This is a genomic window from Xanthomonas sp. BRIP62409, assembly GCF_003992965.1.
GTDB lineage: Bacteria > Pseudomonadota > Gammaproteobacteria > Xanthomonadales > Xanthomonadaceae > Xanthomonas > Xanthomonas euroxanthea.
In genome coordinates this window covers 1-57,671 of record NZ_QEZJ01000037.1, presented here as the reverse complement: position 1 = coordinate 57,671, position 57,671 = coordinate 1, and the positions used below count along the sequence as shown (strand labels likewise).

43 protein-coding genes (1 of these 43 running past the window's edge) are annotated in these 57,671 nt (G+C 65.7%); 12 read left to right on the top strand and 31 right to left on the bottom strand.

The genetic code is table 11. The features are described 5' to 3' along the window. From lepA to rpoE, 4 genes are all read right to left on the bottom strand, one after another. A protein-coding gene (lepA, locus tag EO170_RS21290; RefSeq protein ID WP_164741135.1) for a translation elongation factor 4 crosses the window boundary here: on the bottom strand, positions 1-386 show its 5' end (the start). 1,405 nt of this gene lie to the left of the window's left edge; the window shows 386 of its 1,791 coding nt (coding positions 1-386); its start codon is at positions 384-386; the stop codon falls past the left edge of the window. Between the two features lie 193 nt (positions 387-579). After that, positions 580-2,160 carry a DegQ family serine endoprotease gene (locus EO170_RS21285; protein ID WP_126947947.1) on the bottom strand — a complete coding sequence of 527 codons (1,581 nt, stop codon included), beginning with the start codon at positions 2,158-2,160 and terminating at the stop codon, positions 580-582. A 109-nt stretch (positions 2,161-2,269) separates the two neighbouring features. Continuing rightward, a complete protein-coding gene (locus EO170_RS21280; protein WP_126947945.1) occupies positions 2,270-3,157 on the bottom strand; it encodes a sigma-E factor negative regulatory protein in 888 nt (295 codons plus the stop codon). Next, positions 3,154-3,774, bottom strand: a complete 621-nt coding sequence (gene rpoE, locus EO170_RS21275; protein WP_043908138.1) for an RNA polymerase sigma factor RpoE — start codon at positions 3,772-3,774, stop codon at positions 3,154-3,156. Before rpoE ends, EO170_RS21280 begins: the two co-directional genes overlap by 4 nt. A 235-nt stretch (positions 3,775-4,009) precedes the next feature. On the opposite strand from rpoE, the gene EO170_RS21270 reads away from it, so the two are divergent. Continuing rightward, a complete protein-coding gene (locus EO170_RS21270) occupies positions 4,010-6,091 on the top strand; it encodes a 3-hydroxyacyl-CoA dehydrogenase NAD-binding domain-containing protein (RefSeq protein ID WP_126947943.1) in 2,082 nt (693 codons plus the stop codon). 167 nt (positions 6,092-6,258) lie between these two features. Here the strand turns inward: EO170_RS21270 and EO170_RS21265 are convergent, their stop codons facing one another. The 3 genes from EO170_RS21265 to EO170_RS21255 all read right to left on the bottom strand — a co-directional run bounded on the left by EO170_RS21265 (position 6,259) and on the right by EO170_RS21255 (position 11,577). After that, complete coding sequence (locus EO170_RS21265; protein ID WP_104650558.1) at positions 6,259-9,111, bottom strand: TonB-dependent receptor; 2,853 nt, start codon at positions 9,109-9,111, stop codon at positions 6,259-6,261. A gap of 383 nt (positions 9,112-9,494) precedes the next feature. Next, a complete protein-coding gene (locus EO170_RS21260) occupies positions 9,495-11,078 on the bottom strand; it encodes a tetratricopeptide repeat-containing sulfotransferase family protein (RefSeq protein WP_126947941.1) in 1,584 nt (527 codons plus the stop codon). 40 nt (positions 11,079-11,118) lie between these two features. Further along, positions 11,119-11,577 carry a hypothetical protein gene (locus tag EO170_RS21255; RefSeq protein WP_126947939.1) on the bottom strand — a complete coding sequence of 153 codons (459 nt, stop codon included), beginning with the start codon at positions 11,575-11,577 and terminating at the stop codon, positions 11,119-11,121. Positions 11,578-11,739: 162 nt separating this feature from the next. On the opposite strand from EO170_RS21255, the gene EO170_RS21250 reads away from it, so the two are divergent. Beyond that, on the top strand, positions 11,740-13,242 hold the full coding sequence (locus EO170_RS21250; RefSeq protein ID WP_126947937.1) for a sulfotransferase: 1,503 nt from the start codon (positions 11,740-11,742) through the stop codon (positions 13,240-13,242). Between the two features lie 22 nt (positions 13,243-13,264). Here the strand turns inward: EO170_RS21250 and EO170_RS21245 are convergent, their stop codons facing one another. The 7 genes from EO170_RS21245 to EO170_RS21210 all read right to left on the bottom strand — a co-directional run bounded on the left by EO170_RS21245 (position 13,265) and on the right by EO170_RS21210 (position 22,361). Beyond that, entirely contained in the window at positions 13,265-14,548 is a 1,284-nt protein-coding gene (locus EO170_RS21245; RefSeq protein ID WP_126947935.1) for an aspartyl/asparaginyl beta-hydroxylase domain-containing protein, read from the bottom strand. A gap of 173 nt (positions 14,549-14,721) precedes the next feature. Beyond that, positions 14,722-15,687 (bottom strand): cation diffusion facilitator family transporter, encoded by a 966-nt coding sequence (locus tag EO170_RS21240; RefSeq protein WP_126947933.1) that lies wholly within the window; start codon positions 15,685-15,687, stop codon positions 14,722-14,724. Positions 15,688-16,636: 949 nt separating this feature from the next. Beyond that, positions 16,637-17,539: a 3-hydroxyisobutyrate dehydrogenase gene (mmsB, locus tag EO170_RS21230; protein WP_206514044.1), complete on the bottom strand. Its 903-nt coding sequence runs from the start codon at positions 17,537-17,539 to the stop codon at positions 16,637-16,639. 158 nt (positions 17,540-17,697) lie between these two features. Next, positions 17,698-18,870, bottom strand: coding sequence for an enoyl-CoA hydratase/isomerase family protein (locus EO170_RS21225; RefSeq protein WP_164741132.1), 1,173 nt, complete (start codon positions 18,868-18,870; stop codon positions 17,698-17,700). After that, the gene (locus tag EO170_RS21220; RefSeq protein WP_126947931.1) at positions 18,870-19,667 is read right to left on the bottom strand and encodes an enoyl-CoA hydratase; all 798 of its coding nucleotides are present in this window, start codon (positions 19,665-19,667) and stop codon (positions 18,870-18,872) included. The genes EO170_RS21225 and EO170_RS21220 overlap by 1 nt, the downstream gene beginning before the upstream one ends. After that, the gene (locus EO170_RS21215; protein WP_115676404.1) at positions 19,664-20,845 is read right to left on the bottom strand and encodes an acyl-CoA dehydrogenase family protein; all 1,182 of its coding nucleotides are present in this window, start codon (positions 20,843-20,845) and stop codon (positions 19,664-19,666) included. Before EO170_RS21215 ends, EO170_RS21220 begins: the two co-directional genes overlap by 4 nt. 10 nt (positions 20,846-20,855) lie before the next feature. Beyond that, positions 20,856-22,361 carry a CoA-acylating methylmalonate-semialdehyde dehydrogenase gene (locus EO170_RS21210; RefSeq protein WP_126947929.1) on the bottom strand — a complete coding sequence of 502 codons (1,506 nt, stop codon included), beginning with the start codon at positions 22,359-22,361 and terminating at the stop codon, positions 20,856-20,858. 122 nt (positions 22,362-22,483) lie between these two features. Here EO170_RS21210 and EO170_RS21205 point away from each other — a divergent pair, with 122 nt between their 5' ends. The 4 genes from EO170_RS21205 (at position 22,484) to galA (ending at position 30,854) form a co-directional block, all read left to right on the top strand. After that, complete coding sequence (locus EO170_RS21205) at positions 22,484-23,869, top strand: short-chain fatty acyl-CoA regulator family protein (protein ID WP_126947927.1); 1,386 nt, start codon at positions 22,484-22,486, stop codon at positions 23,867-23,869. Between the two features lie 369 nt (positions 23,870-24,238). Next, complete coding sequence (locus tag EO170_RS21200; RefSeq protein WP_126947925.1) at positions 24,239-26,923, top strand: TonB-dependent receptor; 2,685 nt, start codon at positions 24,239-24,241, stop codon at positions 26,921-26,923. Between the two features lie 155 nt (positions 26,924-27,078). Beyond that, entirely contained in the window at positions 27,079-28,290 is a 1,212-nt protein-coding gene (locus EO170_RS21195; protein ID WP_126947923.1) for an arabinogalactan endo-1,4-beta-galactosidase, read from the top strand. Then, complete coding sequence (gene galA / locus EO170_RS21190; RefSeq protein ID WP_126947921.1) at positions 28,287-30,854, top strand: beta-galactosidase GalA; 2,568 nt, start codon at positions 28,287-28,289, stop codon at positions 30,852-30,854. The genes EO170_RS21195 and galA overlap by 4 nt, the downstream gene beginning before the upstream one ends. Before the next feature lie 189 nt (positions 30,855-31,043). On the opposite strand, the gene EO170_RS21185 is transcribed toward galA, so the two are convergent. From EO170_RS21185 to EO170_RS21860, 5 genes are all read right to left on the bottom strand, one after another. Continuing rightward, positions 31,044-31,349, bottom strand: a complete 306-nt coding sequence (locus EO170_RS21185; protein WP_164741131.1) for a hypothetical protein — start codon at positions 31,347-31,349, stop codon at positions 31,044-31,046. A gap of 341 nt (positions 31,350-31,690) precedes the next feature. Next, the gene (locus EO170_RS21565; protein ID WP_164741130.1) at positions 31,691-31,837 is read right to left on the bottom strand and encodes a hypothetical protein; all 147 of its coding nucleotides are present in this window, start codon (positions 31,835-31,837) and stop codon (positions 31,691-31,693) included. Positions 31,838-31,857: 20 nt separating this feature from the next. After that, positions 31,858-33,207, bottom strand: a complete 1,350-nt coding sequence (locus EO170_RS21180) for an acyl-CoA thioesterase/bile acid-CoA:amino acid N-acyltransferase family protein (RefSeq protein WP_126947919.1) — start codon at positions 33,205-33,207, stop codon at positions 31,858-31,860. A gap of 65 nt (positions 33,208-33,272) precedes the next feature. Then, positions 33,273-33,995: a LytTR family DNA-binding domain-containing protein gene (locus EO170_RS21175; protein ID WP_241235979.1), complete on the bottom strand. Its 723-nt coding sequence runs from the start codon at positions 33,993-33,995 to the stop codon at positions 33,273-33,275. Next, on the bottom strand, positions 33,992-35,077 hold the full coding sequence (locus EO170_RS21860) for a histidine kinase (protein WP_126947915.1): 1,086 nt from the start codon (positions 35,075-35,077) through the stop codon (positions 33,992-33,994). The genes EO170_RS21175 and EO170_RS21860 overlap by 4 nt, the downstream gene beginning before the upstream one ends. Positions 35,078-35,409: 332 nt before the next feature. Between EO170_RS21860 and EO170_RS21165 the strand changes: the two genes are divergently transcribed. After that, positions 35,410-36,366, top strand: coding sequence for a GAF domain-containing protein (locus EO170_RS21165; protein ID WP_126947913.1), 957 nt, complete (start codon positions 35,410-35,412; stop codon positions 36,364-36,366). Between the two features lie 215 nt (positions 36,367-36,581). Here the strand turns inward: EO170_RS21165 and EO170_RS21945 are convergent, their stop codons facing one another. Next, on the bottom strand, positions 36,582-37,115 hold the full coding sequence (locus tag EO170_RS21945) for a hypothetical protein (RefSeq protein WP_343134531.1): 534 nt from the start codon (positions 37,113-37,115) through the stop codon (positions 36,582-36,584). Between the two features lie 298 nt (positions 37,116-37,413). Between EO170_RS21945 and EO170_RS21155 the strand changes: the two genes are divergently transcribed. Beyond that, positions 37,414-39,669 carry a methyl-accepting chemotaxis protein gene (locus EO170_RS21155; protein ID WP_126947973.1) on the top strand — a complete coding sequence of 752 codons (2,256 nt, stop codon included), beginning with the start codon at positions 37,414-37,416 and terminating at the stop codon, positions 39,667-39,669. A 214-nt stretch (positions 39,670-39,883) separates the two neighbouring features. On the opposite strand, the gene EO170_RS21150 is transcribed toward EO170_RS21155, so the two are convergent. The 3 genes from EO170_RS21150 to EO170_RS21140 all read right to left on the bottom strand — a co-directional run bounded on the left by EO170_RS21150 (position 39,884) and on the right by EO170_RS21140 (position 41,906). Beyond that, entirely contained in the window at positions 39,884-40,252 is a 369-nt protein-coding gene (locus tag EO170_RS21150) for an SDR family NAD(P)-dependent oxidoreductase (RefSeq protein WP_206514043.1), read from the bottom strand. 115 nt (positions 40,253-40,367) lie between these two features. Beyond that, entirely contained in the window at positions 40,368-41,288 is a 921-nt protein-coding gene (locus EO170_RS21145; RefSeq protein WP_126947911.1) for an oxidoreductase, read from the bottom strand. A 48-nt stretch (positions 41,289-41,336) separates the two neighbouring features. Then, a complete protein-coding gene (locus EO170_RS21140; RefSeq protein WP_126947909.1) occupies positions 41,337-41,906 on the bottom strand; it encodes a TetR/AcrR family transcriptional regulator in 570 nt (189 codons plus the stop codon). 742 nt (positions 41,907-42,648) lie between these two features. On the opposite strand from EO170_RS21140, the gene mutS reads away from it, so the two are divergent. The 3 genes from mutS to katG all read left to right on the top strand — a co-directional run bounded on the left by mutS (position 42,649) and on the right by katG (position 48,667). After that, complete coding sequence (mutS, locus tag EO170_RS21135; protein ID WP_326519781.1) at positions 42,649-45,204, top strand: DNA mismatch repair protein MutS; 2,556 nt, start codon at positions 42,649-42,651, stop codon at positions 45,202-45,204. A 245-nt stretch (positions 45,205-45,449) separates the two neighbouring features. After that, positions 45,450-46,064 (top strand): DUF937 domain-containing protein, encoded by a 615-nt coding sequence (locus EO170_RS21130; protein ID WP_104585478.1) that lies wholly within the window; start codon positions 45,450-45,452, stop codon positions 46,062-46,064. A gap of 356 nt (positions 46,065-46,420) precedes the next feature. After that, positions 46,421-48,667, top strand: coding sequence for a catalase/peroxidase HPI (gene katG, locus EO170_RS21125; protein WP_126947905.1), 2,247 nt, complete (start codon positions 46,421-46,423; stop codon positions 48,665-48,667). Positions 48,668-49,228: 561 nt separating this feature from the next. Here the strand turns inward: katG and EO170_RS21120 are convergent. Continuing rightward, entirely contained in the window at positions 49,229-49,636 is a 408-nt protein-coding gene (locus tag EO170_RS21120; RefSeq protein ID WP_126947903.1) for an RNA-binding S4 domain-containing protein, read from the bottom strand. A gap of 290 nt (positions 49,637-49,926) precedes the next feature. Between EO170_RS21120 and EO170_RS21115 the strand changes: the two genes are divergently transcribed. Continuing rightward, positions 49,927-51,411, top strand: a complete 1,485-nt coding sequence (locus tag EO170_RS21115; RefSeq protein ID WP_104585472.1) for an MATE family efflux transporter — start codon at positions 49,927-49,929, stop codon at positions 51,409-51,411. 339 nt (positions 51,412-51,750) lie between these two features. Here the strand turns inward: EO170_RS21115 and rplS are convergent, their stop codons facing one another. From rplS to ffh, 7 genes are all read right to left on the bottom strand, one after another. Next, entirely contained in the window at positions 51,751-52,158 is a 408-nt protein-coding gene (gene rplS / locus EO170_RS21110) for a 50S ribosomal protein L19 (protein WP_005989873.1), read from the bottom strand. 144 nt (positions 52,159-52,302) lie between these two features. After that, entirely contained in the window at positions 52,303-53,061 is a 759-nt protein-coding gene (gene trmD, locus EO170_RS21105; protein WP_119128921.1) for a tRNA (guanosine(37)-N1)-methyltransferase TrmD, read from the bottom strand. A gap of 66 nt (positions 53,062-53,127) precedes the next feature. Beyond that, positions 53,128-53,640 (bottom strand): ribosome maturation factor RimM, encoded by a 513-nt coding sequence (gene rimM / locus EO170_RS21100; protein WP_126947900.1) that lies wholly within the window; start codon positions 53,638-53,640, stop codon positions 53,128-53,130. Positions 53,641-53,683: 43 nt separating this feature from the next. After that, the gene (gene rpsP / locus EO170_RS21095) at positions 53,684-53,944 is read right to left on the bottom strand and encodes a 30S ribosomal protein S16 (RefSeq protein ID WP_011036396.1); all 261 of its coding nucleotides are present in this window, start codon (positions 53,942-53,944) and stop codon (positions 53,684-53,686) included. Positions 53,945-54,042: 98 nt separating this feature from the next. Continuing rightward, entirely contained in the window at positions 54,043-54,840 is a 798-nt protein-coding gene (locus EO170_RS21090) for an aminotransferase class IV family protein (RefSeq protein ID WP_126947898.1), read from the bottom strand. After that, the gene (locus EO170_RS21085; RefSeq protein WP_126947896.1) at positions 54,831-55,901 is read right to left on the bottom strand and encodes a nitronate monooxygenase; all 1,071 of its coding nucleotides are present in this window, start codon (positions 55,899-55,901) and stop codon (positions 54,831-54,833) included. The genes EO170_RS21090 and EO170_RS21085 overlap by 10 nt, the downstream gene beginning before the upstream one ends. A 171-nt stretch (positions 55,902-56,072) precedes the next feature. Next, entirely contained in the window at positions 56,073-57,449 is a 1,377-nt protein-coding gene (ffh, locus tag EO170_RS21080) for a signal recognition particle protein (RefSeq protein WP_046342053.1), read from the bottom strand. Positions 57,450-57,671 lie beyond the last annotated feature (222 nt).

Here is a 57,671-nt window from a genome sequence, read left to right as displayed (position 1 = left end):
ACCGGCACCACTTCCAGGCCCTGCTCCACCGCGGTGTAGCAGTTGGCCACCGACTGCGCTTCCACGCCCTGGGCCGCATCCACCACCAGCAGCGCGCCTTCGCACGCGGCCAGCGAGCGGCTGACCTCGTAGGAGAAGTCCACATGCCCGGGGGTGTCGATGAAGTTCAGGTGGTAGACCTGCCCGTCCTTGGCCGTATACGGCAAGGACACCGACTGCGCCTTGATGGTGATGCCGCGTTCGCGCTCGATCGGGTTGGAGTCGAGCACCTGGGCCTCCATCTCGCGCGCCTGCAGGCCGCCGCACAGCTGGATGATCCGGTCGGCCAGGGTGGATTTGCCGTGGTCGACGTGGGCGATGATGGAGAAGTTGCGGATATTCCGCATTGAATCAGAGGACATTGAGGTGGGCGCCGGCGGTGCCGTCGTCAGGGTAACGCAGCATTATCGCACGCCACGGCCCCGCGGGGCCGAGAATTGGGAATCGGGAGTGGGGAATCGGAAAAGCCAGGCGAGCTCTCACCTCGCAGAGCCGCTCTTGCCATTCCCGATTCCCGATTCCCGATTCTCCACTCCTCCCTCAGCCGCCCGCCTTCAAGGCCACATAACTGGTCGCCTTGCCATCGGTGACCAGCAGCATGACCACGTCGCCCTTCTTGTAGCTAGACAGGGCGCGGTTGAGGTCGGCGACGCTGCCGACCTTGGTGCGGCCGACGCGGGCGATGACCAGACCCGGCGACAACGGCGGCTGGGTGCTGCGTGCTGCCGCGCCGGTCACCGAGGCGATGCGCACGCCCTCGCCTGCTTCCAGGCCCAGGCGGCTGCGCTCGACGGCGGTCAGATCGGCCACCTGCAGGCCGAGCAGCTCCACGCTGGCCGGTGCGCCGGGCTTGGCGTCGTCGGCAGCGGTGCGCGGTGCGGCGTTGCCGGCCGGGTTGTCCAGCGTCGTCAGGGTGACCGCCACCTTGCGCGGCTTGCCATCGCGCAGCACGTCCAGGTTGACCTTGGTACCCGGCGCCATCAGCCCGATCATCGGCGGCAGGTCGCTGGCGACATCGATCGGCTTGCCGTTGACCGCGCGGATCACATCGCCCACCTCGATCCCGGCCTTGGCGGCGGGGCTACCGGGCGGGATGTCGTTGACCAGTGCGCCACGCGTATCCGGCAGGCCCAGGCCCTGCGCCTTGAGCGAGTCGATCGGGCCGACCGCCACGCCCAGCATGCCGCGGCTCACGTGGCCGGTGGCCTTGATCTGCTCGGCAGCGCTGAAGGCCAGATCGATCGGGATCGCGAAACTGATGCCCATGTAGCCGCCGGAGGCGGAGAAGATCTGCGAGTTGATGCCGACCACTTCACCGCGCGTATTGAGCAACGGGCCGCCGGAGTTGCCCTGGTTGATCGCCACGTCGGTCTGGATAAAGGGCACGTAGCGCTGGTCCGCATACGGATTGCTGCGCCCGGTAGCGCTGACGATGCCGGCGGTGACCGAGTGATCCAGGCCGAACGGCGAGCCGATCGCCACCACCCACTGGCCCGGCTTGAGCGTGTTGGAATCGCCCAGGCGGACCGTCGGCAGGCCCTTGGCGTCGATCTTGAGCAACGCCACGTCGAACTGCTCGTCGCTGCCGACCACCTTGGCCTTGAACTCGCGGCGGTCGGTCAGCTTGACGGTGACCTCGCTGGCACCATCGACCACGTGGTGATTGGTCAGCACATAGCCGTCGGCCGAAATGATGAAGCCCGAACCCATCGACTTGCCGGCGATGCCGCCATCGTCATCGCCGCCCTGTCCCGGCCCCTGGCGCGGCCCGCCCGGCATCTGGAAATCCGGACCGAAGAAGCGACGGAAGAATTCCGGCATCTGCTCGTCGCCGGGCATCGCGCCGCCGTCCTGCCCACCCGGACCACCGCGCCGCTGGCGCGCCATGGCGTCCTTGCGGGTGATGGTGGTTTCGATATTGACCACACCCGGGCCGACCTGCTCGACCAGATTGGTGAAGTCCGGCAACCCGGCCACCAGCTGCGGCGCCGGCGTGGCGCTGCGGTTGGCGGCAATCGGGGCAACGTCCTTGGCAGCGGGCGCGGGCTGCTGCGCGCAGGCGGCCAGCGGCAAGGTCATGGCGATCAGGCCGAACATCTGGGTGCGAATGCGGTGGTTCATCAGGTTGCCTCCGATGGCAGGGCGACAGGGGCCAAAGCCCCTGCCGTTGCAGGGGTCCGGCACGATAACGGAAGGGGAAGCGCCGAACGGATGAAGAGCGGCGGCGGTATCAATCCTGCGGCGGCTGCACCGGCAGCGGCCGGCTTGGCGCAGGGCTGGCAACACCCTGCGGCGCGGGCTCGAACGGATAGAACGCGGTGCCTTGGCCGCCTTGGCGGAAGCTGGCATTGAGCGGACTGTCGCCGGCACCGGACAGCGCCGCGCGCGGCCACGGGCGCGCCTGCAGGGTGGTATCCGGATGCGTGAACGGATTCGATGGCGCCGCAACGGCCGTGGTGGCCGCCGAGGCGGGAGCAGCGGATGCCAGCGCGCGGGCTGGCGCCTGCTGCTGCCGCGCCGCGACGCTGCGGGCGACCTGTTGGTTGCGCGTGGCAGCGCCACGGCGAGTGGATGCCAGCGCGGCAGCCGGCACCGCTGCGGCCAGCGCGGCGACCTCGTCGGGGGCTGCCGGGCCAGGCTCGGCCGGCCCCTTCGGCGCCACGGGCGTGGTGGGAGCCTGCGCGGTGGCGGGCAGCTGTGCCACGGTGGCGAACACCGGGACCTGCGTGGCAGGCGCTGCCGTCTCCGGCAAGCGCTCACGCGCCATGAACAAGGCGATCGCCGCGACCGATGCCGCAATCGCCGCGCCACCACCCCAGCGCCAGCGCGCCGCCGGACGCATGGATGGCTGCGCCTGCGGCACCGGCTCATCGGCGATGGCACTGCGCACGCGCGCGGCAAAATCCAGCGGTGCCGGCGCGCTCGCCGCACCACGCAGCACATCGCCGCACAGCTGCCAGCGTTCGTGGCAGCCGGCCAGTTCTTCGTCGTGGGCCAGACGGCGCAGCAAAAAGCGCGACTCGTCGGCGCTCAATTCGCCATCCACCAGCGCAGACAGCTGCTGGCGGTAGTGACGCTCGAACTTGTCGGTCGTGGACATGGCAGGGTTATGGCTCATACACGGTGTCGCTCACGGGTGGCGCTTTCGGTCTCCAGCAGAGGCCGCAGCTCAATGTCGATGGCCTCGCGCGCCCGGAAGATGCGCGAGCGCACCGTTCCGATCGGGCAATCCATCTTTCGCGCGATTTCGTCGTAGCTCAGCCCATCCACCTCGCGCAGGGTGATGGCCGACCGGAGCTCTTCCGGCAGGGCTTGGACCGCGCGCATCACCGTTTGTTCCAGCTCCTGTCGCATCAGTTCACGCTCCGGGGTGTCGGTGTCGCGCAAGCGGGTGGCACCATCGAACTGTTCGGCATCGCTGATCTCGATATCGTCGGTGGGCGGACGGCGGTTGTGCGCAACCAGATGGTTCTTGGCAGTGTTGACGGCAATGCGGTGTAGCCAGGTATAGAACTGCGAGTCGCCGCGGAAACTGTTGATCGCCCGGTAGGCGCGCACAAACGTATCCTGGGCCACGTCCTGGCATTCGCTCCAGTCGGCGATGTAGCGCCCGATCAACGCAACGATGCGGTGCTGGTATTTGCGCACCAGCACATCGAACGCTGCGCTCTCGCCGCGCTGCACACGCCGGACCAGTTCCAGGTCAAGCTCCTGAGGTGTATCGACTTCGGCCATGTCGGGCCGCACTCCTGTCAGCCCACCGAAGTCGGGCAATGAGACAACCATTGAAGGGAAAAGTTCATACCGATCCGTACGATCGTCGCGCAACAGGCTAGCTGCACCGATGCGCCACTGGCGACGCCTCGCACCAGGCGCGCGTCGCCCTGCCGACAGGTATGGGTATTTGACGTGAAGGAAACAACCTCTGGATGATAACGACCTTTCCTTATATCTCCGGACGGCCAGACGCATGCTTCCAGGTTTCGACGGGCTCCGATTCAGCCATTGGCAGGCCGACCTGCGCGAGGACGGCGTGGTCGTGCTCAGCCTTGATCGCCAGGGCGCACCGGTCAACGCATTTTCGCAGGAGGTGCTGCTCGAACTGGGCGCGCTGGTCGAACGCCTGGCGCTGGACCCGCCCAAGGGCGTGGTGCTGCGCTCGGGCAAGCCCAACGGCTTCATCGCCGGCGCCGACCTGAAGGAATTCCAGGAGTTCGACCGCAAGGGCACCGTCAACGATGCGATCCACCGCGGCCAGAACGTCTTTCAGAAGCTGGCCGAGCTGCCCTGCCCCACGGTCGCGGCGATTCACGGATTCTGCATGGGCGGCGGCACCGAGATCGCGCTGGCGTGCCGGTATCGCGTGGCCTCCGACGATGCCGGCACCCGCATCGGCCTGCCGGAAACCAAGCTCGGCATCTTTCCCGGCTGGGGCGGCAGCGCCCGCCTGCCGCGCCTGATCGGTGCGCCGGCAGCGATGGATTTGATGCTGACCGGCCGCACCGTCGCGGCCAAGGCCGCACGCGCCATGGGCCTGGTCGACAAGGTCGCCGCGCCGGCGGTGCTGGTCGATGTCGCCGCCGCGCTGGCGCTCACCGGCAGCAAACGTCCGTTCAAGCAGCGCGCCACCGCATGGGCCACCAATACCCTGCTCGCGCGCAAGTTGCTGGCGCCGCAGATGCGCAAGCAGGTCGCACGCAAGGCGCGCAAGGAGCATTACCCGGCGCCCTACGCCTTGATCAACGTGTGGGAACGTGCCGGCGGCAGCGGCATCCAGGCGCGCCTGGCGGCCGAGCGCAAGGCGGTGGTCAAGCTCGCCAGTACGCCGACCGCACGCAACCTGATCCGCATCTTCTTTCTCACCGAGCGCCTGAAGGCGCTGGGCGGCAAGGACGCCGGCGCTGCGGCCTTGCCCCCGATTCGCCATGTGCATGTGGTCGGTGCTGGCGTGATGGGCGGCGATATCGCGGCCTGGGCGGCCTACAAGGGCTTCGAGGTGACGCTGCAGGATCGCGAGCAGCGCTTCATCGACACCGCACTGGGCCGTGGCGGCGAGTTGTTCGCCAAGCGCGTCAAGGACGAGGCCAAGCGGCCGGCAGTGGCCGCGCGCCTGCGCGGCGACCTGGCCGGTGCGGGCGTGGCGCAGGCGGACCTGGTGATCGAAGCGATCATCGAGAACCCGCAGGCCAAGCGCGAGCTGTACCAGTCCGTCGAGCCACAGCTCAAGCCAGATGCATTGCTGACCACCAATACCTCGTCGATTCCGTTGACCGAGTTGCGCGGCCATCTCCAGCGCCCGGCGCAATTTGCCGGCCTGCACTACTTCAATCCGGTGTCCATGATGCCGCTGGTGGAAATCGTGCAGCACGACGGGCTGGATCCGGCCAACGTGGCGCGCCTGGCGGCATTCTGCAAGGCGCTGGACAAGTTCCCGGTACTGGTGGCCGGCACCCCTGGCTTCCTGGTCAATCGCGTGCTGTTCCCGTACCTGCTCGAAGCGGCCACCGCCTATGCCGAAGGCATTCCCGGTCCGGTGCTGGACAAGACCGCGGTCAAGTTCGGCATGCCGATGGGGCCGATCGAACTGATCGATACGGTGGGGCTGGATGTCGCCGCCGGTGTGGGCGCAGAGCTCGCGCCCTTCCTGCACCTGCCGATTCCCGCGGCACTGGCCACCGTGGAGCCGGGCAAGCGCGGCAAGAAGGACGGCCAGGGTTTGTACAAGTGGGAGAACGGGCGCGCGGTCAAGCCCGAGGTCGCCAGCGGCTACGCGGTGCCGGCAGACCTGGAAGATCGCCTGATCCTGCCGTTGCTCAACGAAGCGGTCGCCTGCCTGCACGACGGCGTGGTGGCCGATGCGGACCTGCTCGATGCGGGTGTGATCTTCGGCACCGGCTTTGCGCCGTTCCGAGGCGGCCCGATCCAGCACATCCGCAGTGTCGGCGCCGACGCGTTGCTGGAACGCCTGCTGGCTCTGCAGGCGCGCCATGGCGAGCGTTTCGCACCGCGCCCGGGCTGGGAGTCGCCGTTGTTGCGTGAGCCGGTGGCGTAACGCGTTGACGCGGCCTTCGAGCTCGGCCAGATACCCAAGCGCCATGCACTCGGCCACGGTGGTGCTCTGAAGGTTGCAGCGCGGCACACCATCGCCACCAGATGCAGGCAATCAAAAAACAACGGCGAGCCGAGGCTCGCCGTTGTTCTACCGGGTCGCAAGGCGACTCAGAAACGCAGGCCCACACTGGTGAAGAAGTAACGACCCGCCTGGTCGTAACCGGCGAGCGAGTTGCCGTTGAATGTCAGGCTGCCACCCACCAGCGGCGGCTCCTTGTCGGCGATGTTGTTGATGCCCAAGGTCCAGGTGACGTAATCGCCCAGCTGCATCGAACCGGAGAGGTCGAAGTAGTTGTACGCCGACACCTTGTTGTCCTGATTAACCAGGCGTACGTCGGTTGTGCCACGGGTCCCGTCGGTGTTCTGGTAATCCAGCTCGCCGATATAACGCCAGCGCAGGCTGACGGTGTAGCGGTCGAAACTGTAGCGCGTGCTCAGCACATGCCGCCATTCGGCACTGTTGCAGGCCACGTTCACCACGCCGGCGCAGTCGTAGGTCACTTCCTGCACACCCGGAACCGGCTCGTATTCCTGCTTGATGGCGTAGCTGCCCATCATCGAGGCGGTCAGGCGCCCCGGGCCGACGCTCCACGCGTACGACGCGGTCAGATCCACGCCCTGGAAATGCAGCGACCCAAAATTGTCCTGGGAATTGAAGATCAGGCCGGAGACGTCCGGGTCGCTGCCGCGGAACAGGTCGCCTGTGGTGGCATTGCGGCGGACGCGGCTGCAGATATCCGCGTTACCGGTCACGCCGCATGCGGTCAGGATGTTGGAGGAACCGATGGCACGGATGGCGTCGTCGATCTTGATGTCGTAGTAATCCACGCTCAGATCGAGCCCCTTGATGGGGCTGGCAGCAAAACCGACGGTCCAGGTATTGGCCGTTTCCGGCTGCAGTGTCGTATTACCGCCGCCGATTTCGTTGTACTGGCCCGCCGGGTTTGCCGCAACGCGGCCGTACTGCGCCGCCGTCACGCCAGTATTGGCGCACTGGGCCTGGGTAAAGACCGGATTGGCACCGGCGCATGGGTCGCTGCCGCTCCACAATCCGATCGTATTTTCGTTATACAGCTCGGTGACGTTCGGCGCGCGGATTGCGCGATTCCAGCCGGCGCGCAGGTGATACTTGCCGTCGGCGAATGTCGCGCCCAGACCCGCCTTGTAGGTGCTGACGCCACCGGAGATGTCGTAATCCGAATAGCGATAGCCAAGCTGCATGTCGAGATGATCCAGGCTGCCGGCCTGCGCCACCAGCGGCACCGCGCCCTCCAGGAACAGTTCCTTGACGCCGATGTCGCCGGAGACATTGGAGGTCGGGCCGCCCAGACCGGTGAAGTTGCCGGTCTGCATGTTGCTGTCGGCCACCCGCTTGAAGGTTTCGGTACGCGTTTCCACGCCGCCGACGACGCTGATCGGATTATCCCCGGCCCACGGCAGGCTGTAGCCGAAATTGCCGGTCACGTAGGCGTTGAACACGCGCATCGAGGTTTCATAATTGACGATACCAACCCCCTGCAGCGCTTGCGCCTCTGCGGCGGTGACACTGTCGGTCCACACGCTGTAGGGCACGCAGCCATCGAACGCCCCCGGCTGGCAGCCCAGCAGCGCATCGCGTACACGGGTGGTCACGAAGTCGTTGATGTTCTCGGACTTGGTCGTGCTGCGGTTGTAGGTGAAGGACGCGTCGTAGGACCAGTTGTCGTTGATATCGCCCTGGGCGCCGGCGGTGATGCTGAAGCTGTTGGTATCCGAGTCGGTGATGCGCGGGCCGCCTTCGACGTTGCGCTTGGCCACATAGACGGTGAACTCATCGTCGGTGATGCCGACATCGTTGCACAGGCTGCCGATCACCGAGGTGGCGCAGTTGACGTTGAGGTCGGTGAAAAACGCACCCGACGGCGCGATCTGCGTCGAACTCTTGCGGTTGACGAACAGGGTTTCAAGATAGGGCTTGAAGTGCTCGTTGACCTCGTACTTGATGTTGGTGCCGGCCGTGTAGCGCGTATCCGGACGCTGGTAGTAATTCAGCGGCGCGAAGTTGTAGAGATTCGGGGATGCGACCTGCGACCAGGTTCCGCCGGCCGAAGGCTGCACGTAAAAGGCACCTGCAGACGGAGCGACGACGTAGAAGTTAGCCGGATCTGCAGTGGCAGACCCGCCGCACGCGGTGCCGCTGTTACTCAATGCGCAAGCGGAGTAATCGCGCTGGCCCTGCAGCAGGGGATCGTTCTCGCGCCAGGTGGCCCATGCGGTGGCATGCCCCGCTTCGCCGAAGCTGCCGCCGATGGCAAGGTCCACGTTGCGGGAGATGCCGTCGAAACCGGAGTTTCCGGTCGGGTAATCGTAACCGGCATCGTCCATCAGACCGCGCATCAACGTATTGCCGTTGTCATGCTGGTAGGCGTTGTAGCCCATGTCGACGCTGACCCCTTCGAACTCGTCGTCGAGCACGAAATTGACCACGCCGGCAACGGCATCCGAGCCATACACCGCCGAGGCGCCGCCGGTGAGGATGTCAACGCGACGCACCAGCGCGGCCGGGATGATGCTGATATCCGGACTCTCGCCGATGCCCTTGGGAATGCGCCTGCCGTTGACCAAGGTCAAGGTGCGCTGCGCGCCCAGTCCGCGCAGGTCGACGGTCGCATACCCTTGCGAGCCATTGTTGGCGAAGTTGTCGAAGCTCGCCGAAAGCTGTGGATACTGATTGATCAGATCTTCGACCTTGGTCGAACCGGTGTACTGGAATTCTTCCTTGTTGATCTCGGCCACCGGACTGGAGGCAGTCATCGTCTGGCTCTTGATGCGCGTACCGGTGACACTGACCGTGTCCAGGCTCTTGAGTTCGCTCGCGGGCTGCTCCTGCGCCATCACGGTTCCGGACAGGGCCAACGCCGCGGCGCCCGCGGTGAGCGATACCCGGATGGCGTCGCGCAGCTTGGTGGTCTTCAATCTCATCTCTCTCTCCGAGAAGTTCGAACGGGTAAGCGCAACGCACTGCGTCGGCATCTGATGCAATGCCGGCACGTGCTGCGACGTCGTTGGCAAGCGCGTCAAACCGCGCTTCCACACTGGCTAACGGCCGGGCGAAAGAGCGCCCGAAAAAACGTTGCCAACCCGATGTTAAGACCACGTTGAAGAGAATTAAAGCGCCATTCAGAAATGCTCCGAATCGGTGCGGCGAAGCCCCAAAAGGGTGCGGAAATCACGAAAAAAAGCACTCTTGACGCGCGTTCTTCCTCCCGAGGCCCGATTTCGCCGCGTACGCTCGTTCGTCATTTCGCGCGCCGCGGCTCGCTTCGGTGAAATACCGAAACGCGTGGTCGGCCAGCGGGAAATCCTTAGGCCACTTCGACGCCGGGCAAGGCCACACCCGCTGCCCGAAGCCGCTTCAACAACGGCATGAGCCCGTCCAGGTGCCGCCGCGAGCTATGCACCGACCGTTGATGGACATCGCCGCGCACCTGCGCCGCACTCGCGGTCACGAATGGCACATTCTCCAGCCCGGTGATGGTTTCACTGCTCGTCAGCCCGCACCAGCTCAGCACCTGCGAGATCTGATGCTCGGTATCGCGTACCAGCTCTTCGTAATGCACGTCGAGAATGCCGCCGGGCAGTACCGCATGCCAGTGACGCATGGTCTGCTGATAGGCCAGGTAGTAATCAGCGAGCTCATCGAGCGCATACGAGAACGGATAGGCGTTGTAGAACAAGGTCTTGTACATCGCATAGCACGTGTCCAGCGGATCGCGCACCAGATGGATGATGCGTGCGCGTGGCAGCGCAGTGGCAATCATGCCGCAGTAGAGGTAATTGACCGGCATCTTGTCGATGACTACCGGATGGTCGTGCACCAACTCACGGGCACCGCGCAGATACTCTTCGCCGAGCGCAGCAAAATCGATCTGCAGCGATGCCTGGGCGGCGGTCAATCCGGGATTGGTCGCCAGTACGCTGGATGTCGCACTGCCCAGCAGCGCACCGAAATCCATCAACTCCCCGGCCGAGCGCGCACCGCCGCGCTGGATCAGCAGGCGTTCCAGCAAGGTGGTGCCTGAGCGCGGCAAGCCGACGATGAAGACCGCACCCTCGCCCGCATCACCCGGCTGCAGTGCGCGCAAGGCATCCGGGGCGTACGCCTCCCGTATCTGGGCGATATGCGCACACTCGGCGGCAACGTCGTACTGCAGTGTCTTGCGCTTGCAGGCCGCTGCGGCGGTCAACGTCTCGAACGATTCCGCATGCCGGCCCAGATCCTCCAGCTCCTTGCTCAAGGCGTACAGGCCTGCCGCCCTGGCGGAAGGGTCCGATAGCGTGGTCAAGCGGTGACGCAGGTCGTCCAGATGATTGTGCTGCCCGGTCTGACGCCGGAGCGTGGCGCGCAGGTACAAGGCATCGCCGGTCTCGGGTGCCAGTTGCAGCAGCCGCTCCAGGGTGACCTCAGCGGCATCGAATTCGCCGCCGAAGAACTGCATCGTGGCAAGGTCGTACAGCAGGCCCGGCTGTTCTCCCAGCCATGTCATCGCATGCCGATACGCGTCACGGGCGGCCGCCACCTCGTGGCAGCCGCTGTACAACGCGCCGATCCGCCACCACGCCGCACCGTCGGCGCCGGCAAGTGCCTGCGCCTGACCGGCGACAAGCCGGGCCTCGCGGCGGCGACGCAGCTGCAGCAGCAAGCTGGCGTACTTGATCAAGAGCGGCACCGGTGACGCTGCAACCGCCGCCGCCCGTGCGATGCGGTCGACCGCGGCTTGCGGATCGCCATTGGCCAACCGGGCCTCGCTGGCAAGTTCCAGCAGATGCGCATTGTCAGGCTGGTCGGCGCAGGCGCGGTCGGCCAACGCAACTGCCTGGCCATAACGTCCCTGACGCAGCAGGTGATACCCGTCGTGCAGCACTGCGCGCAGCTGTCCTTCAGTCATGCGTTCTCTTCTGTTGGTTGCGATGCCATCGGCGGCCCGGCTAGTCGATGCGGCGGGCGCGTAGCGCCACCCCGGCAGCGGTCACCAGCATGTAACTTCCCATCGCGGCCTTGCGAATCACCACGACTTCGCCCTCGGCCAACGGACCGCGGCTGGTGGCTTCTGTCAGTGCCCAGCGCTGACGACTGTCCAGCGACACGATGCGCGTACCGTCTGGCTGATACGCCACCGCGAGCACCTTGGCCGTGAGTTGCGCAGGCGATGATTGCTGCGCAGCCGTTGTTGCAGAGGCCTGTTGGGGACTGCGGCCGAATGCCCTGACTCCCCTGTCCGCCTCCGCCGCCCGTACGGCCTGGGTTGGCGGAAAACTGGCGTCATAACAGGCCAGCCGCGGCAATGGATCGAGGACTGCAGCGCAGCGATGCGTCGGCACGTCCTGCGCCGATGCCGCCCAAGCGCAGCTCAGGACTGTCAGACCCACCACCACCGGTTTGTGCATGTGCGCATCTCACTGCTCGACTGCAGCAGAGCATACAAGCCAACCGGCAGGCGCAGGAAAGGCCGACCCTCATTGTCTCGCCACCGGGCAGATTGAACGCACCGCCGGCGCCGCCTAAGCTGCAGGTCCCCCGACCCGCGGCAAGACTGCCTGGAAAACGCCTTGGACCTGTCCTTGCAGCACGCCGCACGCTTACTGCAACACGGTCATTTGCCACAGGCGATCGCCGCTTATCGAGCCATCCTGCAGGCCCGGCCCGGCTGCGCCGATGCCTGGTACAACCTGGGATATCTGCTGCGCCGGACCGGCGAAGCATCCGCTGCGCTGGATGCGTACGCGCAGGCACTGCAGTACGGCGCTGCACTGCCGGAACAGATCCATCTCAATCGCGCCGCGCTGCTGAGCGACCATCTCCACCAGGATGCGGCCGCGCTGGAGGAGCTCGACCTGGCACTGCAGTGTCGGCCGGACTACGCCCCGGCCTTGCTCAATCTGGGCAACCTGCACGAAGAGCTGGGCGCACGCGACCAGGCGGTCGCCGCCTATCGCCGACTGCTCGCCAGTCCTCCCGGCGACGCCCGGACACGGACGCTGCAGTTGCAAGCCAGCGCACGTCTGCTGCATCTGGATCCTCCGACGCAGGCGCAAGACCCACGCCTGCTCGGACTCGAGCAGGCCAGCTCGGTCGCAGGGCAGGACCCTGCATTGACGGCCACGCTGCTGCACGCGTTGGCCCATGCCTACGACCGCCTCGGCCTGCACAACCAGGCATTCGATGCGGCCAGTGCCGCCAACCGGCATGGCCACGCCCATGCAAGGCGTTACGATCCGATCCGCACGCAACAGCATTTCGACAGCATTGCCGCGGTATTTGCCAACGCAAGGGACGCGCAACAGCCACCCCCCATGGCTGCTGGAGAAAACACGGTGCCGGCCCTGTTTATCTGCGGCATGTTCCGCTCCGGCTCCACCCTGCTCGAACAGGCCTTGTCGCGCCACCCGTGCATTGCCGCCGGAGGTGAGCTGGATGCGCTGCCGCGACTGGTTGCGCAGTCGTTGTCGCCGTTCCCGCAGGCCGCGCAGCAGCTATCCCCGCACATGCTGACGCAGCTGGCCAGCGCCTATCGTCAACGTGTGGCGGCAGCCGTTCCCCAGCATGCGCAACTGCGCTACATCACCGACAAGCGCCAGGACAACTTTCAGCTGATCGGACTGATCAAACAGCTCTTTCCGGCTGCCAGGATCGTGCACACGCGCCGCCATCCGCTGGACAACGGGCTGTCGCTCTTCATGCAGCAGCTCAATCCACAACGGTTTGGCTACGCGGGCCGGCTGGAGGACATCGGGCATTTTCTTGCCGCCTACCAGCGACTGATGGAGCATTGGCTGTCGCTGTATCCCGACAGCATCCACACCTTCGACTATGACGCCTTCGTCGCCGCGCCGGAGCCCACCTTGCGCGCATTGCTGGACTTCCTGCAGTTGCCCTGGGAACCGGACTGCCTGGAGTTCCACAAGGCGCCTGGCGCCGTCAAGACAGCCAGCTACTGGCAGGTGCGCCAGCCCCTGCATGGCGATGCGTCCGGACGCTGGAAGCCCTACGCCGCTCAGCTCGCTCCCCTGCGCGCCACGCTTGCCCGGTTCGGCATCTCACCTGCGGACTGAACCGGCCGACGACCGGCACCCCTCATCCGGCACGGTGGCGGGCAATCGCCGTTTCCATGGCGTTGACCATCTGCCGCTCCTCCTGGCTCAGCAGGGGGTTCCAGACATCGAAGATCAGCACCGCGCGCAGCTGCGCGCTCTGGTTGCGCGCCTCGTGTTCGATCGAGTCGTCGAACACCAGCACCTTGCCGACCTCCCACTGCCGCCAGTCGTAACCGACCCGGAAGCTGCAGCCGTCGGGCACGATCAACGGCAGATGTGCCACCAGACGTGCGTTGGTCTCGCCGTGGTGCGGTGGAATTACCGTCTGCGGCGCCAGCACCGAGAACATCGCGTTCGGGCAAACACCATCAATCTCCGCCGCATCGACCAATGTCAACGCGGCGGCGGTTGCCGGGCACTGCCGCAGATGTTCCTCCACCGGCTGGCCATGCGCCCACAGCGGATAGGAACTCCAGGCCGGCGAATGGTTGAGGTCCTTCCACTGATTGACCGGCTGGTCCGGCGCGTAGGCGATATACGGCGCAAAGCCGCCCTTGTCCGCGTGCATGACGGCGCGCAGTTCCTGCGCAATCGCCTCGGTCTGACGCTGTACTGCAGCGATCCACGGAAACGCCTCCGGCGGATGAAACGGCAAGGCGGGCAGTCGCGGTACGTACAGGCGGTTGGATTGGGAGTGGAACGGGCGGCTGCGTCCACATGCGATCGCGGCCGCTTCCGCCCAGCGTCCCGCGAGCGCGGCGTCCACAGCCACGCCGGGCGTGTCCAGGACGGCGCGCAATTGCGCCTCGAGCTCAAGCGTGTCCTGCTCCACCGCCTGCGTGGCCAGGGCGAGCTTGCGACGCAGCACCGCAGGCCATTGCGGCTCGGGTGGCGCAACCTTCAGCGCGTCGCGATAGACGCCGGCGGCGGCACGAGGGCGGCCACGCGCCTGCAGAAACGCGGCCTTTGCCAGCAACCCCGGCAGGAAATACGCATCCAGCGCCAACGCCGCGCTGATGGCCTGCCATTCGCCATCCACATCGCCTTGCGACTGCTTCACCACCGCAATGGTCAGCACGATCATCGGATCGCCCGGGCTGCTTGCACGTGCGCCGGCCAAGTAGTCCAGCGCTGCCGTTGCATCGCCGCGCTGGTAGGCGTGCACGCCCAGGCTGTACAAGGCCTGCGGATGCGCCGGCGCCAACTGGCGCACCTGTGCCCACAGCTGCTCGGCCTGCTGCCAATGCCCGGCCGAAGCCGCAGCGCTCGCCTCGGCGATCAGCGCGGCGATGCGTTGGTTGCGTTGTTCGATCTGTACCGCCATCGCGCCGCCGGCCTCTCAATCTTCCCGGCTCGATCATACGGCCTGGGCGGCGGCGCGATGGCGCGATTGGCCTTCCCACGACCGGACAGGGTGGCCCGGCTACGTGCTGTTCCAGGCAACGTCACGCCACGCCAGCGCCAACCAGGCGACAGCCCACTGGCGTGCGGTCCGTGTCAGTGCGCGTGGCCGCCATGCGAATGCGCGTGACCATGATGATCGTCGTGCGCAGGGCCTTGCGTAGCCGGTGGCGTCCCACACGGCGCGGTGCCGCAGTCGCCGCTCTCCACCTGCAAGGTGACATGGGAGATCTCGAAGCGCGCGTGCAGCAGCTCGGCGAGCGCGTCGCGCAGGCGGTCGCGGTCGATGGTTTCGCCGACCACCACGTGTGCGGTGAGCGCAGGCGTGCTGGAGGCCAGTGCCCAGACGTGCAGGTCGTGCACGTCCTCGACGCCGGGGTAGCTGGCCAGCGTCTGCTGTACCTGCGGCAGATCGATGCCTTTGGGAACACCTTCCAGCAGCACGTTGATCGCCTCGCGCAGCAGCACCCAGGTGCGCGGCAGCACCCACAGGCCGATCAGCACGGCCAGCACCGGGTCGATCCACTGCCAGCCGGTCCAGCGGATCAGCAGCGCGCCGATGATCACCGCCACCGAGCCGAGCATGTCGCTCCAGACTTCCAGGTAGGCGCCCTTGACGTTCAGGCTCTCGCCGCTGCCGGCGTGCAGCAGCTTCATGGCGATCAGATTGATCACCAGGCCGAAGCCGGCGATCAGCAGCATGCCGCTGGAGGAAATATCCTGCGGTGCGCGAAAGCGCTGCGCGGCCTCCCACAGGATGTAAGCGCCGACCGCAAACAGCAGTGCACCGTTCGCCAGCGCGCCGAGCGCTTCCAGCCGCACATAGCCATAGGTGCGGCGCGCATCGGCAGGGCGACGGCTCAGGCGCACGGCAAGCAGGGCGATCATCAGGCCCACGGTGTCGGTGGCCATATGTGCGGCGTCAGACAATAGCGCCAGGCTGTTGGTGATGAACGCACCAATGACTTCCGCCAACAGGAACGTGGCGGTGAGCCCCAGCGCCCACCATAGCGGTGTCTCGTGGCGGATTTCGCTGGGTGCGTGGTTGTGGTCGTGTCCCATGGATGCGGTAGCCTCGTGCGATGCGCGCACCTTAGGCGCACGCGATGGCGGAGACTATTACACCCGGGCGTGATGACATCACATCACGTGGGCGTGGTGCTGCGCCTTGTTGCCCAGGCCGGGCAGCAATTTGGAGCGGCCAACAGAACCTCTCGAACGCCGCAGCGATGGCGGCAACGCGTCGGCCACCCTCGCTTTCGTTAGCGTGTGGAGTGATGTCGTATTGGCAGTGAGATTGCTCGGATAGAAAGAGGCTGATCAGACCGCACCTCATCGGACGGCTGCGCTGCATGCACTGCCTGCCCCTGCTTGCAACCATGCGTACCGACCATCGTGACTGGTCCTTGCCCGCCCACCGTCGCGGGACCTTACGCGGCATGGATGCCGCGTAAGAGCCTACAAGGACGTACTTGCGGCGTGTCCCGCGATGGTGGGCGGGCAAGGCCCCTGCGGCAAAACCACAGCGTCGAGTGCGCGGTGCCCTCACCGCTCGCGGGACACGCCGTAAACCCGTCCCTGGGGGCTCGGTGGCGGCATCCATGCCGCCACACGGTCCCGCAACCGGCAAGGACACCGCACCAGACAGTTGGTCGGCGCTCATCTGAAAGCCGTCTGTCGTGCGGTGTGCATCAGACGTGGAGCCGCTGCTCATGATCAAACGAGGCGCTTCCAGCGCTGCTCTTCCCATGCATACCGACCATCTCGACTGGTCCTTGCCTGCCCACCGTCGCGGGACCCTGAGCGGCATGGATGCCGCGCCGGAGCCTACATGGACGTACTTGCGGCGTGTCCCGCGATGGTGGGCGGGCAAGGGCCCTGCAGCAAAGCCGCAGAGCACCCGCTCTGCACCCGACGCATTCCCCCGATCGATCACCCATCAAGACAGAGGCGCGTTACAACGCCGTCTACGCCCACTCGGCGGTGGGCATAGACGCTTTGTTAGCCACTCTCAAACCTTGGCCACCAGCTTGATCACGCTGGAAAAATCCAGCGCGCCGTTGCCGGCTTGGCGGTTCATCGCATACAGATTGCGCGCCAGCTCGCCGAGCGGAATCGACACGCCCGCCTGCACTGCGGATTCGGCGACCAGCCCCAGGTCCTTGAGCATCAGATCGTTGCCGAATCCGCCGCTGTAACCGCGCGATGCCGGCGCGTTGGGCAGCACGCCCGGCCACGGATTGCAGACTTCGGTGGCCCAGCTGCGCCCGGTGCTGACCGCCATCATCTGCGACAGCACCGCCGGGTCCAGGCCCTGTGCAACGCCGAGCGCCAGCGCCTCGCCGGTGGCGGCCATGATCACGCCCAGTGCCATGTTGTTGCACAGTTTGGCGACCTGGCCGGCGCCGTTATCGCCGACGTGGAAGATGTTCTTGCCCATCGCCTGCAACACCGGCCGCGCACGCTCCAGCACCTCTGCAGCGCCACCGACGATGAACGTCAGGCTGCCGGCCGCCGCGCCAGCGGTACCGCCGGAGACCGGCGCATCCAGCATCGCCAGGCCGCGCGCCTGCGCCTCGGCGGCGAGCTTGCGTGCGCTGGCCGGTGCGATGGTGCTGCAGTCGATCACCAAGGCAGCGGCAGGAATCTGCGCCAGGATCCCGCCCTCGCCCAGGTACAGCCCTTCGACATGGCGGCTGGCCGGCAGCATCGAGATCACGATCTCGGCGTCGGCCAGGGTGTCGTGCGCGGAGCTGGCGGCATGCGCGCCGGCGGCGACCGCGGCGTCCAGCGCGGCGGGCACCAGATCGAACACCCGCAGCTGGTGCCCGGCCTTGCTCAGGTTGGCGGCCATCGGCCCGCCCATGTTGCCCAGGCCGATAAAAGCGATCTTGCTCATGGTGTGATTTTCCAGATTTGAAAGGCCATCACCCGAGGGCGCGGCCGTTGAATGATCTGCCCTGCCGCAGAGCGCGCGGCAAACAGGCGCAATGGCATCCCTTGGTCCTGCAGTGCGGATGCGGCTCATTGTCCGCATCCGCCAAAGACCGTTCGCAGCGGCGTGTCAGCGACTCAACGTGCACCAAGATCGGCAAGCGGATGCCGTGCAGCCGGCCAGGGCGATTGCAGGAATGCAGCCGCCCATTGCGCATCGGCCTGTTCCAGTTCGGCAGGCTGCCACTGTGGCGTGCGGTCCTTGTCGATCAACAGCGCGCGAATGCCTTCGGCAAAATCGCCGTGGGCGGCCGCATGCAGCGCCACTACGTACTCGGTGCGAAATGTCTCCGCCAACGTGCCGGTTTCCGGATGATGGTGCAGCTCCCAGGCCAGTCGCGCCGAGCCGGGGGCACCGGCTGCCAGCGTTGCGCGCGCGGCCTGCAGCCAGGCGTCCTCGCTTTGCAGTTCCAGGATTGCAGCGACCACCTCCTGTAGCGTCCGGCCTGCCACCAATTGCGCGATCAAGGCCGCATGCACCTGCAGTGGGCCCGGCTCCAGCGGTTGCGCAATCCCGTGCAGGAACGCGCCGAGCTGGGCGCGATCCTCGTCTGCATCGCCTGTCCAGGCATGTGCGCTCAAGGCTTCCAGCACTGGCCCGTATTGCGCATGCTCCAGCCGGACATCCGCAAGCCCGGCGTAGATGGCATCGCTGGCATCCAGCGGCGCACCGGTCAGTGCCAGAAACAACCCGGCAGCGTGCGGCACCCGGCGCAGCAACCAGCTGCCGCCGACATCGGGAAACAGGCCGACACTGATCTCCGGCATCGCCAGCCGCGAGCGCTCGGTGACCACGCGATGGCTGGCGCCGGACATCAAGCCGATGCCGCCGCCCATCACGATGCCGTGGCCCCAGCACAGCAGCGGCTTGGGATAGGTGTGGATGCGATGGTCGAGCCGATATTCCTCTTCGAAGAACGCAGCGGCATGCGCATTGGCTTGCGGTTGCGCGCGACGCTCCTGCGCATCCGGCACCGCCTCGCGATGCGCACGCATGCTCTGGTACAGACCATGCAGGTCGCCGCCCGCGCAGAACGCTTTCTCGCCTGCGCCACGCAACACCACGCAGGCAATTTGCGCATCGTCGGCCCAGGCGCGCAGCTGCGCATCCAGCAGGCGCGTCATCTGCAACGACAGGCCGTTGAGCGTCCTGGGCGAATTCAGGGTGGCGATGCCGATGCGGTGCCCGTCGGCGCAATGACGTTGCTCGAACAGCACCGGCGCGTCTTCGGTTGGGCGCACATCCAGCATCAGCCATTGCTCCACTGCGGTGCGCGCTTTTCCAGAAAGGCTGCCACTCCCTCGGCCTGATCGGGCTGCTCGAACAGGTCGACGAAGGCCTCGCGCTCTGCCACCAGCGCGGCGGCATGGGTGCCATGGCGGGTGGACTGCACCAGGCGCTTGCACGCTGCGACACTGGCCGGACTCTGCTTGCCGGCGCGCTGTGCCCAGGCGATGGCATGCGCACGTGACTCGCCCTTGCCGACCACCTCTTCCACCAGGCCGATCCGCTGTGCAGTGGCGGCATCCAGACGTTCGCCGAGCAGGATCATGCGCTTGGCCCAGCCCTCGCCAACCAGGCGCGGCAGGTTCTGGGTACCGCCGGCGCACGGCAGCAACCCGACGCTGGCTTCCGGCAAGGCCAGTTGCGCGTGTTGCTCGGCAATGCGCAGGTCGCAGGCCAGTGCGCACTCCAGGCCACCGCCCATCGCATAGCCGTTGATGGCCGCGATCGACACGCCGCGAAACGCGCTCAGCGCTTCGAAGGCTTCACCGAACCGCCGCGCCGCGGCGCGCGCATTGGCCTTGTCGCCATCGGCAAACTGCTTGAGATCGGCGCCGGCACTGAAGAACTTCTCTCCCTCGCCGGTGATCACCAGCGCGTAGATGCTGCGGTCCGCATCCAGCGCGTGCACCAGATCGCGCAGGCCTGCAAGGCTGTGCACGGTCCAGGTATTGGCCGGCGGATTGCACAAGGTGACGATGGCGACATGGCCATCGCGTTCGACCTGCAAGCCGGTATGCGCGCGTGTTTCCCAATCGCTCATCGCAGTTCCTCCTCGCCGTTGAGCAGGTGGCGCGCAATGATCATGCGCATCACCTCGTTGGTGCCTTCCAGGATACGATGCACGCGGCTGTCGCGCAGCAGGCGCTCGATCGGATACTCGCGGATATAGCCGTAGCCGCCGTGGATCTGCAGGGCATCGTCGCAGATCGCAAAACCGGCATCGGTGGCGAAGCGCTTGGCCATCGCGCACCACACGGTGGCATCGTGGCTGCCGGCATCGAGCTTGCGCGCAGCGGTGTGCACCATCTGCCGGGCGGCAACCAACTGCGTGGCCATGTCGGCCAGCTTGAACTGCAGGGCCTGGAAATCGGCCAGCTTCTTGCCGAACTGACGGCGCTCGCCCATGTAGCGACGCGCGGCATCCAGCGCGCCTTGCGCCGCGCCCAACGAACAGGCCGCGATATTGATGCGGCCACCGTCCAGCGCCTTCATCGCCATCTTGAAGCCCTCGCCCTCCCTGCCGAGCAGGTGGCCGGCCGGAATGCGCACATTCTCGAAGCTCACCCCGCGCGTGGGCTGGCTGTTCCAGCCCATCTTCTCTTCCTTGCGGCCGTAGCTGATGCCGGGCGCATCGGCAGGCACCACGAAGGCGCTGATGCCACGGGCGCCGTCGTCACCGGTGCGGGCCATCACCACCAGCACATCGGTGGCGCCCGCGCCGGAAATGAAGGCCTTGCTGCCGTTGAGCACGTAGCTGTCGCCATCGCGCTGTGCGCGGGTCTTGAGCGAGGCCGCGTCCGAGCCGGCGCCCGGCTCGGTCAGGCAGTACGAACCCAGCTTGACGCCGCTGGTCATCGCCTCGCCCCATTGCGCGCGCACCGCGTCATTACCGTAGCTGGCGATCAACCAGGTGGCCATGTTGTGGATGCTGATGAACGCCGACGTGGACGGATCGACCGTGGCCAGTTCCTCGAACACCACCGCAGCATCGAGACGGCGCATGCCCAGGCCGCCCACGCCTTCATCGGTATACAGCCCGCAAAAGCCCAGCTCGGCCGCCTTGGCGATGGCCTCGCGCGGGAAGTGGCTTTCCGCATCCCAGCGCGCGGCGTGCGGGGCGAGTTCCTTGTCGGCGAAGTCGCGCGCAGCGGCGCGGAACGCTTCCTGCTCGTCATTCAAATCGGCCGTATTGGCGTGTAGCTGGATGGCTGCATTCATGGCGATCAGGTCACTTGAGGGAGATGGTGGTGTTGACGCCGTGGCCCAGCGTCTCGTCGTCGAACCAGCGCGCGGTCACGGTCTTGGTCTGGGTGTAGAACATCACCACCTGCTTGCCGTACGGGCCCAGGTCGCCGAGCTTGGAGGCACGCGAGCCGGTGAAGGAAAACAGCGGCACCGGCACCGGAATCGGCACGTTGATGCCGACCTGGCCCACATCGATGTCCTCCTGGAAACGCCGCGCCGCCGCGCCGGACTGGGTGAACAACGCGGTGCCATTGCCGTTGGGATTGGCATTGACCAGGGCGATGGCGTCATCCAGCGTGGCGGCCTCCAGGATCACCAGCACCGGGCCGAAGATTTCCTCGTCGTAGATGCGCATGCCGGGTCTGACCCCGGAAAAGATCGTCGGGCCGACGAAGTTGCCTTGCTCGAACCCCGGCACGCTGGGCGCGCGACCATCCAGTTCCAGCGTGGCGCCCTGCTCCACGCCGGAGGCGATCAGGCCTTCCACGCGCGCGCGCGCCGCGCAGGAGATCAACGGCCCGACCTCGGTGCCCGGCGCATTGCCCGCGCCCAGCTTCAGGCCCTTGGCCTTGGCCACCAGCGCCGGAATCCACTGCCGCGCCTCGCCCACCAGCACCAGCGTGGAGGCCGCCATGCAGCGCTGGCCGGCGGCACCGAAGGCCGCACCGACCATCGCGTTGAGCGTCTGTTCCTGATTGGCGTCCGGCAGCACCACGGCATGATTCTTCGCACCCATCATGCATTGCACGCGCTTGCCTGCCAGCGAGGCGCGTTGATAGACGTGCGTGCCCACCTTGGTGGAGCCCACGAACGACAGCGCCTTGATGTCCGGGTGATCGCACAGCGCGTTGACCACGTCCTCGCCGCCATGCACGACATTGAGCACGCCCTTCGGAATGCCCGCCTCCAGCGCCAGTTCCACCAGCCGCATCGTCACCATCGGGTCCTGCTCGGATGGCTTGAGGACGAAGGTGTTGCCGGTGGCAATGGCCATCGGAAACATCCACAACGGAATCATCGCCGGGAAGTTGAACGGGGTGATGCCCGCGCACACGCCCAGCGGCTGCAGCAGGCTATAGGTGTCCACGCCGTTGGCGACGTTGTTGGCCAGCTCGCCCAGCTGCAGGTTGCCGATCGCCGCGGCGTGTTCGACCACCTCTAGCCCACGGAACACATCGCCCTCGGCATCGGCCAGGGTCTTGCCCTGCTCGGCACTCAGCAACGCGGCCAGCTCGGGCAGGTGCTCGCGGATCAGCTGCTGGTACTTGAGGAAGATGCGCGCACGCGTGCCGATCGGGGTCTTGCGCCAGCTCACGAACGCCTGGCTGGCCGCAGCCACCGCCGCGTCCACTTCGCCGGTGGTGGCGAACGGCACCTGCGCCAGCACGGATTGATCGGCCGGGTTGACCACCTCCTGCCACTGGGTGCTGGCGGAGGTGACGAACTGGCCGTCGATCAACAGGGACACGCGCGGGACGGAATCACTCATTGCAGGTTCGCTCGCAGAAGGCAGTGCAGATGCTTCGCATTGTTCGCAGCGCGAGCTGGCTTTCCCAGCCCGAGACTGCTTAATCGCGCTAAGCTGCCGCCACTCTTTTGCGAATCTTGCGAATGCCCCAGTCGCAGCTCCCGCTCCGTCACCAGCTCGGCCTGCGCCTGCAACGGCTGCGCCAGCGCCACGGCCTGACCCAGGCCGAGCTGGCGCGCCGGCTCGGCCTGTCGCCGAGCTACCTCAACCAGATCGAGCGCAACCAGCGCCCCTTGACCCTGGCGATCCAGCAACGGCTCAAGGCCACCCTGGGCGATCTCGATGGCCTGCTCGACCTGGACGACCCGGCCGCGCTGGTCGAGCCGCTGGACGAATCGCTGCGCAGCCTGGGCCACAGCCTGTCGGCCGCCGAGCTGCGTGTGCTCACCGGCAATCTGCCGCAGGTGGCCCAGGCCCTGCTGGACCTGCACCGCGCCCACCAGCACCTGCTCGAGCGCAACGCCGCGCTGGAAATACAGATCGGCGCCGACCACGCCGCGCTGCCCTCGCTGTCGCCGGGCGAGCAGGTGCGCGACTACTTCAATCGCGCGCACAACTATCTGCCGGAACTGGATGAGCGCGCCGAGGCGCTGTACGCCGAACTCGGCCTGACCTCGGACAACCTGCCGCTGCGGCTGCGCCAACGCCTGGCCGACCGCCACGGCCTGCTGGTGCAGGACGCGCCCGATCTGCACAGCGACAAGCGCAGCGTGGATACGCAGGCGCGCGTGCTGTGGCTGCCGGCGCATCTGCGCCCCGGCCAGCAGGCCTTCCAGATGGCCGCGCAACTGGCCTTGCTGGAATGCGCACCGCTGCTGGACGCACGCATCGCCGATGCCGGCTTCGAGGATGCCGAGCGCATTGCACTCTCGCGCATTGGCTTGTCGAACTATTTCGCCGGCGCCCTGGTGATGCCGTACGGCGAATTCCTGCGCAGCGCCCAGCGCTCGCGCTACGACATCGAATGGCTGGCCGATCGCTTCGGCGTCGGCTTCGAGGCGGTCTGCCACCGGCTCAGCACCTTGCAGCGGCGCGGCGCGGCCGGGCTGCCGATCTTCTTCATGCGGGTCGATCGTGCCGGCAATGTGTCCAAGCGCCATTCGGCCACCGACTTCCATTTCTCGCATGTCGGCGGCGCCTGCCCGCTGTGGATCGTCTACGAGGCCTTCAACCAGCCCGACCGCATCCTCACCCAGATCGCACGCATGCCCGATGGCCGGCGCTATTTCTGGCTGGCGCGCCAGGTCAGCAGCGGCGCGCCGGGCTATGGCCGCCCGCGCAAGACCTTTGCGCTGGCGATGGGGTGCGACCTGCGCCATGCCGATCAGCTGGTGTATGCGCGCGGCTGGGACCTGGATGCGGTGGACGATGCGGTACCGATCGGCCCCGGCTGCCTGACCTGCGAACGCAACGACTGCGTGCAGCGCGCATTTCCGGCATTGCCGCGGTTGTCTGCCAGAGCACGCTGACCGGGGAGCAGGGCCCGTCGCATCGACCAGGCAAGTCATTGCCCGGCGCCTGCAGCTCACGCCGCAACGGTGACGAACCAGACGCTACCGCTGCAGTGCAGCATTCCAACGCGAGATAGCTCACGCAAAATGCTTCATTGGAATGGAATGACTTGCGCTTCTACCCTGAAGCGGACACATGCAGGACAGGGGGACGCCAGGGCGATCGACGATCGTCACAGCGTCACGCAAACGACCAATCGGCTCCACACCGCAGTACCGCAGCAACCGCCATGCCCGCGCCGGACGCACCCGCGCGCAGCCGCGCCAGAGCGCCGCACCAGCGGCCACTATTTCATTCGGTAACTTTGTCCTGGGAGGGATCAAACGATGCCCGTTCACCACACCGGCCACTCGGCCAGCCGGCGCCTGCGCCGCACACCCGTGCGCGACGTCCTCTGCACCACCATCGCCTGCGTGCTGGCCACCGCCTTCAGTGCGCACGCGCAGGACAGCGCGCCTGCCGCAGCGCCGGCCACCGACACCAGCACCGCGGCTGCGCCGCCGGTCACGCTCGACAACGTCACCGTGATCGGCCAGCGCGCCAGCCTGAATCAGGCGGTGCAGGCCAAGCAGATGTCCGATCACGTCATGGAAGTGATCTCCGCAGACAACATGGGGCAGATGCCCAACGTCACCGTGGCCGAAGCGCTGGTGCGCCTGCCTGGCGTCAACGGCACCCGCGACCGCGGCAACGAGAGCCTGGCCACCGTGCGCGGCCTTGGCCCGCGCATGACCATGGGGACCGTCAACGGACGCGAGATCGCCTCCTCCGAGCCCAATCGCGCGGTGCGCTGGGAAGTGTTTCCCACCGAAATCGTCTCCACCGTCAAGGTCTACAAGACCCAGTCGGCGGACCTGGTCGCCGGCGGTCTCGCGGCAACGGTGGACATCTCCACCATCAGCCCGCTGGACTACACCGGCCCGGGCTTTGTCGGCACCGCCGGCCCGGTGTTCTACGACCACGCCAAGGACGTGGATGGCTACACCCCGTGGGGCAGCCGCTTCGGCGCCAGCTGGGTGCACCAGATCAACGACAACCTGGCCGTTGCGCTGGGCGCCACCTACCAGAAGCAGAAGAATTCCAACTCCTCGATCGGCAGCTGGGGCTATACCGATGCCACCACCTCGCGCGATGTGGATGGCGACGGGACCGTGGACCCGACTCCGTTCGGCGCGGCCGACCAGCTGAAGCTGACCGACCAGACCCGCACCGGTGCGATGGGCACCGTGCAATGGCGCTCGGGCAACTTCGAATTGAAGTTCGACGGCCTGTACTCGCGTATCGAGATCGACGAAGACCAGTTGCAGAACTGGTTCAACGGCCTGGCCTACAGCACCTTCTCGACCGGCGCCAATCCGTACACCACGCCGGGCTCGTCCTACACCATCGTCGATGGCGATGTGGTGGCCGGCACGCTGGCCAATTCGAACCTGCAGGTCGACCATGTGGTCAGCCACTACAACGAGGTCAAGACGCTCACCGCCGGCGGCCTGAACGCCAAGTGGAGCGGCGATGTGTGGACGCTGGGCAGCGACCTGTCGTTCTCGCAGGCCAAGCGCGACAACACCTGGCAGGCGGTGCGCTTCGGCAGCAACCCGGACACCGTCTCGTTCGATTTCCGCCGCAGCGTCACCCCCACCATCCGCACCAGCTCGGATACGCCCGAATGGGGCATCGCCGGCCAGACCGAGCCGCAGGGGCTGCGCGACAAGATCGCCGCGCTGGCGCTCAACGCCAGCCGCTCGATCGATGCAGCCGCCTTCACTTCGCTGGAGTTCGGCGCACGTGCCGCGCGCCGCGAGAAGCAGAACCGCCGCTTCATCAGCAACCAGTCCGGCTATGACCAGCCGATCTCGGCCTATCAGGGCCTGATCTACCCGGTCACCATGCCGGACTTGAACGTGCCCACGCTGACCGGCGGCAACATGGATGCCATCGCCGAGATCGGCTTCGGCGGGTTCGACCCGGCCACGCTCAACGAGCAGTTGCTGGACCACTGGAACGTCAAGGAAGACGTGCGCGAAGCCTTCGCCAAGGCGGTCTTCAGCTCGCAGCTGTTCGGCACCGATGTCACCGGCAATATCGGCGTGCGCCTGGTCAACACCAAGACCACCAGCGACGGCTTCGATTCGGTCGGCACCACCGTACAGGCCAGCAGCGACAGCAAGGAATACACCGACGTGTTGCCCAGTGCCACCGTCAACTTCCTGATCGACGATCAACGCATCCTGCGCTTTGCGGTGGCCAAGGTCATCGCGCGTCCGCCGCTGGACGAGTTACGCACCGGCCGGCGCTTGGACGATCCCAACGTCACCATCGGCCAGCTCACCGGCAGCGGCGGCAACCCGCAGCTGGATCCGTTCAAGGCCACCCAGGTCGACCTGTCCTACGAGTGGTACTTCCACAAGGAAGCGCTCGCCGCACTGGCCGTGTATCGCAAGGAAGTGGATTCCAGCATCGGCTACCGCACCGACCGCGAAATCATCAACGGCCTGGACTACCTGGTCAGCGCCCCGTTCAATGGCGGTGGCGGGCATATCAACGGCGTGGAACTCACCTTCCAGACGCCGTTCTACTTCATCCCGCACATGGAAAACTTCGGCGTCTACTCCAACTTCTCGCTGGTCGATTCCAACCTCAAGGAATTCTCGCCGGAGAACAACCCGCTGCCGTTGAGCGGGCTGGCACGCAAGACCGGCACCTTCGACCTGTGGTACAGCAACGGCAGCTTCGAAGCGCGCGTGGGTTACAAGTACCACAGCCCCTACACCGTGGTGTATGGCTGGAATGCGGCGCGCCTGGCACGGCTGCAGAGCGAAGGCACGGTGGATCTGAGCCTGAACTGGCAGTACAGCAAGCAGCTCGGCTTCCGCTTCCAGGCCGGCAACCTCACCAACGAACCGCTGCGCGCCTATACCGACAACAAGCCCAACCGCCTGGCCAACCAGGACGACGGCGGCTACCAGGTGTTTGGCCGTCGCTACTCGCTGGAAGCGACCTACAAGTTCTAAGCGTCGCTGACTTCCGCTGCACGACTGCTCCACAGCTGCGGGCGGTGCGCAATCGTCTCCGTCAGCGGCGGTGCGATTGCGCACCGACCGCACGACGGCACCGCCGCCTGCGGCAGGCTGTCACCCGCTCCGCGCTCTATCTGTCGAGGAATTGCATGCGCTCCACACGTCGCCTCTGGACACCCGCGCTGCTCGCGCTGGCCATCTCCACCTTCGCACACGCCGCCCCGGCCCCCGCCACGCTGTATCTGGGCGCGGACCTGTCCTACGTCAACGAGATGGAGGAATGCGGGGTGCAATACCGCGAGAACGGCGTGGTCAAGGACCCATTCGAACTGTTCCATGCGCACGGCGCCAACCTGGTGCGCGTGCGGTTTTGGAACGATGCCCGCTGGACCCGCTACAGCGACCTGTCCGACGTCAAGAAGACCATCGCGCGCGCACGTGCGCAGGGTATGCAGGTGCTGCTGGACCTGCACTATTCCGACGACTGGGCCGATGGCGAAAAACAGCTGATTCCCAAGGCCTGGGCCAGCATCACCGATACCGATGAACTGGCGCGCACGCTGTACGGTTTCACCTATGACACGCTCAGCGCGCTCGACCGTGCCGGCCTGATGCCGGAGCTGGTGCAGGTGGGCAACGAAAGCAATTCCGATCTGATGGACAGCCAGCCGTGGGACAAAAAGCGCCCCATCGACTGGCAGCGCAACGCCAAGCTGTTCAACGCCGGCATCAAGGCAGTGCGCGACATCGGCGCACGCTCGGCCATCAAGCCGCGGGTGATGCTGCATATCGCCCAGCCGGAAAATGTGGAGCCGTGGTTTGCCGCCGCCACCAAGGCCGGCGTCACCGACTACGACCTGATCGGCATCAGCTACTACCGCAAATGGTCGACCCAATCGATGGCCGAGCTGGGCAAGACCATCACGCGCCTGCGCGGCCGCTTTGATGCCGATGTGGTGGTGGTGGAAACCGCCTATCCGTGGACGCTGGACTCCGGCGACACCTCGCACAACCTGCTCGGCGAGGATTCGCTGATTGCCGGCTACCCGGCCACACCGCAGGGCCAGTTCCGCTACATGGTCGACCTCACCCAACTGGTGATCGACACCGGCGGCGCCGGCGTCGTGTACTGGGAGCCGGCATGGACCAGCAGCAGCTGCAAGACCCGCTGGGGCACCGGCTCGTCGTGGGAAAACGCCAGCTTCTTCGACTTCAAGCATGGCAATGACGTGCTGCCGACGATCGACTTCATGCGTCACCCGTATACCGGCGTGCCGGCGTCCGGTCAGCCTGCGGCAGCCAAGCCTGCGCCGATCACCCCAGGCAAGCCCACCGACGCCCGCAAGAGGACCCAGCCATGACCGGCATCAATCGCCGCGAACTGCTGCGCGGCATGCTCGCCAGCGGCGTGGGCGTCGCACTTCCGGTCGGTACGGCCGGTGCGTTGCTGCCCGCCATCGCCGCTGCAGCGCCAGCTGCAGCCGACAACGCCACGCCGCTTGCCGCACTCGGCGATGCAGCCCTGGCACCGCGCGAACGGCTGCTGTTCGACTTCGGTTGGCGTTTCCATCTTGGCCACGCCAGCGACCCGTCGCGCGACTTCGAGTTCGGCACCTTCCAGCGCAGCTTCGCCAAGGCGGGCAAGGACACTGCCACCGCCGCGCAACTCGCCTTCGACGACAGTGGCTGGGAACTGCTGGATCTGCCGCACGACTGGGCGGTCACCCTGCCCTTCCGGCAGGAACCGATCTCGGCCACCATCACCGAAGAGGACCCGGCCGCTGCGCACGGCTACAAGCCGCTGGGCACCAGCTTTCCGGAAACCAGCGTGGGCTGGTATCGGCGCACGCTGCAGATTCCCGCAAGCGATCTGGGCAGGCGCATCAGCCTGGTGTTCGACGGTGTGTTCCGCGACTGCATCGTGTTCTGCAACGGCCACATCGTCGGGCGCAATGCCAGCGGCTATTGCGGCTTCGAGGTCGATCTCAGCGAAGTGCTCGACTACGGCAAGCCCAACCTCATCGCCGTGCGCGTGGATGCCACGCTGGGCGAAGGCTGGTTCTACGAAGGCGCCGGCATCTACCGCCATCTGTGGCTGCACAAGACCGACCCGCTGCATCTGCCGCAGGACGGCGTGTTCGTGCGCAGCACCGTGCAGGGCGGCAACGCCACCGCGCAGCTGTCCACCGAAGTGCGCAACGATGGCAGCGCCGCGCGCCAATGCACGGTGCAGGTGCGCGTGACCGCGCCGGATGGGCGCGTCGTCGCACAGGCAGCCAGCGCCACGATCACCGTTGCACCCGGCCAGGTACAGCGCGTCGAGCAGACCCTGCCGCTTGGCCAGGCTGCATTGTGGTCGATCGACACCCCGCAGCTCTACCACCTGACCACCAGCGTGCACAGCAATGGCAAGGCGGTCGATGCGCTGGTCACGCCGTTCGGCGTGCGCACGGCCGTCTTCGACGCACAACGCGGCTTCCTGTTGAACGGCGCACCACTCAAGCTGCATGGCACCAACAACCACCAGGATCACGCCGGCGTCGGCACCGCCATCCCGGACAGCCTGCACGAATGGCGCCTGCGCCAGCTCAAGTCGATGGGCTGCAACGCCTACCGCAGCTCGCACAATCCGGCCACGCCCGAACTGCTCGCACTCTGCGACCGGCTCGGCATGTTGGTGATCGAAGAGACCCGCCGCATGTCCACCGACCCCGAAGCCATGGGCGAACTGGAGACGATGGTGCGGCGCGGGCGCAATCATCCCAGCGTGATCCTGTGGTCGCTCGGCAACGAAGAACCGCAGCAGGTCACCGAGCGCGGCGCGCGCATCGTCAGCCGCATGCAGCAACGCGTGCGCCAGCTCGATCCCACCCGTGCCACCACCTTCGCCATGGACAAGGGCTTTGGCGATGGCGTTGGCCAGGTCGTGGATGTGGTCGGCTTCAACTACCGCACCAGCCAGATGGATGGCTTCCACGCGCAGTACCCCCACATTCCGATCTATGGCAGCGAAACCGGCAGCACCGTGTCGGTGCGCGGCAACTACCAGCGCGACGACACGCGCGGCTACACCCGCGCCTACGACACCGACCACCCCTGGTGGGCCAGTACCGCCGAAGCCTGGTGGAGCTATGTCGCGCAGCGCCCGTATATCGCAGGCGGCTTCATCTGGACCGGCTTCGACTACCGCGGCGAGCCCACGCCCTACAACCGCTGGCCGAATGTCGCCTCGCAGTTCGGCGTGCTCGACAGCTGCGGCTTCCCCAAGGACAACTACTGGTATTACCGCGCGCAATGGACCGGCGAACCGGTGCTGCATCTGTTCCCGCACTGGAACTGGGACGGCCTGCTGCAGCCCGACGACAAGGGTCGCGTCGCGGTCTGGTGCCACAGCAATCTCGAAGCGGTGGAACTGCTGGTCAACGGCGTCAGCCAGGGCCTGCAGCAGGTGCCGGCCTACGGCCATGTCGAATGGCGCGTGGCCTACGCACCGGGCGTGATCGAGGCACGCGGCTATCGCGGCGGGAAATTGGTACTTAGCGAACGCCGCGAGACGGCCGGCACGCCGGCAGCGATCCGCCTGAGCTGCGACCGCAATGCACTGCGCGCCGATGCCGAAGACGTGGCAGTGGTCAAGGTGGAAATCGTCGATGCACAGGGCCGCGTCGTTCCCACCGCCGATACGCTGGTGCAGTTCGCATTGCGCGGCCCGGCGCGGTTGATCGGCGTGGGCAACGGCGACCCTGCCAGCCACGAGGACGACAAGGCGCCGCAACGCAAGGCCTTCAATGGACTCTGTGCGGCCCTGCTGCAGAGCACGCGCAGCGCCGGCAGCATCGTGCTGCAGGCCACCGCGCCCGGCCTCGCCGCTGCCACCCTGCGCCTGGATGCCGACAAGGCCAGGCTGCGCGCATCGGTGGCCTGACGCTAGCAGGAGCAGCGGCTGCGTTGATCACCAAAAACCACGTCAGCACCAACTGACCGCAGGCCCGGGAGCCATGACCGGCTCCCGGCACAGTCACTGGCGCCCGCGTGCGCAAGCGTCATGCAGAGTGGCCACACCCGCCCGCCCCATCGCCGCCACGTCACGCGAGTGAGCCGTTGACCGGCCAGTTCATGCATCCGGGCGCTCCGCATCCGGCGTACGCGGAAAGTAGCGGCTGAGTTTTTCTTCCCAGGCCTGGAACTGCTCGAGCGTGTAGGCATCCATCGGCCGTGGATCGGCGGCCACCGCTTTTTTCTGCGAGACATATGCGATGCGCTGGGACGCCAACTCGTCCCATGCCTTGCGCAGCATCACCGGGTCGGGATGCGAGACCATCATCGCTTCCAGCAGCGTGGCCTGGGCCACGCGTGCGGCCAGCAGGTCGCTGAGCGCCTCGGTCACCGCCTGCATCCACTCATGTTGTTTCTGTTCCATACCCGACCGGACCGCCTGCGTGATGTGCCCCACACGGTAGCGCCTCCGCTGGCACGGCCATGTGCAGCCATCATCGACCCGGTGCCGGCGAACACGTCTCCCCGGTGTGGCGGCGCGCGCGGACCCGCCTCACGCAGGTCTTGCATATCGAGACGAACGCGCAAGCAGGACCCAACGCGACAACGTCACGCTCACTTCCGCCAGCAGCGACGATAGACGCAATCCGTCGGTCTCCAGGCAGCGCCCGACGTCCGCATCACAGGCGCGGCCATTGTCGGAGACGATGCCGCTCGACATCCCGCGCTCATTGCCCGGGCCATGGGGGCGCTGCGCGCACGCCGTCATTGCCGACCATGATCGAAGATCCGGCGGATAACGGCCTCGGCCATGACATGCAGCAGCGCACCGGTGATGCCGGACGACAGCGTGAGGCCAGCCTGGACGCTGCGCTGGTTTGTCAGATCGCATGGCCTGATTTGCGATTGCATCGCACACGTGTGCCCACGATTCAACGCTCCAGGGCAGCGCGTAGGAAACGAATCACAGCCGCGCCGCTTTCCCGGTCGGCTCTTGCATACCCCTGAGGGCTGCCTCCGACCTGAAGATGGGGACCCAACTCATGCCGGTAGGTTGTTGGCTGCCACAGCGGCGAGATCAGATGCCCCGCATCGCTGAAATAGAGGATCTGGTCGGGCTGCTTGCGCGCGTGCTGGGCCAGGTAACGCTTTGCCACCGCCGCCATCTGGCCGGAAAGACCCAGTTGGTCGTCCCCTGCCGCGACAAGCATCAGCGGGCCGTTGATCCTCTCAAGGGGCAACATTGCGGCCTTCAATGCCGCCTGGGCCTGCAAATCCGTGTCGTCCAGCCAGGAGGCGCCCGCACGGTAGGGCAGGAATGGCAGGTCCTTCCCTGCAAGGGTCAAGCCGGGCTTGTCGACGGCGCGGAAGTCAGCTGGCTCGACGTCTCGCTGGATGCCCCGAAAGGGCGCCGGGCTTCCCACCAGCGAAACCACGGCGTGGAGTCGCTGATCATGCGATGCCGCCGCCATCGCAATGGTGCCGCCCCATGAGCCGCCCAGCACTCCAATCCCGGATGCGTCGACGTAGCGTTGCTTCTGTAGCCAATCCACGGCCACCGAGACAGGATCGATCGGCACCCGCACGAGATCCTTGGGCAACCCAGGCAAGCGATAGTAGCCAACGGACATCGCCACAAACCCATGCGATGCCAGCCAGGCGGCATACATGTCTGCACTGTCGATCCCCCCCTCGGAACCACCCAGGGTAATGACGGCGGGATGGCGGCGTCCGTCCACCAACGCACTTCTGGGCGCGTAAACGTTGGCAACAAGTCCGGGGGAATGCACCGCGAATGCCGAGACGCCTTCACCATCGATCCATCGTCGCATCTCGACGCTATCAACTACCCGCCCGGCCAGCACCATCTCCACCGTGAACTGAGCCGGTGCAAACCTGAGATCCGCGTCCCTCCTCCTGATGGGAAAGGGCGAAGGCCTGGAGGGCCCCTCCGGCCGCATCGACCAAAACAATCCCGCCTCATCGACTCCGACGTAGGTTCCCGCTTCCGACGCCGTGCTCGATGGATCCACCCTGCCGTCCAGATCCGCACGGTACAGCGCGCTCGAGCGCCAGAGGTTGCCCTTGGCATCCCTCATGGAGAGCCTGAGTTCCACAAGCTCGGTGGGCTGCATGCCTGAGACGTGCACACCCAGGGGCGCATCTGCGCCGCTGTCCAATGACCAGACGCGAAGATCTGCCGCAGAGGCGGTGTTGCAGCCCAGCAGTGCAACAAGGGCGATGGCGAGTCGGTGCATGACGGAAAAATCGGGAAAGGACACCGGGACGATGCGCCCCCGGCACCTGGCTTTGGCTGCGTGTGGCGCGACTCGTGCGTCCGACGACCTCAGTCGTGCAACAGCGGCTGAGACAAGGTGGGCAGGCGCGCTTGGAGTTGTCCTCGAAACTGTCGGCTCACCCGCAATGTTGCGCCGCCTAGAAGCTCCAGTTGAGCATCCTGGTTCCGCGCCGGACGGAGCGCCACGACACGCGTCACATTCACCAGGGACGATCGATGGATACGGACAAATCCATGTGGCTCAAGGCAATCGGCCAGGTTTGCCAGGCTATCGCGGCGCAGATACGTGTCCTTTCCGGCGTGGATACAGACGTAATGGCCCGCCACCTCGACATAGTCAATCTGCGCCGGTTCCAGGTAGACGGTGCGATCCCCCACGTCAACGGCCAGGCGGGCCGTCTGCGCACCCTTGCCGTCGATGCGTTGCCGCACGCGGCGTATCGCAAGCTGCAGGCGTTTGGGATCCACCGGCTTGAGAAGGTAATCCAGTGCCCCGGCGTCGAACGCGCGTACTGCGTGCACGCTGTAGGCGGTGACGAAGACGACATGTGGCACGAGCGTTTCCAGGTGACGCACAAGGTCCAGGCCACTGCCATCGGGCAGACCGATGTCCAGCAGGACCAGGTCGACATCTCCAAGCCTGGCCCGCACAAGCGCGGCTTCGAGGGTGGCCGCTTCACCGACCACGAGGACATCGGGCTCGGACGCAAGAAAACGCACAAGCCGGTCGCGCGCAAGCGCCACGTCATCGACGACCAGGGTACGAATCACGCTGCCTCCGTCCCCACCGGGAAACGGAGCGTTGCGACAAAGCAGGTCGCCTGCCGCTCCGTGGACAACGATGCCCCTGCGCCATGGGTGAGAGCCAATCGCCTCCTCAGGTGATCCAACCCTATGCCCAGCCCCCCGGGCTGATCGCCACCGATCGGGTTCACCACAGTGATCATGAGCTCGGCGTTTTCGACAATGGCCTTCACTTCGATACGAACAAAGCCACCCACCCGTGCTCCATGCTGGATGGCGTTTTCGAGCAACGGCTGCAATGCCATCGAGGACACCGGGGCATTCCATGCCCGCGGCTCTACATCGATATTGAACGTGATGTCACCAGACAGCACCTGGTGCAACTCGATGAACTCCGCGCTTGCGCCTATCTCTTCCCTTAGCGATACCACGGGCGCGCTTTCCAGCATCGCGCGAAGAAGGTTCGCTACATGGCCAAGCGCAAGGTCCGCCCGAGCAGCGTCACGATAGCCAAGCTCTCCGATCGCATTGAGCGCATTGAAGATGAAGTGCTGATGCAGCCTGGATCGCAGCGCCTGTTCGTTCACTCGGGCCAGCAGCAGCTCTCGCTCACTTCTCAAGACCAGGTGGCCCCAGAGCTGCCCTGCCCCCATGACGACCAAATAAAGGGGAATAGCGAACAGGGTCGTCGCAGTGAGGGCGCCCTGGCCGCCTTGGAGATCGCGCCACCCCATGCCCTCGAACCCTGCCAGGTGCAAGAGACCATGGCCAAGCAGCCAACCCAGCACCGTCAACACTGGGATGGCCACCAGGCCGGTCAAGGCGATCAATGCCAGATGATGCGCGCTTCGCCCTGTTCCAATGATCCATCGTCTGGACAGCCAGAGAAGCGTCGGCGTGAGCGCTGCCCAAGGCACGTAGCTTCCCACCAGAAACAGGAAGGCACCGAGCAGGCCCAGAGCACCGCGCGGCTTGTCGGCCAGCGATGTCAGGGCCACCGCGGGAGCGTAGGCCAGCGCGAGCACGAGCCATGGCACGGCGATGCCCGCCCAGTGGAGGCCTACCGGAACCAATGGATGCTTGGCAATCGAAGAAGTGTGTGTCCGCATGGACGGTCATGCTCGGGACGGCGCAGATTACCCCACATCACCGATATCCACGACATGGCGCACCTGGCGCCTTCGCCTGCCCGGCGCCTCTACCGTCGGCGTCGATGTTCCGTGCCACGCTTCGCTTGCGCCCTTACGGCAGCGGCCTGGCTCGCCCGCTCGCCTCCGCAGTTCACCATCTCGTGGGGGACAGCGGTCCAGCCGAGTGTCGACTAAGGCCGACCTACGCCTGCCCGGTGGCGGCCTTCCGCCGTTCAGAAAATGGCGCGAGGCCTCGCTATAGCTGGATCCTTTACTGCCGATATCAGATGCATCCCAAACGCTGCCGCTCCATGTCGACCGAACTCAGAACCCAAGTCCCCTTCTCCGGAATGGCAGACACCGCGAGCGAGCTGCTTGAGCGGCTTGCCGAGCTGACGCCGCTGAAAACCTGGGTGCTTGCCGAGGTCAAAAACGATCATTGGATCATCCGTGGCTGCACCGACGCCTCCTTCGGGTTGAAGGTCGACCAGTCCTTGAGCTGGCCCGAGTCGGTGTGCCGCAGCATGATCGTCATGGGCGGCCCCCAGTTCGCCCCAGACCTGCAGAAAGTCGAACACCTGGCCCAGTCCGCCGTGGCGACACGGCTGGGTATCGCAAGCTACCTGGGCGTGCCGATTCGAATCCCTGGCAAGGTCGAGGGGATGCTCTGCGGGCTGGACAACCGGGTCGTCGACGACAAACTCGAGCACCTCCTGCCGCTGGTTGAAACCTTTGGACGGGTCCTGGCCGGATCGTGGGCCCAGCACCTGGCCGAGGTGCAACGGCTGCCGGCTGATCCGCAGGCCATGGAAAATGCACAAGCGTTGGCCGGCCTCTACGATCTCCGGACGTTCCGTGATGTCCTGCAGGCAGCGGCGGATCACCGCCATCGCAACGAGCAAGGCGGCGTATTGCGCTTTGACGTGGACGCCAACAGCTCGGCCGACGGCGTCGGGCCAGAGCAGAACGTAGCGAAGGCCGTTGCCCTGCTGAAGCAGGCCACCCGTCCCCAGGACAGCCTGGCGCAGCTGGCGCGCGGAGAGTTCGCCCTGTTCCTGCCTGGCAGCAGCGAAGCCGGGTTGGTGTCGGTCGCCCGTCGTATCCAGGCGTCCTTGAACGCCGAGGGGCTCAGCGCGCGATGGGGAGCCAGCTGGTTCAAGGAAATGCAGCAGCTCGACAATATCGATCAGCTCATCAAGGTGGGTCCCCTGCCACGCGCAAATCCGGCCGAAAGCAATGCGCATCCGATCCCGTCGGCCGCCCGGTAGGACCGGGCCAAGCCTTACAGGCCGAGGGCACGGAGCAATGGCAGCGGCACCACCATCGGCGGGTCAGGAAAATACTTACAGTCACGTTCGTCTATTGCCGATAGTGGATTGCGCTGTTTTCTTCAATGATGGCGTGTCACCCGGCGAGCATCGACAGCCAATCGTCTGACACTGATGTTGGACGAAGGTAGGTGCCTGCCCATCAAGGAGGATTGCTATTGGGCGTCACCGCAATTCGGCACGTGGGCGATTATCTGCTTACTGCCCACAGCGTTCCGTGCGATGGAAAGTTCCTGCCGGAGCTTCTGATTTCCAAGCCCGGCGGCATCACCTTGCACCGCTGCCAACCTGGAAGCATCGCCTTTGCCGATCAACGCGCCGCGTATGACTACGCCAAACGCTGGATGGCGACGTGCCAGGTGTCGAGCACGGGCTCGGTCAGCGCAGCCTAGCAACGGGCAGGCCTGCGACTGCGTCCTCGCCTGCGGGACGCAGCGCTCGATGCGATCGTTCCATGCCGCCAACTGTTCGAGCGTGTAAACCTCGACCGGCTTCGCCGCTGCCGACAAGGCTTTGCGTTGCGCAACCGTCGCCATCAGGGATGACGACAGGCGGTCCTGGCAGCCGGTCAGCGATGCGGGGTCCGGATGCGAGGCGCGCACCGCCTCAAGCACCGCGCCTTGAGCCACTCTTGCCGCCTGCAGGTCACTCAGTGCATCCGCCACTGCTGCCATCCATTGCGCGTTCACTGCTCCATCTCTTCCACAGTGCCTAGTCGGAAGTGGATAGCCCTGCCATCGGTGTTATCGCGCATCAGCCATCGACAACCGCCGAACCCTCAACTGCATTGCCTTCCCACGTGCGCAACCGCTCCGCCTGACATGCGTCAGGCGTACCCCGACAGCGCGGGCGTTTTCTGAAGGGTTAGATTATCGTTTAGTGACAGATATTCCAGTTTTTGAGGAGAGCGCCGTTATTGGGAAACCGATGCCAGGCTCGCTAACCGCGTGAGCATCGATGCCTCTACTGATCTCTTCTGGGACGTCCATGATCGCTTTTCTCCAACGCTTCAACGTCGGCCACCGTCTGGCCGTTGCATTTGGAATCTTGATTCTCCTCTCAGGCCTGCTCGTGGCCACCGGCCTGGGCACCATGGCGAACGCGCGAGCGCAGCTGGACTTCATCGTCCTCGACCGCACCGCCAAGATCCAGGTCGGCAACGGCATGCTGGATGCCAACTCCTCGTTGCTGATCGCATTGGGCACGTATGCCATGGCGACAAGCGAAGAGCTCAACACCGAAGCACTCAACACGATCAACGCGCAGCGCCAGCGCTACCAGGATCTGCGCACCAAGCTGGACGCGCTGTCCAGCTCGGAGGAAGGGCGGAAGATTCGTGCCGAGATGGACGAGCGTCGGGCAGCGTCCATGAAGTTCAACGACGAAGTCATCGCGCTGGCAGCCAGGAACGAGAACGCGCAGGCCCAGGACATCCTCAGCGAGCAAGGGCGGCCCGCCACCCTCGCCTGGCAGGACAAGATCCGCGAACTGGTCACCCGCCAGGAAGGACAGAGCAGGCAGGCCTACGCAGAAGCAGTCAAGTCGATGGACCGGGGCAAGCTCCTGCTCATCCTTGGCGGTGCCGCGGTCGTGCTGGTCAGCAGCCTGCTGGCGTGGCTCATCACCCGAAGCCTGACCCAGCCGCTGGCACGCGCCACGAAAGCGGCTGAAGCCATTGCCAATGGTCAGCTCGGCAACGACGTGCACACGCAGGCCAAGGACGAAACCGGCCGGCTGTTACGCGCCATGCAAGGCATGCAAACGCAGCTCCAGGCCCTGTTGACCGCACAGGGCGACATGGCAAAGCGCCACGATGAAGGCCAGACCAGCTTTCGCATGGATGCCCAGGCCTTCCCGGGTGACTACGGCCGCATGGCCGAGGACACCAATGCCCTGGTGGCCTCGCACCTGGCCGTGCAGTCGAACCTTGCACGGATCATGGGGCGTTACGCCATCGGCGACCTGAGCGAGAGCATGGAGCGCTTGCCCGGTGAGAAAGCCGTGCTGACGCAGACCATGGACGAGGTCAAGGCGAACCTGTCTGCCATGAACATCGAGATCAAGCAGTTGGCGCAGTCCGCGGCCAACGGTGACTTCACCGCGCGCGGCGATGCCGATCGCTTCCAATATGATTTCCGCGTCATGGTGGAGAGCTTGAACCTGCTCATGGCCACCGCGGACGGCAACCTGCAATCGCTGTCGTCGCTGCTGCAATCCATCGCTGCAGGCGACCTCACCGCACGCATGACGGGCGAGTTCAAGGGCGTGTTCGCGCAGATGCGCGACGACGCCAACGCCACCGCCGCGCAGCTTGCAGAGATCGTCGGACGCATCCAGCAATCGGCGGTGTCGATCAACTCGGCGGCCAGCGAGATTGCCGCCGGCAACCAGGACCTGTCGCAGCGCACCGAACAACAGGCGGCCAACCTGGAAGAAACCGCCGCCTCGATGGAAGAACTCACCTCCACCGTTCGCCAGAATGCGGAGCACGCACGCCAGGCCAACCAGTTGGCCATCGGTGCCGCAGGCGTCGCCTCCCAGGGCGGGGAAATCGTCAGCAAGGTGGTGGGGACCATGGCCGGTATCGAGGCCTCGTCCAAGAAAATTGCCGACATCATCTCCGTGATTGACGGCATCTCGTTCCAGACCAATATCCTGGCCTTGAATGCTGCCGTGGAAGCGGCGCGGGCTGGTGAGCAAGGCCGTGGGTTTGCGGTGGTCGCATCGGAAGTGCGGACGCTGGCACAGCGTTCCACCGCTGCGGCCAAGGAAATCAAGACCCTGATCGACGACTCTGTCGAGCGCGTCACCGAAGGCTCCACGCTGGTGCATACGGCGGGCACCACGATGGCCGAGATCGTCTCCAGCGTGCAGCGCGTCACCGACATCATGGGTGAAATCTCTGCGGCCTCGCAGGAACAGTCGGCCGGCATCGAGCAGGTCAACATCACGGTAACGCAGATGGATGAAACCACGCAGCAGAACGCGGCCCTGGTGGAGGAAGCCACTGCCGCTGCACGCTCCATGGAAGAACAGGCGGTCCAGCTCACCGAGGCCGTTGCGGTGTTCAAGATTGACACCACCGCGATGTCGCCATTTGTTCAAACCGCTGCACTCGTCTCCAGCAGGAAGCCAGCGGGCCCCAGGTCGCTGCCTTCGGTTGCACGTGCGAAGGCGAACATCATTGCCCCGAAACAGGCTATTTCCTCGACAGCTGTCGCCACGGATTGGCAGGAATTCTAGCCACCGTCTCAGGAGGCCCGGCACTGCCGGGCCTCTGCCGCCCAGGAACATGCTCCTTTGCGATTCCTTTTTTCTACCGAAAATGCAGCGCAAGCGTCCCCGGCGCCAGCCTTCAATGATGGATGCCTTGCGCCGAATCGTGCGTTCGCATCATCCGGCCTTATCGAGTTTCCGGCGCGCTTGCGGGCAAAAAGCATCCCGTTGACTCCATTGGTTAATAGCGTTCGCCGACAAGGCCCTCGCTCCTGCGCCATGGTTCAGCCGCGCGTGCTGCATCCATCGCATAGGGACGATAGCCTTCCGACAAGCCATCGTCTTGCGCAGCCTTGAACTCGGTAGAAACCTGGCAACCTTCGCAGTATCTGCTGGCCCTGACGCTGGCAAGAACTCCCAGCTCCAGTTCGACCAGCTCGAACCGGCCACGACGCACGGCCGCATCGCGTCGTGCTGCGCTGGCGCCAGGCGCTTTCTTCATATCGCTCACGGTGCCTACGACCTCGGCACCGTGTGCAACGAGCACCCGCGCCGTCTCGCGACCCAGACCAGACGACGCTCCCGTGACAAGGACACGCTTGCCTTCCAGGTCGCGTCACGCGAGAACGTCGTCGCATGTCGATGTGGCTCCACAGTGTGCAGTCATCGGTCACCCGATGTGTTGCCCGACGCAATGCCCCGGGCGGGATTGACGGGGTATGAGATCAGATCGCAGGCAGGCCAGGGTTGATTCCGGTCATGGCGACAGAGATGTCCCACAACCGCCTGGCAAGCGCCGGGTCTTCAGCTTGCGGGGCGCGTCTGGCCTCTCCGGCCACACCCCTGATCCCGCGGAAGCCGGTGGGGCCGTAATAGCCGCCGGGCTTCACGGGCCCGGTCGCTGCCAGCAGGGCCGGCCACGCGCCCTTCGCAGCACTGTTGAGCAGCAGGCCGACAAGTGGGCCCATCACCTGGATGGGGCCCATGTGCCGTCCCAGGCTGGTGCTGGCCACGCCGGGGTGGGCTCCGACAGCCATGATGGGCGACCGGGTCGCGCGTAGGCGCCGGTCCAGTTCGAAAAAGAACAACGCATTCGCCAGTTTGCTCGCTCCATAGCGATCGCCCTTGGAGTAGCTCCGCTCGGCGTTGAGATCATCCCAATCGAGGGTTGCCTTCAAATGCGCGATGCTGGACGTGACCACGACGCGCGAGCCGGGTGTCTCGGCCAGCTTGGGCAGCAGCAATGACGTCAGCGCAAACACCCCGAGATGGTTGACGCCGAACTGCGATTCGAAGCCCTGCTTGGTACGCATCAGCGGCGGATTCATGATGCCGGCGTTGTTGATGAGCACATCGATGCGTGGCTCCTTCAAAACATGCGCGGCGGCTGCACGGACGCTATCGAGATCGCCCAGATCCAGTGGCAACCATGCAAGATCGGCACCGGGTGTCAGCCGCTTGATGCGCGCAATCGCCGCATCGGCCCTGCCCTGCTCGCGGCAGCCCAGCAACACCCGCGCGCCCCGCGCGGCGAGTACCCGGGTGATCTCAAAGCCCACGCCTGCGTTGGCGCCGGTGACGACGAAGCATTTTCCCGCCTGGTTCGGCACATCTGTTTCGGTAAAGCCGCTTTGATCAAGCAACATGGGTCGCTCCTGTTTGAGTGAGTGCTTACGCATTTAAATGGCAAAAAATTAGGCGGCAGACCCCTTCCAGAAAAGGTCGAATCCGGCCCGTTGAATCGCCTCGCGCTCGGCGGGGTTTGCCACGATGGCGTTCATGGTGATGTCGGCAAGCTCGAACAACACGGTGTCGATGTAGAACGTGAGCCTGTCAGGCGCCGAATGCTCCGCAAGACACCGCTCCACGAGTGAGCGCGCGTCGAGAAAAATCGAGTGGCAGCGCAGGCGGCTTTCGGTCGTTACACGGTCCGAGACCTTCAACTGCCGTAAGGCGTTGCGTGCCGCCGCATGCTTCAGCCCCCAATCGATCAGCCGACTCCACACCACGAAAAGCCGGTCGTGGGCGGATGCGTCCGCCGGGTACGGCCCCGCTATCGATTCGGCAAGTTTGCCTTCCAATGCCAGAAACAGCGCATTGAGAAGGTCATCCTTCGTGGGAAAGTAGGTAAACAGGGTTCCTTCGGACACACCTGCGGCCTTGGCAATCTTTGAGGTGGGCGCCCCAACGCCGAGCTGCGCGATGAGCGCACATGCGGCTCGAAGAAGCGCATCGCGCTTTTCTTCGCTCAGGGGACGCGCCATGATCTGCCACCGTTTAATGAGTGATCACTCAATCATCTTAGAGGGAGACATTTCTGTCAAGGCTTACCTCGACCGGTGCCCGTTCACGATCACGTCTGTGCTTACCGACGGTGATGTGCGTCGTACAAAACTCAGGAGGTTCTTTCGCCGCCGTCATCCAGAAGCGATACGTCATTCTCAACATGCACCTGAGCCTCGGACACCTCATCGCTGATGGGATCCCATGTCGGCAGATGGGCGGTTCTCCCCGGTGCTTCTCAACACCGCCAACTCATCCCTGGCGACGGCACAGGCGCCCCTCCAGGCCGATGTCAGTAACGTGATCCAGCAAGAAGCGACGCACGCCCTGCGGGCCACGCCGAACCACTTCAGAGGTTATGGTCCGCTTTCCTGCATAGAACCCGAATCCAGTCGGCGCCCACTGGAACCGATGGGCGGCCCCTCTCGATCGACAGCTCAAGGATTTGTCGATGGCAGAGCTTAAACTTGAGCCCATGCCGACTTGAGGCGGCCCCTGGTTCCGTCGCAACATCTGCGCCACTCCAAGGCCTCGTCCGTTTCGTCACATATCGATCCGATCTCGTTCGGAGGGTCGCCGCAACGGCGTCGCGACAAAACTCACCGTCACTCGCCGCTACCGACCCTGATTGACCGCCACATCCCGGAAGAACATTTCTTGCAAAGCACTGACACAAAAGAAAAAACCAAGAACACCGGCGGGGCTGCAGAGCACACCCCGCTCATGAAGCAATTCTTCGCCGCCAAGTCGGACTACCCCGACCTGCTGCTGTTCTTCCGCATGGGCGATTTCTACGAGCTGTTCTACGACGATGCGCGCAAGGCGGCGCGGCTGCTCGACATCACCCTGACCCAGCGCGGCAGTTCCGGTGGCGCGCCGATCCCGATGGCCGGTGTGCCGGTGCATGCCTACGAGGGCTACCTGGCGCGGTTGGTGGCGTTGGGTGAGTCGGTGGCGATCTGCGAGCAGATCGGCGACCCGGCGCTGGCCAAGGGCCTGGTCGAACGCAAGGTGGTGCGCATCGTCACCCCGGGCACGGTCACCGACGAGGCGCTGCTGGACGAGCGCCGCGACACGCTGCTGATGGCGATCGCGCGCAGCAAGCAAGGCTACGGCCTGGCCTGGGCCGATCTGGCCGGCGGGCGTTTTCTGGTCAACGAAGTGGATAGCGTGGATGCGCTGGAAGCGGAGATCGCGCGCCTGGAACCGGCCGAGCTGTTGGTGCCCGACGAAGACAACTGGCCGGAGTTCCTGCGTGGCCGGGTCGGCGTGCGGCGGCGGCCACCGTGGTTGTTCGACGCCGACAGCGGCCGGCGCCAGTTGCTGGCCTTCTTCAAGTTGCACGACCTGTCCGGCTTCGGCATCGACGACAAGCCCTGCGCCACCGCGGCCGCCGGCGCGCTGCTGGGTTATGTCGAGGAGACCCAGAAACAGCGCCTGCCGCATCTGACCTCCATCGCGATGGAAGTGGCCAGCGAGGCGATCTCGATGAACGCGGCCACGCGCCGGCATCTGGAGCTGGATACGCGCGTGGATGGCGACACCCGCAACACCTTGCTCGGGGTGCTCGACAGCACGGTTACGCCGATGGGCGGGCGCCTGCTGCGGCGCTGGCTGCACCGTCCGCTGCGCCTGCGCGAGGTGCTGGTACAGCGCCACCACGCCGTCGGCACGCTGATCGACAGCGGCGCCGACGCCGACGTGCGCGAGGCCTTCCGCGCGCTTGGCGATCTGGAACGCATCCTGACCCGCGTGGCGCTGCGCTCGGCACGCCCGCGCGATTTTTCCACCTTGCGCGATGGTCTGGCGCTGCTGCCGAAGGTCCGCACGATCCTGGCGCCGCTGGATTCGCCGCGCCTGCAGACGCTGCATGCCGAACTCGGCGAACACGATGCCACCGCGCATCTGCTGCTCAGCGCGGTGGCCGAACAACCGCCGCTCAAGCTCAGCGACGGTGGCGTGATCGCCACCGGATACGACGCCGATCTGGATGAGTTGCGCCGCCTGTCCACCAACGCCGATCAATTCCTGATCGACCTGGAACAACGCGAACGCGCCAGCAGCGGCATCGCCACGCTCAAGGTCGGCTACAACCGCGTGCACGGCTACTACATCGAGATCAGCAAGGGCCAGGCCGACAAAGCCCCGCTGCACTACAGCCGCCGGCAGACGCTGACCAATGCCGAGCGCTACATCACCGAAGAACTCAAGAGTTTCGAGGACAAGGTGCTGTCGGCGCGCGAGCGCGCGCTGTCGCGCGAAAAGCTGTTGTATGAAGGCCTGCTCGATGCACTCGGCGGCGAGCTGGAAGGCCTCAAGCGCTGCGCGAGCGCATTGAGCGAACTTGATGTGCTGGCCGGCTTCGCAGAACGCGCGCAGGCACTGGATTGGTCGCGCCCGGAACTGGACAACGCACCGTGCCTGCGTATCGAACGCGGCCGCCACCCGGTGGTGGAAGCGGTGCGCGACCAGCCGTTCGAACCCAACGATCTGGAGCTGCACGCCGACCGCCGCATGCTGGTCATCACCGGCCCGAACATGGGTGGTAAATCGACCTACATGCGCCAGAACGCGCTGATCGTGTTGCTGGCGCATATCGGCAGCTATGTGCCGGCCAGCCGCGCGGTGATCGGGCCGATCGACCGCATCCTCACCCGCATCGGCGCCGGCGATGACCTTGCGCGCGGGCAATCCACCTTCATGGTGGAAATGGCCGAGACCAGCTACATCCTGCACCACGCCACGCCGCAATCGCTGGTACTGATGGACGAGATCGGCCGCGGCACCTCCACCTACGATGGCCTGGCATTGGCCGATGCGGTGGCACGCCATCTGGCGCATAGCAATCGCTGCTACACGCTGTTCGCCACGCATTATTTCGAGCTCACCGCACTGGCCGACGAATCGCATGCCGGCGGGACCAGCGGCATCGCCAACGTGCATCTGGACGCGGTCGAACACGGCGAGCGCCTGGTGTTCATGCATGCGGTCAAGGACGGCCCGGCCAATCGCAGCTTCGGCCTGCAGGTGGCCGCGCTCGCCGGCTTGCCCAAGGCCGCCGTGACCCAGGCGCGTCATCGCCTGGCCGAACTGGAGCAACGCGGCGGCGAAAGCCATGTCGCACAGATGGCACCGGCGGCACTGGATGCGCCGCAACAATTCGGTTTGTTCACTGCGCCCTCTTCCGCTGCGCAGGAGGCACTGCAGGCGCTGGACCCGGACGAACTCACGCCCAAGCAGGCACTGGAAGCCTTGTATCGGTTGAAGGCGTTGCTTTGAGTGCGGGGATTTGGGAATCGGGAATCGGGAATCGGGAATCGGGAATCGGGAATCGTAAGAGCGTAGTTGCCTGGCTCTACGCTTTGCGGGGTTGGTCAACCTTGCCGTGTTGTTGTCGATTGAAGTGGCTTGATTGCCACTGTGCGGTATCGCTGCCCTCGCCCTGCATCGCGACGCGTGCCGTGTTGCTCTGCTGCCGCGACGGGTGCACGCTGCCGCAACGTTTTGTCCAACCGGAGACACCGATGACCACGTCCGCCTCGTTGACCGATCAACTTGCCGCGCAGTTGCAGGGCCCGCAGTTGCAGCAGCTCGCCAGCCGGCTCGGCATCGCGCCCGAGCAGGCGCAATCGGCGGTGCAGACCGCGCTGCCGCTATTGATGGGCGCGCTGGGCCGTAACAGCCAGCAGGCCGGTGGCACCGATGCGCTGCTGGGTGCCTTGCAGCGCGATCATGCCGGCAGCCCGGACATCGGCAGCCTGCTCGGTGCGTTGCTGGGCGGCTCGGCCAGCGGTGCGCAAGGCAATGGCGCCGGCATCGTGGCGCATCTGTTCGGCGACAAGGCACCGCAGGCTGCCGCAGGCCTGGGCCAGGCCACCGGGCTGGAAACCGGCAAGGCCAATCAGCTGCTGCAATTGCTGGCACCCATCGTGATGGCATATCTGGCCAAGCGCTTCCTCGGCGGCAATGCCGCGGCCAGCAGCCAGCTCGGCCCGGCCCTGGCGCAGGAACAGCAACGCGCCGGCAGCAACACCGGGGTCAACGGCCTGCTGGGCAGCGTGCTGGATCAGGACGGCGACGGGAAGCTTGGGCTGGGCGATGTCATGAAGCTGGGTGGCAGCCTGTTCGGCAAGCGCTGACATCACGCGCGTAGTTTGGGGGCATCGGCGCGCCATCCATAGCGCCTCGCTATCGATATGGTTGAATAATTCGAATTCCCCAACCGATCGATGCTGCTTATCGTGTGCACACCCCGCCACGATGAGCCCGCCTGACGCGCATGTCTGCCAGTCACATTCTGGATATCGCCCCATACCGGCCCCTGCAGGCAGGCGCTAGCATCGCCATACGCGGCGACGCTTCTCGATGCCCCCACGGCCGCATGTGCGCCGTGGATGACCACCCCTGACGCATTGCCCGCCCTTTCAATTCCACCAGCACGTGTCCGCAGTTTCGGCACACAGCTCCCCAGGTGCTCACGCACACAGGTATTGCCATGACAACCGAAGCAAAGTGCCCGTTCAACCACGCCGTCGTCGGTACCGGAACCACCAACCGCGATTGGTGGCCCAAGCAGTTACGCGTGGACCTGCTCAGCCAGCATTCGAGCAAGTCCAACCCGCTGGGCCAGACCTTCAACTACGCCGAGGCGTTCAAGCGCATCGATCTGGCCGCGCTCAAGCAGGAACTGCGTGCGCTGATGACCGACTCGCAGGACTGGTGGCCGGCCGACTTCGGCCATTACGGCCCGCTGTTCGTGCGCATGGCCTGGCATAGCGCCGGCACCTATCGCATCGGCGACGGGCGTGGCGGCGGCGGTCGCGGCCAGCAGCGCTTCGCACCGCTCAACAGCTGGCCGGACAACGTCAGCCTGGACAAGGCGCGCCGGCTGCTGTGGCCGATCAAGCAGAAGTACGGCCAGGCCATCTCCTGGGCCGACCTGATGATCCTCACCGGCAACGTCGCGCTGGAAAGCATGGGCTTCAAGACCTTCGGCTTTGCCGGTGGCCGCGAAGACACCTGGGAACCGGATCAGGACCTGTACTGGGGCCGCGAAACCAAGTGGCTGGGTGGCGACGAGCGCTACTCGCGTGGTTCGCCCGGCGTGGACGAAGCGCACGGCGTGTTGGTGAAGGATGACGACAGCGAAGTGCCGCACACCCGCGATCTGGAAAATCCGCTGGCCGCCGTGCAGATGGGCCTGATCTACGTCAATCCGGAAGGCCCGGATGGCAAGCCCGACCCGGTCGCCGCCGCACGCGACATCCGCGACACCTTCGCACGCATGGCGATGAACGACGAAGAGACCGTGGCGCTGATCGCCGGCGGCCACACCTTCGGCAAGACCCACGGCGCCGGCCCGGCCGAAAACGTCGGTGCCGAGCCGGAAGCCGGTGAGCTGGAGAGCCAGGGCCTGGGCTGGCACAACCGCTACGGCAGCGGCAAGGGTGCCGACACCATCACCAGCGGCCTCGAAGTCACCTGGACCACCACCCCGGCGCAGTGGAGCAACGACTTCTTCGACCATCTGTTCAAGTTCGAGTGGGAACTGAGCAAGAGCCCGGCCGGCGCGCATCAGTGGGTGGCCAAGAATGCCGACGCCATCATTCCCGACGCCCACGATGCATCAAAGAAGCATCGGCCGACCATGCTGACCACCGATCTGGCGCTGCGTTTCGACCCGGCCTATGAGGCCATCTCGCATCGCTTCCACGAACACCCCGACCAGTTCGCCGACGCGTTCGCCCGCGCCTGGTTCAAGCTCACCCATCGCGACATGGGCCCGCGCTCGCGTTACCTGGGAACCGAAGTGCCGAGCGAAGAATTGCTGTGGCAGGACCCGGTGCCGGCCGTCGACCACCCGCTGGTCGATGCGCAGGACGCTGCCGCCCTCAAGCAGACCATCCTCGACTCCGGCCTGAGCGTGGCGCAGCTGGTGTCCACCGCGTGGGCGTCGGCATCGACCTTCCGCGGTTCGGACAAGCGTGGCGGCGCCAACGGCGCACGCATCCGGCTGGCACCGCAGAAGGATTGGCAGGCCAACCAGCCCGCGCAGCTTGCGCAGGTGCTGGGCACGCTGGAGCGCATCCGGGCCGACTTCAACGGCGCGCAGTCGGGCGGCAAGCAGATCTCGCTGGCCGACCTGATCGTGCTGGCCGGTAATGCCGCGGTCGAACATGCCGCACAGGCCGCAGGTCACAGCGTCACCGTGTCGTTCGCACCCGGCCGCACCGATGCCTCGCAGGAGCAGACCGATGTCGAATCGTTCGCGGTGCTGGAACCGGTGGCCGATGGCTTCCGCAACTACGCCAAGCAACGCTACGCAGTGCCTGCGGAGGCATTGCTGATCGACAAGGCACAGCTGCTGACGCTGACCGCGCCCGAGTTGACCGTGCTGGTCGGCGGCCTGCGCGTGCTCGGCGCCAATGTCGGCGACTCCAGCCATGGCGTATTCACCACCCGCCCCGGCGTGCTGAGCAACGACTTCTTCGCCAACCTGCTCGACATGCGCACCGAGTGGAAAGCCACCTCCGAATCGAAGGAGATCTACGAAGGCCGCGACCGCAGCACCGGTGAAGCCAAATGGACCGGCACGCGCGTGGACCTGGTGTTCGGCTCCAACTCGATCCTGCGTGCGGTGGCCGAGGTCTATGCCAGTGCCGATGCACAGGAGAAGTTCGTCCAGGACTTCGTCGCCGCCTGGACCAAGGTGATGCAGCTGGATCGTTTCGATCTGGCGTGAGTTGCAAGGCGCACGCCATCGTGCGTGCGCCTGCAGCGGTGTTGAAATACACGCAAGAGCTCGACTCGGCACGGAAGACGTCAGTCGAGCGGCGGGTCTGCGGCTTGGCTGCAAGGCCCTTGCCCGCCCACCGTCGCGGGACACGCCGCAAGTACGTCCCTGTAGGCTCTTACGCGGCATCCATGCCGCGTAAGGTCCCGCGACGGTGGGCGGGCAAGGACCAGGCGGGATGGTCGGTGTGCTTGGTAAGAGCAGGCACGGTGCCCTGCCGTTCTGACAAAGAAGCGTCAGCCAATCTCCTAACGCAACTCGATCAACGACAAGCGTTTAAGCAAACAACCGATCAGCTATCTGGTGCGGTGTCCTCGCTAATTGCGGGACCGTGGGGCGGCATGGATGCCGCCACCGAGCCTACAGGGACGGATTCACCGCGTGTCCCGCGATTGGTGAGGGCGCCGCACACTCGACTCAGCTGGGAAGCGCCCTCTCCTCTTGCGTGAACAGCAACGCTCTGGGTGTTTTATGTCCATCACCCAATTCGCAGCGGACAACCACGCACTGCTACAACGCGTCGATATCGCCCAGTGCGTTGATCAGCCGGCGTGCACGCTTGTCCGGCTTGCCCTCGGGTGCGCGATAGCCGGTGCGTTCGGCGGCACGCTGCAGCCGCCATTGTGCACGCGCCTCGCGTGAGGCATCGCTTTCCAGGTACAGCGTCTGTGCGACCGGTGCCGGGCCACGCACATCACTCAGCCCGGCAACGGTGATTTCGAAGATTTCGCCGCCGCGGTCGATGCGCAGTTGCTCGCCGGTGCGCAGCGTGCGCGAGGGCTTGGGCCGCTGGCCGGCCACATCCACTTTGCCGTTGTCCACCGCCGTCTTGGCCAGGCTGCGCGTCTTGAAGAAGCGCGCCGCCCAAAGCCAGACATCCAGCCTGACCGTCGTCGCTTGTTCCACCAGTTGAGTCATCGCGTTGTGCTTGCCGTCGGGTCCAATGGGGCCGCAGGCCGCTGTCGTGATCGCCGCTGCAGCGGCGCCTCGCAACGGGCTGCGTTGAACAAAAAACATTTGGGCACCTTCGCCGGAACTCAAGCATGGCGAGCTGCAGGACATGGCACGCCGACCACGCCCTGGCTGACCGATACAGGCAGAACCGCAGAACCAGTGGCCTGCCCCGCGTCCTCGAAACGCCGGGCAACCGCATGCCTCACACAAGCCAATGCTAGTGTTCGCAGCTTCCGTCCCACGGCGCGTCTGCAATGCCCAAATCCGCTGTCCTGACCGAAGGCCCGATCGGCAAGAATCTGCTGCTGTTTGCGATGCCGATCCTTGCGGGGAATATCGCGCAATCGCTCAATGGCTCGATCAACGCGATCTGGGTAGGTCGCTACCTCGGCGAGGCGGCGCTGACTGCGGCAGCCAATGCCAACAGCATCATGTTCTTCCTGATCGGCTCGGTGTTCGGCATCGGCATGGCTTCGACCATCCTGATCGGCCAGGCGATGGGCGCGCGCGACATTGCGCAGGCGCGCAAGGTCATGGGCACCAGTGCCAGTTTCTTCGGCGGGCTGTCGGCGCTGATCGCGGTGCTTGGCTGGTTTCTGGCGCCGCACCTGTTGACTGCGATGGGCACGCCGCCGGCATCGCAGACGCTGGCCGAGCAGTACCTGCGGGTGATTTTCCTGGCCATGCCGCTGATCTATGTGTTCGCGTTCCTGTCGGCGGCACTGCGCGGCACCGGCGATGCCCGCACGCCGTTCCGCTTTCTGCTGGTGTCGGTGGTGCTGGACATCGTGTTCAACCCGTTGCTGATCTTCGGTCTGGGGCCGTTTCCGGCATTGGGCATCGCCGGCGCGGCCTGGGCCACGTTGCTGGCGCAGGCAGTGGCGCTGGGCGGTCTGCTGCTGTACCTGCGCAGTCAGCGTCATGTGTTGTGGCTGGGACGCGGCGACCTGCACCTGTTCCGCATCGCGCCCACGATCCTGCGCGCGCTCATCGTCAAGGGCGTGCCGATGGGCCTGCAGATGGTGCTGATTTCGCTGGCCATGATCGCGATGATGACGTTGGTCAACGGCTTCGGCACCGACACTGCCGCCGCCTACGGCGCTGCGTTGCAGCTATGGACCTATGTCCAGATGCCGGCGATGGCGCTGGGCGCGGCATGTTCGACGATGGCGGCGCAGAACGTGGGCGCCGGATTGTGGACGCGTGTGGATGCAACCGCACGCACCGGCATCGTCGCCAACTTCCTGATGACCGGCGTGTTGATCGGGCTGCTGATCGTGTTCGACCGCTGGACGCTGGCGCTGTTCCTGCCGAGCGACAGCCCGACACTGGAGGTTGCGCGGCATCTCAATCACATCGGTATCTGGTCGTTCCTGCTGTTTGGCGTGAGCTTTGTGATTTCCGGCGTGGTGCGGGCCACTGGCGCGGTGATCCCGCCGCTGCTGATCCTGGCCTTCGGTCTGTGGGGCGTGCGCGTGCCTCTGGCGAACGCCTTGATTCCGCACCTGGGAGCCGATGGCATCTGGTGGAGCCTTCCGATCAGCTCGGTGTGTTCAATGCTGCTGTCGCTGGCGTACTACCGCTGGGGCGGCTGGCGCAAGGCACGCATGCTGACCACGCCAGCGCATCCGGCGAATCCTGCGGAGCTGGCCGCCGCCGCCGAAGTACCGGCGCATCCGGCCTCGCCGGTCGCCGATACCGCGCCGATCGCAGCATTGCCGCAGCACCGCCAGCGCTGATGTCGGCCGGCATCACCGGGCGGCGGGCGGCAACAGCGACTGAAATCAAGCCAGGTCGAACCCAGCAGCCGGATGCCCTGTTGAGATGATCGATCCAGCGCATGGCCGCCTGGTGAGTGATCCACTCGACCAAGTCCACGGAACACCTAGCGGGCAGCTGCCAGGACGTCTTTCCCTCGACCAACGCAGCACGCGCTCGCCTACCCCGCGAACCTCACGCACGCACCACCACCACCAAATCCCCAATCCGATTCCCTAATCTCGATTCCCGATTCCCACAACGCAAACGGCCGCCCAAAGGCGGCCGTCTGGCATCAGCAGGACAAGCCTGCCGGTGACTTACTCAGCCTTGGCAGCAGCCTGGCGAGCAGCCTTGGCCTGTGCAGCGGCGGCCAGATCTTCCTTGATACGGGCGGCCTTGCCTTCCAGACCACGCAGGTAGTACAGCTTGCCGGCGCGAACCTTACCGCGACGCTTCACTTCGACCGAGTCGATGATGGCGCTGTGGGTCTGGAACACGCGCTCGACGCCGAAGCCGTGCGAGATCTTGCGCACGGTGAAGGCGGAATTCAGGCCGGCGTTCTTGGTACCGATCACGACGCCCTCATAGGCCTGCACGCGCTCGCGGTTGCCTTCCTTCACCTTGACGTTCACCACGACGGTGTCGCCCTGGTTGAACTCGGGAAGCTTGCGCTGAATCTGGGCGGCTTCGAAGTCAGCCAGGATGGTCTTGTTGAGTTTGCTCATGATGGGCACCGCGTGTCTGGTGATATTGGACCGGCAGTCGCCGCACGGCGATTGCTCGAGGTTCGTAGGAGGGCCAGACGCAAGGCTGGCCAGCAAGCCGCATATTGTACCCCAATCGATATTGCAAGAGCTAGGGGTGAGCCCTTATTTCTCGTCGCCTTGGGCGAGTTCGCGGCGAAACTCGTCCAGCAGACGGCGATCGTTCTTGTCCAACCCGGCCTCGTCGAGCAGGTCCGGGCGACGCAACCAGGTCCGGCCCAGCGACTGCTGCCGACGCCAGCGCGCAATTGCAGCGTGATTGCCCGAGCGCAATACCTCCGGTACATCGCCCCAGTCATGGGTCGACGGATGGCTGTAGTGCGGGCAGTCGAGCAGGCCTTGCGGGCCTTCGAAACTGTCCTGGGCTGCGGATTCGGCGTCGTTCAACACCCCTTCCTGCAACCGCGTCACCACATCCACCAGCACCGCCGCGCCAAGCTCGCCGCCGGACAACACGTAGTCGCCGATGGAGATTTCCATATCCACCGCCTGCGCCAGAAAACGCTCGTCCACGCCTTCGTAGCGCCCGCACAACAACACCATGCGTGGCAACTGCGCCAGCTCGCGGGCAAGCGGCTGGGTGAGCGGCCGCCCCTGCGGGCTGAGATAGATCACCGGCGCCGGACGCGGGTCTGCCGCTTGCACCGCGTCCAGACAGGCCCGCAACGGCTCGATCAACATCACCATGCCGGGCCCACCACCGAACGGACGGTCGTCCACGCGGCGGTAATTGCCCTGCGCATGCTCGCGCGGATTCCAGCCCTGCAATTCCAGCAGGCCACGCTCCTGCGCCCGCCCGACCACGCCGAACGCTGCGCATTGCGCAATGAACTCGGGGAACAGGCTGATGACGTCGATGCGCACTAGCGGGAGTCGGAAATCGGGATTGGGAATGGATAGAGCAAGCGCGGAGCCGGGGCCCCGCCTTGATCAGAAATCCGGATCCCAGTCCACCACGATCAGGTTGGCGTCGAAGTCGACCGACTTGACGAAATCCGGCAGCACGAACGGCACCAGCCGCTCGCGATCGCCGCGCACCACCATCACGTCGTTGGAGCCGGTGGAGAACAGGTGTGACACCGTGCCGAGCTTGACGCCCTCGACGGTTTCTACCTGCAGCTCTTCCAGATCCACCCAATAGTATTCATCGGGCTTGGGTGGCGGCAGCACGCTGCGCCAGACATAGATCTCGGTCCCGTGCATGGCTTCGACGGTGTCACGGTCGCCGACGTCCGGGAACACTGCAATCAGATTCTTGCCCTGATCGCGTCCACGGACGCCACTCACGACCGACTCCTGCCCCGAGGGCGTCCGCACGATCCACGGTTGATACCGGAAGATCGCACTGCGCGGCTCGGTCCAGGATTCGAGCTTGAGCTCGCCCTTGACACCAAAAGCGCCGACAATCCTGCCTAACAGGATGCGGCGCTCGGTCGGCTTCATCTGCGTCGACTCTGGGCCGGGCGGTGACGCCCGGCCCTCAAGATCAGGCCGCAGCGGCCTGGGACTTGGAGGCTTCGCGATACAGGTTACGCACCTTATCGGTCAGCTGTGCGCCCTGGCCGACCCAATGGTCGACGCGTGCGACGTCCAGCACGACGCGCGGTTCTGCGCCCTGTGCAACCGGGTTGTAGTAACCCAGACGCTCGATATTGCGGCCATCGCGCGCGCTGCGCACGTCGGTCACGATGATGTGGTAGAACGGACGCTTCTTGGCGCCGCCGCGGGTCAGTCGAATCTTGACCATGGTGTCGTTTTCCTAAAGTTGCCCAGTCGCCAGAATGGCGCGGTAAGCCGGCGATTATAGCGGGCTCCGGCGGCGAAGCCAAGCCACCCCCAATTCGCTCAGATCCCTTGCCAGGCCTGGGTCTGCAGGGCCTGCTCCAGCAATGGCAGTTGCGCGGCCTGCGCCGGCCAAGACGCCGCTCCGGCTTGCACGATCGCCTGCTGACCACGCGCATTGCAGCTGAACACCCCATCGAACCCGTCCAGTTCGCCCAGCGTGACCGGGCGCGACTCCTGCGGGATCCCGAGCATTTGCAGGCCTGCCTGCAGCAGACGCTGCTGGGTGCCTAGCAGCGCCGGTCCTTGCGGCCACACCACCCTGCCCTGCTGCCACAGGCCCAGATTCCAGAAGGCACCTTCCAGCAGATGCTCCTGGGCGTCGACCAGCAGGGCATCGTCGTAGCCGGCCACCAGGGCCTGGCGACGCAGGTGCAGCAGCGCGAAGGTGCCGACATGCTTGTGCCGGGGTTGCTCGCGCACGTGGCAGACCGGCTGCACGCGTAGTGCGGTGGCTGGCATCCGGGCGGCGGGCGCGATGGAGATCATCACATCGAGCGCAAGCTGCCGCGATGGATCGCGCAGGTCGAAATCCTGCGCAAACACAGTGATGCGCACGCTGGCATCGGCGCAGTCCGCAGCCGACAACGCAGCGCGCAACTGGGCGCGCAGGGATGCCTCATCGATCGCTGCACCGAACAAGGCAGTGCCGTCGTGTTGCAGCCGCTGCAGATGCAGATCCAGCCCGCGCACCGCACCGGCGCGCACCTGCAACGTGGTGAAGTGGCCGTAGTTGATCAGTGCGGCGGCGCCCAGTTGCTGCGCTGTCGCCACTGCACCGTTGCAGAAGATCAGCGGCACGCCAGCGCCTGCGCCTGCGCCCACCACTGGGTCACCAGTTGCGCGGCAGGTTGGGCCGGTGCAATCCAGGCCGATTGGCCGGCCCAGGCCTGCATGGCGTCCAGGCGGTTGTCGCGCGCCGCGGCCTGACGCATCGGCGCGGTCAGCGCGCGCTGCACCGGATACGGCGCCGGCACCGGTGCCTCTGCGGCGGCGGACGCATGCACATACGGCGTGGCGAGCGCACGCCCCAGCCGGCCGGAAAATGCGCGGGTCGGCTGGGTCTGTTCCGGTTCGGCCTGGGCCAGGGCATCGGCCCAGGCGCTTGGCAGCGCCGCCTCGGGGGTACGCAGCAGGCCGGTACCGATCTGCACCGCGCTTGCGCCCAGTGTCAGCGCCGCGGCAATGCCGCGCGCGTCGGCGATGCCGCCTGCGGCGATCACCGGGAGATCGAGGTGATCGACCAGTCGCGGCAACAAGGCGAACAGCCCGGTCATCTGCCGCTCGGCACGGCCGGCGTCGAACGCACCGCGATGTCCACCGGCCTCGGCCCCCTGCGCAACCACCGCATCGGCACCGGCGGCCTGGGCCGCACGCGCTTCGTCCAGCGTGGTGGCGCAGGCGAACCAGGCGATGCCGGCGCGCTTCAGGCGTGCAACCTGGTCAGGCCGAAACACGCCCATGATCGACGAAGCCACCGCAGGCCGCGCGGTGAGCAAGGCCTCGAACTGGGCATCGAAGTCGGCAGGCGCCGCATCGCCCGCATCCTCGGGAACCGGCGGCCCCCAGTGCGACAGAAACTTACGTACGCGCGCCTCCGCAGCGGCGTCGCGCACCGGTGCCGGATCGGGAATCCATAGATTGACCTGTGCAGGCCCGGTGCTCGCGTCACGGAAGGCCGCCATCCACGCCACGATGTCCTGCGGCTGCGACAACACCGCGCCCATCGCACCCATGCCGCCGGCCGCAGCAACCGCCGCCGACAACGGCACCGGGCAGGCGCCGGCCATGGGGCTGAGCAGGATCGGGAGTCCTAAACCAAAACGCTGCTGGAAGGCGTCGACATGCGAAAACGAACCCATCGTGCGTGGCCTGAAATCATGAGACTTCATGGTAACCGCCCGTGCATCCGGACGTCCGCGCGCCGCCTGCAGGTGGCGCGCGTGCGCAGTGGGGCGATCAACGTTGGCCCGACATTTTCGACCCAACGCATGCGTGTTGCGGCACGCACTGCGCGTGTTGCTGCTAGAAACTCAGCGGAACGGCATGCCGCCGCGGCCGCCCATGGCGCCCATCATGCCCTTCATGTTGCGCATCAGGCCCTTCATGCCGCCGCCGGCCAGCTTGCCCATCATCTTTTCCATCTGCTGGTACTGCTTCATCAGCTTGTTGACGTCGGCCGGCTGCATGCCGGAGCCGCGGGCGATGCGGGCGCGGCGCGAGCCGTTGAGCAGGGCCGGGTTGCGGCGCTCCTTCTTGGTCATCGAATTGATGATCGCGATCATGCGCGGCACTTCCTTGCCGGTGACCTGCTGCTTGACGTTGTCCGGGATCTGGCCCATGCCCGGCAGCTTGTCCATCAGCCCATGGATGCCGCCCATGTTCTGCATCTGCTCGAGCTGTTCCTTCATGTCGTTGAGGTCGAATTTCTTGCCCTTGGCGACCTTGGCGGCGAGCTTGGCGGCCTTTTCCTGGTCGACGCTGTGCTCGACCTGCTCCACCAGCGAGAGCACGTCGCCCATGTCCAGGATGCGGCTGGCGACGCGGTCGGGGTGGAACACGTCCAGGCCGTCGGTCTTTTCGCCGGTACCGACGAACTTGATCGGCTTGCCGGTGATGTAGCGCACGCTCAGTGCGGCACCACCACGGGCGTCGCCGTCGGTCTTGGTCAGCACCACGCCGGTCAGCGGCAGCGCCTCGCCGAAGGCCTTGGCGGTGTTGGCCGCGTCCTGGCCGGTCATCGCATCGACCACGAACAGGGTTTCGGTGGGGTTGACCGCGGCGTGCAGCGCCTTGATCTCGTCCATCATCGCCGCATCGATCGCCAGGCGGCCGGCGGTATCGACCAGCAGCACGTCGGCGAACGACTTGCGCGCATCGCTGATGGCGGCGCGCACGATGTCGACCGGCTTCTGCGAGGCGTCGGACGGGAAGAACAGCACGCCGACCTGCTCGGCCAGGGTCTTGAGCTGCTCGATCGCGGCCGGGCGGTAGACGTCGGCCGAGACCACCATGACCTTCTTCTTGCGCTTTTCCTTCAGGTGCTTGGCGAGCTTGCCGACGGTGGTGGTCTTGCCCGCGCCCTGCAGGCCGGCCATCAGGATGATCGCCGGCGCCGGCACGTTGAGGTTGAGGTCGGTGGCGGCCGCGCCCATCACCGCGGTCAGCTCGTCGCGGACGATCTTGATCAGCGCCTGGCCCGGGGTCAGCGATTTGAGCACTTCCTGGCCGACCGCGCGCACCTTGATGCGCTCGATCAGCGCCTGCACCACCGGCAGCGCCACGTCGGCTTCGAGCAAGGCGATGCGCACTTCACGGGTGGCTTCGCGGATGTTCTCCTCGGTCAGGCGGCCGCGGCCGCGCAGGCGCTCCATGGTGCCGGAGAGACGTTGGGTAAGGGACTCGAACATGCGCAAGGGACCGCGTGAGGGGAAACGGGCGTCGATTATAGCGGCACCGGCCAATGCGCCGCCCCGGCGGCCCCGCTGCCCGGCCGGTCAAGCCAGCCCGGGACGCCGCCGCACCACCGCCCGTCCATGCGCGCGGCCAGCCAGCGCCAGCGCCAGCGCCGTAATGGACAGAAACCGCGGCCGCCGGACCAGCGGCCGCCCCATCCCAGGCCCGCCCCACCC

What these genes read in the sequence shown, in the direction of transcription:
- EO170_RS21225 (WP_164741132.1), bottom strand. Translation starts at nt 18,870, where the DNA reads ATGCTGGATGTGCGCCCAACCGAAGACGCGCCGGTGCTGTTCGAGCAA.
- EO170_RS21200 (WP_126947925.1), top strand. Translation starts at nt 24,239, where the DNA reads ATGCCCGTTCACCACACCGGCCACTCGGCCAGCCGGCGCCTGCGCCGC.
- mutS (WP_326519781.1), top strand. Translation starts at nt 42,649, where the DNA reads ATGAAGCAATTCTTCGCCGCCAAGTCGGACTACCCCGACCTGCTGCTG.
- rpsP (WP_011036396.1), bottom strand. Translation starts at nt 53,944, where the DNA reads ATGGTCAAGATTCGACTGACCCGCGGCGGCGCCAAGAAGCGTCCGTTC.
- EO170_RS21245 (WP_126947935.1), bottom strand. Translation starts at nt 14,548, where the DNA reads ATGGCGGTACAGATCGAACAACGCAACCAACGCATCGCCGCGCTGATC.
- galA (WP_126947921.1), top strand. Translation starts at nt 28,287, where the DNA reads ATGACCGGCATCAATCGCCGCGAACTGCTGCGCGGCATGCTCGCCAGC.
- ffh (WP_046342053.1), bottom strand. Translation starts at nt 57,449, where the DNA reads ATGTTCGAGTCCCTTACCCAACGTCTCTCCGGCACCATGGAGCGCCTG.
- EO170_RS21185 (WP_164741131.1), bottom strand. Translation starts at nt 31,349, where the DNA reads ATGGAACAGAAACAACATGAGTGGATGCAGGCGGTGACCGAGGCGCTC.
- EO170_RS21130 (WP_104585478.1), top strand. Translation starts at nt 45,450, where the DNA reads ATGACCACGTCCGCCTCGTTGACCGATCAACTTGCCGCGCAGTTGCAG.
- EO170_RS21215 (WP_115676404.1), bottom strand. Translation starts at nt 20,845, where the DNA reads ATGAATGCAGCCATCCAGCTACACGCCAATACGGCCGATTTGAATGAC.
- EO170_RS21140 (WP_126947909.1), bottom strand. Translation starts at nt 41,906, where the DNA reads ATGGCGCGTCCCCTGAGCGAAGAAAAGCGCGATGCGCTTCTTCGAGCC.
- EO170_RS21220 (WP_126947931.1), bottom strand. Translation starts at nt 19,667, where the DNA reads ATGAGCGATTGGGAAACACGCGCGCATACCGGCTTGCAGGTCGAACGC.
- EO170_RS21115 (WP_104585472.1), top strand. Translation starts at nt 49,927, where the DNA reads ATGCCCAAATCCGCTGTCCTGACCGAAGGCCCGATCGGCAAGAATCTG.
- EO170_RS21145 (WP_126947911.1), bottom strand. Translation starts at nt 41,288, where the DNA reads ATGTTGCTTGATCAAAGCGGCTTTACCGAAACAGATGTGCCGAACCAG.
- EO170_RS21255 (WP_126947939.1), bottom strand. Translation starts at nt 11,577, where the DNA reads ATGCACAAACCGGTGGTGGTGGGTCTGACAGTCCTGAGCTGCGCTTGG.
- EO170_RS21120 (WP_126947903.1), bottom strand. Translation starts at nt 49,636, where the DNA reads ATGACTCAACTGGTGGAACAAGCGACGACGGTCAGGCTGGATGTCTGG.
- EO170_RS21270 (WP_126947943.1), top strand. Translation starts at nt 4,010, where the DNA reads ATGCTTCCAGGTTTCGACGGGCTCCGATTCAGCCATTGGCAGGCCGAC.
- EO170_RS21155 (WP_126947973.1), top strand. Translation starts at nt 37,414, where the DNA reads ATGATCGCTTTTCTCCAACGCTTCAACGTCGGCCACCGTCTGGCCGTT.
- EO170_RS21285 (WP_126947947.1), bottom strand. Translation starts at nt 2,160, where the DNA reads ATGAACCACCGCATTCGCACCCAGATGTTCGGCCTGATCGCCATGACC.
- EO170_RS21565 (WP_164741130.1), bottom strand. Translation starts at nt 31,837, where the DNA reads ATGCAATCGCAAATCAGGCCATGCGATCTGACAAACCAGCGCAGCGTC.
- EO170_RS21240 (WP_126947933.1), bottom strand. Translation starts at nt 15,687, where the DNA reads ATGGGACACGACCACAACCACGCACCCAGCGAAATCCGCCACGAGACA.
- EO170_RS21210 (WP_126947929.1), bottom strand. Translation starts at nt 22,361, where the DNA reads ATGAGTGATTCCGTCCCGCGCGTGTCCCTGTTGATCGACGGCCAGTTC.
- rplS (WP_005989873.1), bottom strand. Translation starts at nt 52,158, where the DNA reads ATGAGCAAACTCAACAAGACCATCCTGGCTGACTTCGAAGCCGCCCAG.
- EO170_RS21205 (WP_126947927.1), top strand. Translation starts at nt 22,484, where the DNA reads ATGCCCCAGTCGCAGCTCCCGCTCCGTCACCAGCTCGGCCTGCGCCTG.
- EO170_RS21260 (WP_126947941.1), bottom strand. Translation starts at nt 11,078, where the DNA reads ATGACTGAAGGACAGCTGCGCGCAGTGCTGCACGACGGGTATCACCTG.
- EO170_RS21280 (WP_126947945.1), bottom strand. Translation starts at nt 3,157, where the DNA reads ATGAGCCATAACCCTGCCATGTCCACGACCGACAAGTTCGAGCGTCAC.
- rimM (WP_126947900.1), bottom strand. Translation starts at nt 53,640, where the DNA reads ATGAAGCCGACCGAGCGCCGCATCCTGTTAGGCAGGATTGTCGGCGCT.
- EO170_RS21085 (WP_126947896.1), bottom strand. Translation starts at nt 55,901, where the DNA reads ATGGGTTCGTTTTCGCATGTCGACGCCTTCCAGCAGCGTTTTGGTTTA.
- EO170_RS21860 (WP_126947915.1), bottom strand. Translation starts at nt 35,077, where the DNA reads ATGCGGACACACACTTCTTCGATTGCCAAGCATCCATTGGTTCCGGTA.
- EO170_RS21165 (WP_126947913.1), top strand. Translation starts at nt 35,410, where the DNA reads ATGTCGACCGAACTCAGAACCCAAGTCCCCTTCTCCGGAATGGCAGAC.
- EO170_RS21195 (WP_126947923.1), top strand. Translation starts at nt 27,079, where the DNA reads ATGCGCTCCACACGTCGCCTCTGGACACCCGCGCTGCTCGCGCTGGCC.
- EO170_RS21265 (WP_104650558.1), bottom strand. Translation starts at nt 9,111, where the DNA reads ATGAGATTGAAGACCACCAAGCTGCGCGACGCCATCCGGGTATCGCTC.
- katG (WP_126947905.1), top strand. Translation starts at nt 46,421, where the DNA reads ATGACAACCGAAGCAAAGTGCCCGTTCAACCACGCCGTCGTCGGTACC.
- rpoE (WP_043908138.1), bottom strand. Translation starts at nt 3,774, where the DNA reads ATGGCCGAAGTCGATACACCTCAGGAGCTTGACCTGGAACTGGTCCGG.